Below are 56,480 nucleotides of genomic sequence, written 5' to 3' on the forward strand. Positions count from 1 at the left end.
CGACATCCTGCATCGCCTGCGCGACCGGGGCAGCAAGACGCCAGTGCTGGCCCTGACCGCCCGCATCGACATCGAAGATCGCGTCCATGCCCTGGATACCGGGGCCGACGATTATCTGGCCAAGCCCTTTGACTTCCGCGAGCTGGAAGCCCGCTGCCGCGCGCTGCTGCGCCGGCCGCTCGCCCAGGCAGCCGGCGTGCAACGTTTTGGCGACTTGACCATCGATAGCGCCGCCCGCCAGGTCACCCTGGCCGGTCAACGCATCGACCTGCCCAAGCGCGAGTACAGCCTGCTGGAAATTCTGCTGGCCGGCATGAACCGCGCCGTCAGTAAAACGGAAATCGCCAACAAGCTGTTCGCCTTCGACGACGACGCCGCCCCCAACGCCATCGAGGTCTACATCGCCCGTCTGCGTCGCAAGCTGGAAGGGTCGCCGCTACGCATCGAAACGCAGCGCGGCACGGGTTATCTGCTGACCGCCACCGACGACGCGGACAGCGGCGCGCCGCCCCCGCCCCGGGCCTGACCCGTGCAGCACGGCCGCATCTCCGTCCGCCGCCGCCTGCTGGCCATGCTGATGACGCTGTTCGCCGTCGGCCTGGGCGCGCTGTACCTGCTGGTGCGCGGCTATGCGCATCAAACCGCCGACACCACTTATGACCAGCTGCTGCGCGCATCGGTGCTTTCCATGGCCGACAGCCTGCAACTGGTGCAGGGCAAATGGCAGATGGACATGCCCTACGCCGCCCTGGCGCTGCTGGAACAGGCGCCGCGCGATCGCGTGTTCTACCGCGTGGCCACCGGCAGCGGCGCGCTGATCTCCGGCTATGCCGACCTGCCGCCCCCGCCCGACGATTCGCGCCAGCTCTACACCGCGGCCTATCAGGGCGGGCCGGTGCGCATCGCCTGGATGGAGCGCAAGGTGGCGGGCCCCCACAGCGCCGAATCCGCCGTCATCCAGGTGGCGCAAACGCGCGAGGCCCGCAATGCACTGGCCGAAAATATCCTCTGGCAGGGCACCCTGGCGCTGATCGGGTTCACGGCCGCGGCGCTGGCCCTGGCGTACTGGGGCCTGCAACGGTCCCTGTTCCCCATCCAGCGCATCGAACGTGAACTGGCCGCCCGCAACGCCTCCGACCTGCATCCCATCACCGCGCCGGTGCCCGAAGAGCTGGACACCCTGGTGCACTCGCTGGACGGCTTCATGGCGCGCCTGGCGGACAACCTGGACACGCTGCGCCTTTTCATCGCCGAAGCCGCGCATCAATTGCGCACGCCGCTAGCCGCGTTGCACGCGCAGATGGAAGTGGCGCTGGACGAAGAGGATCCGGCCGAGCAACGCCGCAGCCTGGTGGCCGTGCTGCGCAATGCCGAAAAACTGTCGCGGCTGGTCAATCAGCTGCTTAGCGACGCCAGCGTCATTCACCGCAGCAACGTCAAGCAGTTCCAGCCCGTGAACGTGGCCGACCTGCTCAGCCAGGCCGTGCATGACACCGTGCCGCAAGCCGACCCACAACCGGACGTCCGGCTGCGCCTGCCGCAATCTGCCGACGCCAGGCCGCCCCTGGTACTGGGCGATAGCCTGATGCTGCGCGAAGCCTTCAAGAACCTGATCGACAACGCCCTGCGCCACGGCAGCAACGAACACGGGCACATCGACATCCGGCTGGACGCCGACGACGGCAATTGGCGCATCACGGTATCGGACCAGGGGCCGGGCATTCCGCCAGCGCTGGCCAACACCGCGTTTGAGCGCTTCGCTCGTGGGCCGAACCCCCGCACGCCCGGCGCCGGCCTGGGATTGTCGATCATCAAGCGCGTCGTCGACGTCCACCAGGGCAGGCTCAGCCTGAGCAACCGCGTGGGCGGCGGCCTGGATGCCATCATGACATTGAAAGCCGCCCCCCATGATGCGTAGCGTCCTGTCCGTGATCCGCGCCGCCGGCGCGATGGCCGCTCTGCTGCTTGCCTTGCTGCCTGCCGCGACGGGACACGCCGCCGAGGTCAGCGGCGGCGGCCTGACACTGGGCCCGGCCGACAGCAAGAACGTGCTGATCTTGCACGCTTCCAACAGCGTGCAGGTCTTTCGCGGCGTACTGGAGGACTTCAGCGCACTGAATCCCGGCATCCGGCTGGAATACACCGAACTGTCCACGCAACAGCTCTATCGCGACACCGTCGAGCGCGCCGCACGGCCTGCCGTCAAGAGCGGCCCCGATCTGGTCATCAGCAGCGCCATGGACTTGCAGACCAAGCTGGTGAACGACGGCTACGCGCAGACGCACGTATCGCCCGAGACCCGTTCGCTGCCGGCCTGGGCCAACTGGCGCGACGAGGTTTTCAGCATCGGCACCGATCCTATCGTCATGGTCTACAACACGCGTCGGCTTGCCGCCGCGCGCGTGCCGCACACCCGCCGTGAACTGCTGTCGCTGCTGCAAGCGCCCGACCGGCCGCTGGCGGACCGGATTTCGACTTACGACGTGCAGGGCAGCGGCATCGGCTACCTGGCCGCCACGCAGGACACGCGCCTGGACAGCATGGCCGGCGCATTGCTGGCAGCCTTCGGCCGCAACGGCGTGTCCGTCCACGAGTCCACCGAGGATGCGCTGGACAAACTGGAGCGCGGCGACATCACGCTGGCCTATAACCTGCTGGAGTCCTATACGCGGCACCGTATCGACCAGGGCGCGCCGCTGGCGATCATCTATCCGCAGGACTACACGTTGATGCTGTCGCGCTCGGCGATCATTCCGAAACAGGCGCCTCGCGGCGACCTGGGCGCGCTGCTGCTGGATTATCTGCTGTCGCCCCGGGGCCAGGAAATGCTGGCCAAGCAGTCCGGCATGCGGCCAGTCAATGCCTCGGTCGTCCCGGCGGCCGGCGTGCGCCCCATGGCGCTGGGCGTCGGGTTGCTGGTGTATCTGGATCCGTTGAAAAAACGGCATTTCCTGGACGTCTGGCGGGCAGCCATGCAGACGCCCTGAAGCAGATGCCCCGGTACGGCTGCCCCATGGCGGGCAGATATGCCGTTTTCCTTGCGTCCAATGGACAGGGATTCCTCCCGGATCACCCATTCACGCGCATAATTTCCCCCTGGGCCCCACCCACCACCTGCGACACGTAGCCGCGCTTACGTTTGAACCAGCGTTGGAGGCACATCATGGCCGACCCTCAGATTGCCGTACGCCCTGCCACCGGCGCCGCACCCGCCCTGGCCGATTCCAACCCGCCGTGGCAAGACACCCTGCGCACCCCGCACGCGTTGGCCGATACCGGCGGCGTCGCCCGGCACAGCAGACGTGCCTTGCGCCAGCAGGCCTTGTCCGCCGGCTGGCAATCCATCGACAGCGCCTTCTCCGGCCTCGGCGAAGCCGTGTTGCTGATCGGCAAGGAATCCGCGGTCGACAAGATGTCCGCATTGGCGATGCGCTATCTGGACGACGGCCACGGCTGGGCGGTACGGGACGGCACGTTGCGCCATGCCAACGCCAAGATGCAGCGCTTGTTCGAGGCCTATTGCGCCGCCGTCTCGCGCGACAGGCAGATGCGCTCGCTGGCGACAACGGCCAGTTGGGGCGAGGTCTTCTGGATCGACATCAGCGCCGCCCCCGCCGCCCTTGGCCAGATCCGCGGGCCCATGATGCTGCTGCGCATGCGCCGTAAAAGCGCCTTCGCCATGCCCGACGTGGCCAAGCTGAAATCCGTCTTCGCCATCACCCCCGCCGAGGCCGCCGTGCTGGCGGGGCTGGCCGCAGGCCACAGCGTGGAGGAAGTGGCCACGTTGCGTGGCGCGTCGGTGCTGACCGTGCGCAAGCAAGTGGCGTCGCTGCTCAGCAAGATGGAATGCCACCGCCAGTCCGAACTGGTCCGCCTGGCGTCCCTGCTGTAGGCGGAGGGCTCGCCTGCGGCCATGCCGCGCCCGGCGCCCGACCTGACTTCGGGCCGGTCTCCCCCCTGCGCAAGCCATCGGCGTACCCAATATTGAGTATGTGGCGCCCCCCCATGCGGCCCTACCATGAACCCGAAGCCAAGGGAGGAGGGACCCTCCGGTCACGCGGCTGCCCTCGCTCAAGCCCGCACTTCCGCGGGCCCGCGAAGACACCGGGATCCAACGCCGCGATCACTGTCGTCAAGGAGCATTTCATGAAGACTGCCCTCTCGTTCCGCGCCTTCGCGCTCGTCGCGCTGGCGGCCTGCGCCGTGCTGTCCGGCCCCGCCGTCGCGCAACAAGCCGCCGCCCCCGCTACCGCCGCCCCGGAACCCAATATCACCCTCAGCCGCGATGACGTCATGCGCGACCTGGCCGCCTGGAAGAACTCGGGCGTGGAAAGAAACTGGAATAGCGACAACACCCCGGACATCAACAGCCCGGAGTACGTTGCCAGCTATCGGAAGTACGTGGATACGGTCAGGCCGGGCGCCTCGTCGATGCCGCCACAGCCGCAGAACCAGGGCAAGTGGTAGTGGCTGCACGATAACCCGGCGTCAGCCCCCGTGCGCGGCTTACGCGATGCTCGACACGCTGAAGCCGCGCGTCAAACAGGCGTCCCCGGTCAAGCCAGGTACGACGCCACCTCGTCGGCCGTCAGGTAGCGCGTGAAGGTCATCGACGGCTGCTGCGCATCGTGGATGATGCCGTTGAACCCCGACCAATTGCGCTGGGTGCCCGCTTCCGTCTCAAGCGCGATCAGCACGCGCTTGCCATGCTTGGCCATGTTGTGGCGCAGCGCCGCTTCGCCCCACGCCCACAACATCGGCTGGACCAGTTCGCCCCCGGAATACGCGCCGACCTGCAACCACTGGAAGTCGGCGGTATCCCGCTCCATCTCGGGCTGACGCAGCGCGATCTCCCGCTTGACGCCCAATTCTTCCGCGTGTTCGCCAATGATGATCTGCAGCAGCGTGAACGCGTGGAAAGTGTTGTTGACGGCGTGGGCGCGCGCCACGAAGCCTGATCGGGACGCCGGCAGCAGCACCACCAGTTCGTCTTCGTAGCTGACTTGCGCCGCCATCCACAAATAATGCAGTTGCTCGAACGGCAAGCTGTCGTTGTGGGTGGCCATCGGGTGCAACAAGGCCATCAACGCCGTGTCGGACACAAAGGCATGATGATTGCCTTGGTCGCGCATCAGCATCGTCATCATGGGCAAGACGAGCACGTCCACGGCTTGATGCAGGGCTTCGATCTGCCAGCGCCGGTCGTCCGGCATATCCGCCAGTGCCGCCTGCGCGTCCGTCCAGGCCTGACGATCGGCCGCTTCGACTTCCTCGTCGTCGTCTTCCACCTCCTGCGCGCAATAGGGGCGCAGGGTCTCCAGCCATTGCCGCAACAGTGATTGCAGGGTGGGAAACAGGATGGCGGGATCTGCGTCGTCTTCAACCAGCGACCCGCACATCAGCGCCAGGGCCGACGCGCGATTGGGATGAAGCCGGGCAAGCAGATCGGCGCAGGCCCGAAGGCAGGCAGCGGTGTGGGCCGGGTCTTGCGCATGCGCGTAGAAGGCGCGGACTTCGGGACGGTTGAAGAACTGCTCCAGGGAATCCAGATCGTCCGGCGTCAAAATCGGGGTGGAAAGCGCAGCGGCAAGGTCGTCAAGGGGCATGGGAACCAGTGGCACAAGGTGCAAGTCGAGAACATCCGGAGAGTATCGCGGCAGGATACCCTGCCACATCAGGCCGGGCCAGCGTGCGGTGCGCCGAAGCCTAGTGAATGGGCCTGATGGCCTGCCCCGCGAAGGCCATGGTAGATTCATTTGTCGATCCCACCGCCCACCGCCCATGCCGCCCTCCATGGAACCAGGAAACGCCGATCCGAAGCCCTCGCAACCCGCCTCGGGCAATCTCGCCACGGCAGAAGACGCAGGCCACCGGCCGCCGGCGATCATCCCCGCGCGGACCGCGCTGCTGGTCATGCATTACCAGACCGACATCCTTGAACTTTTCCCGTCGGTCGCCCCTGCCCTGGTGTCCAACACGCGCCGCCTGTGCGATGCGGCCCGGCAAAACGGCGTCAGCGTCTATTTCGCCAACATCCGGTTCAGCCCTGGCTATCCCGAGGTCAGCCCATTGAACAAGAACGGGCAAGGGATCAAGCAGATGGGCCTTTTTCTCGGCGACGACCTATCACCCGCGCTTGGCCGGCAAGCCAGCGAACCGCTCATCATCGCGCACCGCGCCAGCGTGTTCCACGGCACCGATCTGCAGGTCCGGCTGTCGGCGCAGGGCATCGATACGCTGATGATGGCGGGCATCGCCTCGACCGGCGTCGTGCTGTCGTCGGTGGCGTATGGCAGCGATGCCGATTTCCGGCTGATGACCGTCAAGGATTGCTGCTACGACCCCGACCCGGTAGTGCACGAACACCTTTTTGCGACGGCATTCGAGTCGCGCACGACCGTGCTTTCGCTGGCCGACGCCTTGTCATTGCTGGCCAGATCGGCGGCATGAACGTCGGCCTTCGGCTTCCCCGCCATTTGATAAACGTATCAGACTGCAAGATCGTCGGCCGCCCCCACAACCGCCTCGCTCGGTGCCCAAGCCGCTCCGAATCGCGACGCGCGGCATCTTGCAGGGGCCGACGCAAGGCTTGCGACGTTACAAGCCCACTCATATTTCATCAAATGAAACACCTGTTCCGCCTCGCGTGATTTAGTTGTATTGCTGGCTTGCGAGACTGCCCGGCGGCACGACGCTCCGGGGCCTGCAGGCCGATATAAAAGCAATAAACCGGAAGGAGGAGCCATGCGTATTCTTTATCGCAGGATCGCCGCATTGCTGGCGAGCGGGCTGATCGTCGTCGTGGCCGGCTGCGCCGCGCCCGGCGGCAAGAAAGACACGATCGATATGGCGGGACTGTCCCAGCCCGTGGAGATCGTCCGGGACAAGCACGGCGTATCGCACATTTACGCCCAGAACCAGAACGACCTGTTCTTCGCCCAAGGCTTCAGCGCCGCGCGCGACCGCTTATGGCAGTTGGACCTGTGGCGCCGCCAGGGCGAAGGCAAAATGGCCGAGCAATTCGGCCCACGCTTCATCGAACAGGACCGCGCCGCGCGCCTGTTCCTCTTCCGCGGCGACATGCAGGCGGAGTTCGCCAGCTACCATCCCGAAGGCCGGGCCATCCTGACTGCGTTCGCCAATGGCATCAACGCCTATGTGAACTGGGTCAAGGCCAACCCCGAGCAATTGCCGCCGGAATTCAAACTGACCGGCACCGAGCCCGGTTACTGGAGCCCGGAGACCTCGCTGATCCGCATCTACGGGCTGACCCGCAACCTGAACGAAGAAGTCAAAATGGCGCAGAAAGTCGCCGCCTTGGGATTGAACAACGTGCAGGGGTTGAGCACGTTCGAGCCGCCGCTGGCCTTACAGGTGCCGGCGGGGCTGGACGTGCGTCAGATCGACAAGACCATCCTGGCCAATTACGCCCTGGCGCGTGATGGACAGAAGTTCGTCGCGGCCGACTTCCCGCGCAGTCCGCTTGCCGCCGATCAACGCGCCACGCTCGCCAGCGCGCTGTCCGAAGGCAGGCTGGCATCGCTGGATCCGGATTTCGATCCGATGGCGACCCGCTATGAAAGCAATAACTGGACGCTAGGCGGCCAACGCACTGCCACCGGCAAACCCATCCTGGCAGGCGACCCGCACCGCTCCATCACCATGCCGTCGCTGCGCTACATGGTGCATCTGAACGCGCCGGGCTGGAATGTGATCGGCGCCGGCGAACCCGCGTTGCCGGGCGTCTCCATGGGCCACAACGACCGCATCGCGTTCGGGCTGACGATCTTTGCCTTCGGCGACGAAGAGGATCTCTACGTCTATGACACCAACCCGGCCCAACCCGACGAATACCGCTACCAGGGCCGTTGGGAAAAAATGCGCCACGTCGACGAGTCCATCCCCGTGCGCGGCGCGGCGCCCGCCGTTCGCAACCTGAAGTTCACGCGCCACGGTCCGGTCATCCACGAAGACCGGATTCGCCACAAGGCCTACGCCTTGCGCGCCGCCTACCTGGAATATCCCGGCACGGCAGCCTACCTGGCCAGCTTGCGCCTGAACCAGGCGCAGAACTGGAACGAGTTCGTCGCCGGCATGGAAAAGCACTACACGCCCAGCGAGAACATGGTGTACGCCGACGTGGACGGCAACATCGGCTGGTTTGGCGGCAGCATCGCGCCGATCCGTCCGCGCGGCGACTGGTCGGGCATGTTGCCCGTGCCGGGCAATGGCGATTTCGAGTGGCGCGGCATCCTGCCGGGTAGCGCGCTGCCTCGTGCCTACAACCCGCCGGAAGGCTACGTGGCGACGGCCAACGAATACAACCTGCCCGCCGACTTCGCGCACAAGGACATGTCGGGACGCACCTGGGCCGAACCCTACCGGGTCCAGCGCATCCGCGAAGTGCTGGCGGAAGGCCGTGGGCTGACGGTGCAGCAATCCCAGGATCTGCAATACGACAACCTATCGATCCCCGCACGCACGTTGACGGCTTACGCCAAGTCGCTGAACGCCGCCGACCCGGCCTTGAATGACGCGCTGGGCCTGCTGAAAGACTGGGATTCGCGCATGGACACCGAATCGCGGGCGGCCTCGGTCTACGCCTTCTGGCTGCCCGAAGTGGTCAAGCGCGTGACGGACCTCTACGTGCCGGCGAACGGACGCGAGACCTTCGGCGAACTGTCTACCCGCAAGACGCTGGAAAAGCTGGCCACGCCCGACGCCGCTTTCGGCCCCCGGCCGGAACAGGGCCGGGACGCGCTGCTGCTGCAGGCGCTGGCCGATGGGGTGCAGAAGCTGCGCGCCAAGCTGGGAACGGATTCGACCCAGTGGCAATGGGGCAAGCTGCATCACATCCAGTTCGAGCACAGCCTGGCAAGCCTGCTGCCGCCCGACACCGCAAAGGCGTACGGCACGCCGCGCTATCCGGTGGGCGGCGACAACGACACGGTGCATCGCGCCACGTTCCGCAAGAGCGATTTCCGCCAGATCAGCGGGTCGTCGTACCGCCAGGTGATTGATGTGGCCGACTGGGACAACTCACGCGTGCAGAACGTGCCGGGGCAGTCCGCGGATCCGCGCAGCCCGTATTACCAGGATCTGCTCAAGGATTGGGCCACGGCGAAGTACTTCCCCATGGCCTTCAGCCGAGCCAAGGTGGATAGCGAACGCGCGGATACGCTGACGCTGCGGCCATCGGGAAACTGAGAAGACGGGCCGATTAACCCCTACCGGGCTGCGATTCAAGGACGGCGTCGCAGCCCACTTTTTTCATTCAGGAGAATGCATGTCCCAAAGAACCCTTACCGACTCCCGAAGCTCCGATCGCCGACAGCCCAGCGAACGGCGTTTCTGGTTCATCGTCTTGGCCGGGACGCTGGCCGCCCTAAGCTACGAAATCGTGTCCCTGCTGCAAGGCGAATTCTCGGTGTTGAAGAAGCTGCTGCTGCCCGGGCTTTTGCTGGCGTGGCTTTACCACGGTAGCGCGTGGGCGCGCTGGATCTTGATGGCGTTGCTGCTGGGGTTCGGCGCCCTCAATCTGTACCTGGGACTCGGGCTGCTGCAAGACGCTCCCGACCGCCTGCTGTACGTGTTCGTTTTCAGCGGTTTCATGGTGGCGACGGGCCTATATTTGGCATTCGCCAACAAGGACTTTTCCCGCTATCGCAATTATGTTGCCGTGCGCGAGGACCTTCGCGCCCGCACACGACGCCCGCCTGCCCGGTCTTGATCCGGGCATGGCCGCAGGACGGAAACGGCGACGCTTATCCGGCGTCGGCCGTCTTTACTTCCCCGAAGCGTCCTGCTCCACCACCATATCAAGCACGTACACCTTCGAGGGCGCATCGGCGGGCGGGTTTTTCCAGTCGTAGCGCTTCACGCGCAGCACGGTACGCACGCCGTCCTTGTGTTCGAAGCCTTCGATCGACTGATACAGCGGATGCCACTTTTCCTGCGCCGGCTGCTGCACGCCCGCGTCGTTATAGCGGCGTTCGCGCACCATCAGGCACTGGTAGTTCGGGATCATCGGGTGGCTGCATTCCGCTTTCTTGGCGGCCACTTCCAGGAACATGGTTTCACCCGCGCTGCCATAAAGCGTCTCGGGCGTCGGCTCGCCGACGAACTTCAGGACGCTGCCGTCCTGCGCCACCAGTTCCAAGGCAGGCTCGGCGGTGTCCCCGGACAGCGTTGCGCGCAGGTCTCCCTTCACGCGTTGATTGACCTCTGCATCCAGCTGCATCAGGCTCTGTTCGCAAGCCTTCATCGTTGATGCCAGGTTGTTCACATGCAGCACGCCATTCTTGTAGGTGTACCCGCCGAATTGCGCGTTGCAGCCGCCACGGATATTCAGGGCGTCATCCGAGAACGTCAGGCGCAACTGATGCTCGATCCCTTTCTGCAACGTGGTGATCGGCTTGCCCGACGCGTCGCTGGCGGATGCCAGACGCCAGTGGTACGCGGGCAGGGTCAATGGGCTGGCGGGCGACGTGGCGGTAGGAGTGGGCATGGAAGACGATCCTTCGCTGGGAGGGGTAACCGGAGCGCAAGCCTGAAGCAGCGCGGCGCATGCGGACGCAAGAAGGATTATTTTTTTCATGGTTCGTTCCTGTAAGCCGGATGGCACTGATGACAAGCGGCATTCTACGTTCACGCTATGGACGAAATGGGATGACGGGCCCCTAGACCGTTTCAAAACCTTGCCAGACGCGATGCCGGGAAAAGGCGACGGCGGCGCCAGCAGAAAACGCCGATGCCCTCCTGCCAAGGCGACAATCGCGACTCTGGCGGGCAGGCTGCTGGGCGACAGTGGACGTTTACAGTCTGACACCATCCCCCGTCCTCTATGCCGTGCGCAGCATTCCCATTTCTTCCCGCACCAGGCCCTGCTGCACCAGGCGGGACACCGCCATCCCGACCCGGGCTTCCGCATCCGCCAACGTCCGCGCCATTCCCAACATGCGGCACACCGACTTGATCACGTCTGCCTTGGGTGCGTTGCCGGCCATGGCCAGCACGTGCAAGACGCCGTTGGCCAACTCCTGGACGCACACATCGTCAATGCGGCGGCGGGTGGCGTCATCATCGCCGGCACTGCGAAAACCCTTCCATTCTTCAGGCTTCACGCCCCCGGGCCAATAGAAGGTGGCGTCCCCTTCCTCGGTCTGCCCGACGTCCATCGGCGTCAAGGTGCGCAGGCGCTCGACAATCCGGACGCCGGTCCGTTCCAGCCCCCACGCCCGCGCCACCCTGCGGTGCAGCACGGTTTCGGCGACCGGGCCTTCGGTTTCGATCACGACACGCAACTGCTCGGCCACCTGGCTGTTGTTGGCGCGGCTGTAGAACGCCTCGGCATCACCGCCGTCCAGGGACGCCAACGTGTACACAGGCAGGCTGCCTGACAAGCCGGAGGATGCCGACGCGCCGTTTTCGGCCGCCCAGGCGCCCTCTTCCGTCGTGATCTCGAACGGCACGCCGCGGCCGGCGCCCGCCCCCGGCGCGCTGGCCGGGACCGCATCCTGCGACATTTCCGCTTCGGTCTGCACTTCGCCCTGCGCTTCGGCGTCCACGTCGGCTTCCGCCTCAGGCGCGTCGTCTGCCTGGCGTTCCAGCTCCGCGTTCAGTCGGGCCAGGATCTTCTGCACTTCGCGTTCGGGGTTGATCCACCAATCGGTTGACCAGACCCGGTGCAGGCGCCATCCCAGGCCTTCCAGCACCACCTGCCGCAAACGATCGCGGTCGCGCGCCGTGGCGCCGGAGTGGTAGGCGCGGCCGTCGCATTCGATCCCCATCAGATACCGGCCCGGCGCGCGCGGATCCACCACGCCCATATCGATCCGGTATCCCGAACACCCAACCTGCGGGTGCACGGTCCAGCCGTGATTGCGCAGCACCTTGATGACCTGGGTTTCGAACGGGCTGTCGGGTTCGCGTCCGGTCGGCAGCGACTGCTCGACCAGGGCGCGCGGGCCCTTCAATGCGAATTCCAGATAGTGCTTCAAGTCGCGCACGCCAGTGGCGCGAACGCGTGACAGGTCGATCTGCTCGGGCATCAACGTGCTGTAGATCACCACGCCCTCACGCGCCCGGGAAATCGCGACGTTCAGGCGGCGGTGCCCGCCTTCGCCATTCAGCGGCCCAAAGTTCATCGTCATCTTGCCCGCCGCATCCGGGCCGAAGGTGATCGAGAAATAGATGACATCACGCTCGTCGCCCTGCACGTTTTCCAGGTTCTTGATGAACAGGGGCTCGCGCGACTGGGCGGAAATCGCCTTGTCCAGTTCGGCATTCGCGCGGCGGCGCGCATCCAGCAGGGTTTCGATCAGCGATTGCTGAGGCTGGTTGAACGTGACCACGCCCAGGGTCTGGCGGCGGCGCGACTTGTCCAGATAATGCTGTTCGATGCCCTGCACGATGGCTTCGGCTTCGCGCCGGTTGGTGCGGCTGCCGCCCCGGTCGTAGACGCCGGCCACCTTCTCCAGGCGCACGGCCACATCATCGGTGACGGGCGACGGGAACGTGATCAGCTGCGAATCGTAGTAGGTGACGTTGCTGAAGGTGATCAGGCTTTCATGCTTGCTGCGGTAATGCCATTGCAGGCGCAGCCGGTTCATATCGGCGCCCAGGCACTCGTCCAGGATGCTCTCCAGGTCTTCGACCTGACCGTCATCGCCTGCGCCATCTTCTTCGGGCGCGGATTTGCTGAAGAAGCTGGTGGGTGGCAGCTGCTTCGTGTCGCCTACCACCACCAGTTGCTGGCCGCGCGCGATTGCGCCGACGGAATCCCACACCGGGATCTGCGATGCCTCGTCGAAGACGACAACGTCGAACTGCGAATGGCCGGCGTCCAGGTATTGCGCCACGGACAAGGGCGACATCAACAGGCAGGGCTTCAATTTCGGCAGCAACGACGGCAGGCGCTGCATCAGCTGCCGCACCGGGACGTGGCGGGCCTTCTTTTGCAATTCGCGGCGCAGCAGGCCCAGTTCGCTGTCGGGGCTGACCAGGATACCGTTGCCGGCGGGCACCTTGCCCGCCAGCACGGCAGCGATATAGGCCGACGTCAGCTTCTGGAACCGATCGTCGGCATCGCGGAATTCGCGAATCTTGCGTTCGTGGTCGGCGCTGGAAAACGACCGCAACACGGGCGAATGGTCGATGACTTTCTTCACCCACCACAGGCGGTAGCTGAATTCAAAATGCGCTTCCACCTGCGCAAGCGGAACGCGGCCTTGTTCCAACGATGCAACCAGCCCTTGCAGTTGCGCGCCGACCGCCTGTTCGCGGGCCTCGCGCCACACGCACCAAGGCATCAGGAACTGCTTGTTATGGCGCCAGCCGGCCAGAACGGACTGAATCCGTTCCAGCGCGCCATTGGCATCCGCTCTGCCCGCCAACGCCTCGGTCGGCTTGGCTAGCGCATCGATCTCGGCAAGCCTGTCCTGCAGGACGCGCCATGCGTTGCGGGTATCCAGCAAGCGCTTGCCCAACGCCGCCCCCGGTTGCAGCAGCGCGCGATTTTCGCCCACCAGCGGTTGCAGCCGCGTGCCCAGGCCGGACGCGGCGGCAGGGTCGCCCGCCACCAGCGTGACGGCATCGGCGAAGCGCTGCGCCCACTGTTCGTGGCGCTGCACCTGTTCCCAATCCGTGCTTAGGCCCGTGTAGGCGTCCTGCAGCAGACGCTGGGCATCGGCCTTCAAGACGGCCAGTTCGCGGTCTTCGGCATTGACCGACGCCAGCGGCGCCAGCACCGCGCTGATCGCCGCGTCGTCGGGGCGCTGGGCATCCACGCGATACGCCGCCAGGCGCTTGCGGATACCGCCTTTGGCGAAGATGGATTTCGGCCACCATGCCGAGCACGCCGCCAACCATTCGGCCTTCAGCACATTCGCATCCTGCTCGGCCAGCTGTGCATGCCACAGCGGGCCCACTTGCGCCCAATGGGCGTTGCGCGCCAGCCCGTGGCGTGCCAGCGCCTGCACCTGCGAGCGGGCGGCCGGATCATGCGCCTGCGCGGCGAATCCGGCCGGGACTTGCGGCGCGGCCAGCAGCACGTCGATCAGGCCGTCCAGCTTGGCGTAGGCGTCCAGGCTCAGGCCGGCAGCCGGCACGCCCAGTCCCTCGCCTGCCGCGACCACGTGCTGCTGAAACTCGGCCACCGCCTGATCCAGCGTCTGGCCCGCCGCCAGCAGCGCGTCTTGCCAACTGGGACTCCATTCCGCCATGCCGATGTGCGCCAGCGGGTGGCCATGCAGCGTGCCCAGCTCGCCGGACAAGGTCGCCATGCGCCGCGCGGTTTCCCGCAATTGCGCCAGGTCCTTGCGTTCGTGCGCCTGCTCATCCGGCCACGACATCGGCGACGGGTCACGCTCCGCGTTCTCGATACACGTGCCGATGGCGTCGAACACCGTCAGGCCATTGGGATGTTCGTGATGCAGCGCATCGACCAGCCCGTTCAGGTCCTGGCGCAACACGGCCAGCCGCTCGGCTTCGCGCGCCCAGTCGTCGCTGGTGCGCTGGCCGCTGTGGTCCAGCGCCTTGCCCAGTTGTTGCAGCACTTCGGCCTTGCGCGCCTTGGACGAATGCAATTCCAGGCAGAACGGTCCCAGCCCGATGTTGGCCAGCCGGCGATGCACGACCTCCAGCGCGGCCATCTTCTCGGACACGAACAGCACGGTCTTGCCGCGCGCCAGCAGGTGGGCGATCAGGTTGGTGATGGTCTGGCTCTTGCCGGTGCCCGGCGGCCCCTCCAGCACCAGGTCGCGGCCGGCGTCGACCGCGCAGATGGCTTTCAGCTGCGACGAGTCGGACAGCAGCGGGGTCAGCAGGTCCTCCGGCTTATAGCTTTCGTCCAGGCGGTCGAAGCGCTCGTCCAAGGGGGCTTTGGCAAACGCCTGCCCCGGATGATCGATCAGGTGCTTGACGACGCGGTTGGCTTTCAGCTGCTCGGTGCGGTCCTGCAAGTCCTTCCACATCAGGTACTTGGTGAAGGAAAAGATGCCCAGATGCGCCTGTTCCAGCACTTCCCAGCCTGCAATCTCGCGAACGGCCAGCCGGAAGGCCTGCAGCACGCGCGCCACGTCCACGCCCTTGTCGTCCGCGGGCAGGATGTCCAGCCCCGGGATACGCAGCTCGTAGTTGTTGCGCAGCATCTGCAACAACGTGGGATTGATGATGGTTTCATCGTCATGGCGGACCAGGCGGAAGCCGCTGCGCACGGACTGGCGCTGCAACGACACCGGCACCAGGATCAGCGGCGCCAGGTGGGCGCTTTCCGCACCCGGGCTTTCCGTCCAGCGCAGCATGCCCATTGCCAGATACAGCGTGTTGGCGCCGCCCTCTTCCAGCCCGATGCGCGCCGCGCCGAAGATGGCCAGCAGGTTGGCGTCCAGCGCTTCCTGCGCGACGCGGGCGATCAATTCCTTGTTGCCCAACGCCTCCAGCGCCATGTCGTCCAGCGGCGCGCGGCCGCCCCGGCTGACGTGCACGTCGGCCATGCGCGGGTCGTTGCCCTCCATCAGCGCGGCGGGCAACGGCCGGATGCGGAATTCGCTGCCGTCGACGATGGCGTCTTCCAGCCTGGCCAGGTCCGGCACGACCAGCGGCAGCGTGGACTTGGTCAACTTGAAGTTCAGCAGGCGGTTGCGCAGCGTCAGGTCCAGCAACCGCGACTTCCACCTGGCCAGCCGGCCTTCCGGCGTGTCGTCGGCAGGTTCCAGGCTGATGACGAACTCCGGGTCCAGCGGCGGCAGGTCGGGCGTGGGCTCGATGGCAGCGGGACGCTCCACCTCGGGAGTGTCGTCCGGCGTCACCGACACGACCCGGGACGGCAGCGGCTTGATCTGCAATTCGCGTGCGCGATGCACGTCGATCGCATATCGGAAGGTGTCCTCTTCGCGCAGATGGGCGGCCCCCTGCTCCAGCGCCAGCCGCAAAGAAGGGCGGAAATTCGGGTGCTGGGCGATGCCGGTGGTTTCAAAGACCAGGAACTCGCCGCTGTCCACGCGTTTTCGAACCGCCTGCACATCATCGGTCAACGGGTCGGCGAAGCAGGCTTGATGCAGCCAGACGCCCACCCAGGCGTGGCCGTCCTTCATCAGGATGACGGGGCGCAGCCCTGCTTGTTCCAGGCAGGACGAGAACAGCATCGCCAGGTCCAGGCAGGTGGCCACGCGGGCCTCCATGATGCGGTCCGGCGTGCGGATCTTCTGCCCGTCCACGCCGAAAGACGCAGGCGGCTCGGCATAATGCAGCGATTCGGCGGCCAAGGTGCTGTAAATGGCCGACACCTGTTTCCAGACCACGTCGCGGCTCTTGGACTGATAGCCGTTCATTTGCAGATCGGCGTGCTGCGCGCGCAGCAGCTTCGAGGCCTTGCCGATCAGCACATCCACCGCCGGATTATTGGGCATCGAAAATGCGGCCAGCAGTTCCGGCAAGGCCCGCGTGCCGGCCCACTGGTCATAGGCCAGCACGGAAATCGGCTGCGAGGCCTGGCCCAGTTCCTGCGTCCCGGACCGAACGGCCACATCGATGCTGGCCCGCACCGCCTCTTGCAGATCGGCCACATAAGCATGGTCCGGCGCCAGATCCAGCGGCGAGACTCGGCGGATCTCGCCGGGCGCCAGCTTGTCGAAACGCAGCTTGACGGGCTGCGCGAAGGCCGGGTTGCAGCGGAGTTGGACGTCGACGCTCTCGAAAGCCTGCGGCGTGCGGTTGGTCAGCAGCAGGGAACGCACGATGGGAACCGCATTCTGAATGGAGGCGTAACCCAGCGTCGGGTCCGCTTCGATCGTGATGGCGATGGCGTCGGGCGTGTTCGCCCCTGCGGCGTGCGCCGCGCCTTCCTGGATCGCCGGCGGTTCCAGGTCTTGTCGCTTATCCATCGATATCTCTCTGCGAATACGGAGCGTGCGCCCCATTTCTAATCTGCAAGGACGAATTCTAAAGCCCGCACCCGGTGACGGCATCGAGTAACAGGCTTTACACGCGGAATATTCGCCCGCGCCGTGGCGTCTATTCCATTGGCACGCCGCGCAGCGGCGCCGATGGAAGACACTTGAATGAGGGTGAAGGATATGAAGTCGTTCAGAACGTTTACCGGCGGCATGCTCGCCTGGGCCTGCCTGGCCGCCGCCCCCGCCTGGGCCGCGCCGGACGTGAATGTGTACGGCCCCGGCGGTCCGGCGCCCGCCATGAAAGAAGCCGCCGCGGCATTCGGCAAGACGCACGGCGTCACCGTCAACATCACGGCCGGCCCCACGCCCGCCTGGGCCGACAAGGCAAAACAGGATGCCGACGTGCTATTTAGCGGCGCCGAAAACATGATGAGCGGCTTCGCCAGCGCCCTGCCCGGCGTGTTCGACCTGCGCGATGCGCGCACGCTGTACCTGCGCCCGTCTGCGATCCTGGTGCGCCCCGGCAACCCGAAAGGCATCAGGGGTTTCAAAGACCTGCTGAAACCGGGCATCAAGGTGATGGCCGTGTCTGGCGCGGGGCAAACGGGCCTGTGGGAGGACGTGGCCGGCCGCCTGGGCGATATCGAGACCGTCCGCGCCTTCCGCGCCAATCTGGTGTTGCCGGAAGCCGCCAACAGTGCCCTGGCGCGCACCCAGTGGACCGAAGACACCAGTATCGACGCCTGGCTGATCTGGAACATCTGGCAGGTGTCGAATCCCACGCTGGCCAGCGTGGTGGATATCGAAGAACCGTACCGCATCTATCGCGACGCCGGCGCGGTGGTGACCAAACAAGGCAAGAACAATCCGCAGGCGCAAGCCTTCGTGGATTATCTGGCGTCGGCCGATGGCAAGGCCATCTTCAAGAAATGGGGCTGGAAGACGGACTGAACGCCCGACTTCTGCCCCACGGCCTTACCGGGCAGCCGGGTACGCAGGCTCGGTCAGGCAGGCCTTTACCCAGTCGAAATCGTCCGACGCGTCGATCTCGCCGTCGATCTTCGGCAGCGGTTCCGACGCGTAGACGTCCGTTGGCTGCGCCGGCTGCGGGTTCCATCTTGCGCGGATGTCGCCGACACTGGCACACGCTTCGTCTGAATTGTTGAACGAGCAGGACGCGACGACCTGCGGCTTGCCGCCCACCAGATTGGCGACATACCGCTTCGTGTAGACCGTGCCCGAAGCCCAGTATTCGTCCACCGAGCAGATGCGGTCGTTGTTCTGGTAGTGGCGGGTTGCGAAGCAATCGTAATGGCCGTAGTCCTGGGGCAGCATGTCGCAAGACGTCCAGTAGCCCGCGTACTTGCCTCCCGTGAACTGGCCCAGGAACTGCTGTTGCTGAACGGCGCGCTCGATCATCGCCGGCGTGGCGGAACCCTTGCTGCGTTCCTTGAACTGGGCCGTGCGATTGGCGATCAGGTCGCGCGCGATTTCACCGGCGGTCTTGTCGTCGGGCAAGGCGTCCGGGTCGGAGGTCAAGTGGCCCAGCGCCTGGTCGCGCGCCTCGACCCACCGCTTCTGGCTTGCCACCAGCATGGCCCGGATATCGCCGTCGGGCGCCTGCTTCAGAATCGCCTGGTAGGCGCGATTCAGTTCAGCATCGGCCGCGAGGGACTTCTTGTCCGAGCAGATCAACTTTTCGGCCGGCGTGGCGGCCTTGGCGCAGTTGATCGCCAGCGCGGATCCCGACGCCATGGACAGGCCGGCAAGAAGCAACCACTTTGCTGCAGGAAATGCGGATTTCATCACGTTCCACTCTGCTCCAGGGGCCGGCTTAGCGGCTGATGACTTCACTGTCTTCCATCACGATGCGGTAGCGGTTGCGCAGATCCAGCACATACGTGAAGTTGGACGTGCCCGTGGCCGTCTTGCCGCGCGCCGGGCTGGAAACCTTGTAGTCGTAGATGCCGACGACCTTGCACATCTGGTCCTTGCATTGCGCCTTCAGCGTGCTTTGGTCGACCACGAAGCGGCGGATGGGCCAGCGGGCGAAATAGGCCTCCTTATCCGCCAGGATCTCGGACTTGGGCCGCGTCTTCTTGAAGTAGTCGACCGTATCCGCGTAGAACTCCCGCGTGAAGTTCATCGATTCCTCGTTCGTGCCGCTGCCCGCCTGGATCATCAACGCAGCGGCGTTGATGGCCTTCTGTTCGTCGGAAATGGCGGCGGGCGCGGTTTCCTTTTTCATGTACGGATTGGCCACTGGCGCCGCGCCAGCGGGCGCCGCGCCGGCAGGCGCCGCGCCGGCATGCGCCGTTTGAACCGGCGCCGGCGCGGGCGGCTGCCCCTGCTGCGACGACACGGGAACGGGGGTGGCCGCGGGCGCATTGACCGGACCGCTTGCCGTGCCGCGCGGCGGCGGACTGTTCTGCGCCACCTGCGTCTGACCAGTCCGGTTGATGCCGTACTTGGCGATTTCCTGCGGCGTGAAGAAGTACATGTCCTTGGATGGCGTGCTGAACATGATGCCCAGGACGTCCGCCGACACGCCGTACTTCGGCAGCGTGGCGACGATATCCGACACGCCGAACTGGGCTTGCTCGCCCGTCATTTCCGGCGCAGAGATCTGATGCACGCCCAAACGCCCTTCGGCCAGGCGCTGGCGGCCGGCAAAATACACGAACGCGCACGCGGACGCGCAGTAGCTGTCTTTGGGAATGTACGTGTTCAGCCCGCGCTCGTAGACCTCTTCGGCCACGACCAGCCCGATATGCACCAGGCCGCCGCCATTGTTCTGCAGGATCAGGGTGGCGATGGAGGGGTGCTCACGCAGCGCCTTTTTCAGGTTCAGCATGTCGTTGGCGCCGACACCCGTGTGATAGATCAGCAAGTTGGGCGCGCTGGGGAAGTACACGAATGGCCCATAGCGCTCCGCCGCTTCCGCGGGCGGACTGGGCTGCACGGCAGCCTGCTGTTGCGCAGGGGCCTGAGCCTGCGCCGGGGCGGCCGCGATACCGCCCAGGGGCAGCGCCACGCACATTCCAAAAGCCGTTAGTTTTCTTTTCAGCATCGGTTCTGATCTATCGCGAGTGGGGAAATGCGCTTGGGCATTTCCCGGCCTGGGGCGCCGGAAGGGAAATAACGTCCCTCGGCACCCGTGAAAGCGCAAATTTATCAGTCTTTGCGCCTCAAGCGCTTATCGCGGAAGATCCTGCGGCGTCAGAACGTCACTTTGACCGATGGCGCACTGCGCTGGGCCTCCCCGTGGAACACGGCTTCGATGTTGTTGCCGTCCGGATCCAGCACGAATGCGCCGTAGTAACCCGGGTGGTAATCGCGGAAGCCGGGCGCGCCATTGTCCTTGCCGCCATGCGCCAACGCCGCCTGATGGAAAGCGTCGACCATTGCCTGGTCTTGCGCCTGGAACGCCAGATGGTGGCGGCCGGTCAGCTGGCCTTGCGCCGCCGCGCTGTCGGCGGTCGAAACGAACAGTTCATCGGCCCAGAAGTACCCGTCGCCGGTGCCGCCCATCGGCACCTTCAGGGCATCGAATACGGCTTGGTAGAACGCCTGGCTAGCGGGAAGGTCGCGAACAACCAGCTGGATATGGTCGATCAGGCGACCGCGGTGGATTTCATTGGTTTGCATGGCACGCTCCGGTGGGGGGTTATCGCTACGAACATAGCGGCGTCCGCCGCTGCGTTCAATGGATCGTGCGCGCCGCTTTGCGCGCCCGCTTGATCTCGTACATGCGCGCGTCGGCAAGGCGAACGGCCGCTTCGGCGTCCAGTCCGCGCGGGTCCACCGCCACCACGCCGACGCTCGCGCCTTCGTAGGGCACCACGGCATCGCCCAGTTGATAGCGGCCGATCGTGGCCGCCGTGGCGCGTTCCTCCAGCGACCGGGCGGCATCTTCGGCCTCGCCGCGTAGCGCTTCGCCCCCGGGGCCGGCATTGCCACGTTCGATGGCCGGGCCGGGCCCGACCAGCACGAACTCATCCCCGCCAATACGCCCCAGCATGTCCGATGAGCGCAACGTGCTGGCCAACCGGCGCGAGACCTCCTGCAGGAACACGTCGCCCTGCTGATGCCCGTAGGTGTCGTTGATGCCCTTGAATCCGTCCAGATCGACCAACCCTACCAGCACACTGCCGCCCTCGCGCATCGCGCGCCTTTCCAGGCGTTCCAGTTCCTCGTACAGCGCGCGGCGGTTTGGCAGGCCGGTCAGCGGATCGGTCAACGCGTACGACATCAGGCGCACGTTGGCGGCATGCAGCTGTTCCATCAGCAACTCGCGCTGCAGGAAGTTGGCGATCACGTTGGAAAACAGCTTCAACACAACCTCGGCCTGGGGAGTGATCTGATGCGGCTTGGCACTGGCCGCGCACAGCGTGCCCAGCAATATGCCGTCGTCCGTGCGCACCGGCGCGCTGACATAGGTCTGGATGCCCAATTGGCGGGCGGCCTCTGAATCGGGCCAGGAACGGGACACATCGCTGGTGCACATGCGGCCTTCGTCCAGCGCGCGCTTGCACAAGGTGTCCGACCACGGGACCGACAAGCCTTCGGGAATCTGCAGCTCGCCCGCGTTGCGTGCAAAGCGCACGTGCTGCACGTCGGCTTTCAGATCGATGGAAGTCAGGTACGTGGATTCCAGTCCCGTCACGCTGCCCAGCATATCAAGCAGCGGCCGGGTCAATTGTTCGATGGACCTGGCTTGCGGCAGGGAATTCGACAGTCCGGCGAGTATCGGGTCCAACGGCAATCTCCTCGAATCGCGCGCGTTTTTTTCTTATACGGCGTTTGTGGCCCAGCTCGGGTACGGGCCTGGGCCCGCCAACCGCCATTATGCACCGCGCTTATCGACGGATTCGCCGTCGCGGGCGCTTGGTCGCATCCCGTAAAAAGTTGAAAACCCGCACTCCCCTGGCGGGAGGTGCGGGTTTGAAACCTGCGGTTATCCGAACGCTGTCCGGCGTCCGGATGTTTGGGTCAGCCGATGACGCGGAAGCGCTCGGCGTCGTCCATGAAGCCCTTGTCGCCGAAGCCGTTCTCGTTCGAGCCGAACGGCATTTGCGCGCGCAGTTTCCACGACGCCGGGAGCTTCCATTCGCTTGCGACGATGCCGTCGATCAGCGGGTTGTAGTGTTGCAGGCTGGCGCCGACGTCGGCGTTGGCCAGCGCGGTCCAGACCGACAGTTGGGCCATGCCGCCCGCCTGTTCCGACCACACCGGGAAGTTGTCGGCGTACAGGGCGAATTTTTCCTGCAGGCTGCGAACCACGTCCTGGTCTTCGAAGAACAGCACCGTGCCCACGCCGGCGGCAAAGCTCTTGAGCTTGGCTTCGGTCTTGTCGAAGCCTTCGGCGGGCGCAACCTTGCGCACGGCTTCGATTGCCAGATCCCACAGCTTGACGCTTTCAGCGCCGAACAGGATCACGGCGCGCGAGCTTTGCGAATTGAACGACGAAGGGCTGTGCTTGATCGCGTCCTGGATCAACGTCGCCAGCTGCTCTTTAGAGGCCGACAGGTTGCGGCCCAGCGAATATTGGGTGCGGCGCTTCTTGAGGGCGTCGAGATATGCGTTGCTCATAAGACTATAACCTTTCGACCAGTAGATAGAGGGGTGGTATGCGAGGCGATTCTACTGGCCCGCCCATGACGAGAACACCCTTCCAGGACCGAATTCCGGGTTTTCTGGCCGGAACAAACTGTTCCATTCATGAACCCAATCGGCTGAATAACGCGAACGACGGCGCTAGTGTTCCCGCTGAGCACGTATCAATCCGCCCGGAATCCGGTCGCTTTCACGACCTCGGCCCAGCGCCTGGATTCCGACGACAACAAGGTTTGCAGCGTTGCCCGGTCCGACCCGACCACCACGAAACCGGCGTCTGCCAAACTGCGCACCGCCGCGGGCTGGCGCAAGGCCTGGGCGCTGTCCTTCTGCAAGCGGTTCAGCACCGCGTCCGGCGTACCGGCCGGCGCGAACAGGGCGAACCACGCGCCGAAATTGACGGCGGGCAGGCCGCGCTCGGCAAAGGTCGGCACGGCCGCCAAGGCGGGCGAACGCTGTGCGCCGGTGATCGCCAACGCGCGCAGCTTGCCGCCCTGCACCTGCGGCACCGCCAGCGCCGTCGTTACGAACGCGGCCTGGACCGCTCCGGACACCAGGCCCGACACCGCATCGCCCGTGGAACGATAGTGGATGGCCTCGATTTTCATGGCGGCTTCGCGGGCGAACAGTTCGGCCCCGAAATGCCCGGGCGTGCCCGCGCCGAAAGTCGCGAAGTTGAGGCGGTCGGCCGCCTTCCTGGCGCCATCGATGAACGCCGCCAGATCCTGGTACGGCGAACCGGCCGGCACCACCAGCACAAAATCGGCGCGCACCACTTCGGAGATCGGCGCGAAATCGCGTGGCGGATCGTAATTCAGGTTGCGGTAGGTGGCCGGGGAAATGCTGATGGAGCCGACCTCGCCCAACAACAGGGTCTGTCCATCCGCCGGGCTGCGCGCCACGGCCTGCGCGGCAATCTGCCCGCCCGCGCCCACCTTGTTTTCCACCACCACGCTTTCACCCAGCAGCGGCCCCATGTGCTGCGACAGCGTGCGCGCCACGATGTCGGGCCCCGTTCCCGGCGGAAAGCCTACGTTCAGACGCACGGGGCCGTTGGGGAACTGCGCCATCGCCGCGATCGGCAGGCACAGCAGGAAACCGCCCAGCAGGCGGCGCAGCGTCGATGTCATGGTTGTCTCCGGGTGGTTTTGGTATTTGTGCCGTGGCGGGCGCCGCGGGTTCAGCAGATGCGGTAGAAGCGCAATTCCACCCGGTCGGGGTAGCGCGCGCCCGTGCCGACGAACAGGCTTTCGTTCATCCAGCCCAGGGCCGGCGACGCGGTTTCAAAGCGCGGATAGCTGCGGAAATAGATGCGCGCGGGGTCCACGGCTTCGCCGCGCACCAACCGGGCGATATCGTCGGCGTGGCCCGTGCGGATGCCGGTGTTTTCGACATAGATGCGTTCGCCGTCAGGGGTTTCGATGACGTAGCGCGCATGGATGTCGGTGTAGGTCGCCGAACGGATCACCTGGAAATCGGCGCCGCCCGGCAGGACTTTGCCGCGAAGGCGCGGGCCCTCCACGGTGCCGCCCGTGATCGGGATGACGCGGCGACAGCCTTGCGGCGTATCGCCGACCTCTTGCGGCGCGCCCACTTCCACCACCACGGTCGCCACGTGCTCAAGGCGCGGCGCCAAGGGGTCGGTCAAGGGTTGCGCCAGGGCGCCGGTATTGTCGGTCATGGTGCTTCCCCCCGGCTCTTGCGGACGGTGGCGGGATCGAATCCCGCGAGTTGTTTGTAGCGCAACGATACCGCCTCCAACTCCTGCGGCGCGATCACGTCGCCGATGTCGGCAAACCCGCCGGGCGCGCGCTCTTCGGCCATCTGCATGACTTGCTCAGGCCCATTCAAGCGGTTGCGCAGGACGATGCCTGCCGTGCGGGGCAGGCGCTCGGCCTCGTATTCCAGCAAGGCGATCTCGGGCGAACGCACCGCACCGGTCGCGGCTTGCGCCAGCCAATCCGACAGGCAGCGCGCATCCAGGATGGCCTGCGCCGACCCGTTCGATCCGATGGGGTACATGGGGTGCGCGGCATCGCCCAGCAGGGTCATGCGCCCCCGCGTCCAGCGCGGCAAGGGATCGCGGTCCACCAGCGGGAACTCATAGATGGCTTGCGCGCCGTCGATGATGGCGGGGATATCGATCCAGTCCCAGCGCCAATTGGCGAAACGGTCCGCGAACACCGCTTTGTCCACCTGCCGGTTCCAGTCGGTGGCGGGCAGCTCGGCGCCGGGCACGGAGAGTTCGGCGATCCAGTTGATCAGCGACCGCCCCTGGCGGCGCAGCGGCTCCGAAATCGGATAACAGACGAATTTCTGGTCCTGGTGTCCCGCCATGAACATGCTGCGGCCATCCAGATACGGCGGCGCTTCGGTCACGGCGCGCCACAGCATGCGGCCGGAAAAGCGCGGCTCGTCACCGGCAGGATGCATTTGACGGCGCAGCGCCGAATGGATGCCGTCCGCGCCCACCAGAATGTCCGCGCGCACGCTCTGCGTCGCCCCGTCCTGCCTGCGCCGGAAGTTCGCCACCACGCCGAAGGCATCCTGCTCGGCGGATTCCAGCACGCTGCCCGTGACGATGGCGTCGTCGCCCAGCCGTTCGCGCACCGCTTGCACCAACAGCATCTGGAATTCGCCCCGATGCACTGAAAACTGCGGCAGCGGATACCCCGCGTCCCGGCCGCGCGGCTCACGCCAGATCGGCTGCCCGAACTTGTTGTAGTAGTGCAGTTGCGAGGTCTCGATGGCGCGCTCGGCCAGACCCGGCATCAGTCCCAACGGTTCAAGTTCGCTGACCGCATGCGGCAGCAGGTTGATGCCCACGCCCAGGGCCTTAAGTTCCTGCGCGCTTTCATAGACGCGGCAATCGATGCCGCGCCGATGCAGCATCAAGGCGAGCGTCAGCCCGCCGATACCGGCGCCGGCAATGACGATTTGCATGTCTGCTCCTGGTTTTATTTGTTATGCAACATAACAAAATCCAGCTGCTTTCCGCACCCCGGGGATTTCCCGTAATGCGCTGGCGCGCCGGCAACGGGTGCATTAGTGTTGAGGCCTTCTTACAAGATGGCCCCAAGAACGCAATCCCGCCCATGTCCAGAGCCGCATCCCAACGCCCCCGGCGCCCCGCCGCCCGTGGCGAGCATTTCGATCCGCATGTGCCCGGCATCCGGTACGGCGCATTGGACGACCTGGTCGGCTACGCCATCCGGCGCGCCCAGATCGTCATCTACGAAGACTTCCTGAATGCGCTCGCGCCGTGGGACATCACACCGCAGCGCTTTTCGTCGCTGACGCTGATCGCGGCCAACGCCAACCTGAAGCTCACCGACCTGGCCCGGATTCTGGGCATTGCGCGATCGGGCGCCGTGCAGATCGTCAACCAACTGCAGGAATTGGGCTATGTCGAACGGCAGGAGGCCCAGCACGACAAGCGCGCGTATTCGCTGGCGATGACGCATGCGGGCGAAAAAGCGCTGGCCGAAATCACCCTGGCCGTCAAAGTCCACGACGCGCGCATCAGCACGCAATTAAGCGCGGCGGACAAGCGCCGATTGATCGGCTTGCTGGGCAAGCTCGGGTAGCGCTTGCGGCGGGCCGCAAGAGGCAGACGGGCCACGGTGATACGATCTTCGACACGCCCTCAGACCAAGGAACCCGCCCCATGTCCCGTTCGAATCCTGCCGAGACGCCGCCTGCCAACGGCCGACGCCGCCTGGCGCTGGACAGCGTGCACAACGCCCGCGACCTGGGCGGCCTGACAGGGGCGAATGGCCGGCGGCTGCGCGAAGGCAAGCTCTTTCGCAGCGGCAGTCCGGGGCGCGCCAGCGCTGCGGATATCGAATTCCTGAGTGGCCTGGGGCTGGAAGCCGTCATCGATTTCCGCGCCGACACGGAAAAAGCGCAGGATGAAGCGCACTTCGGACAACGCTTTACATGGATCGCGTCCCCCGTGCTGGATGGAAACATGGCGATGGCCGTGCTGTTGCCCAAGCTACGAGAAAGCACGCAAGCGGCCGTCAGCGCGATGATGGTGGAGATCTACCGCGACTTCCCTGCCCGCTACCAGGCGCCGTTCGGCAGCTTTCTGCAAACGGCGGCCAGCGGCAAGACGCTGCTGTTCCACTGCACCGCCGGCAAGGACCGCACCGGCTTTGCCTCGTTGCTGCTGTTGTCGGCGCTGGGCGTCTCGCAGGACGACATCGTGGCGAACTACCTTGAATCGAACCATTGGAACGCGCGGTTCTTCCAGGAGATCCTGGCCAAGTCCGCGGAACGCGGCGTGCGCGACGACGTGATGATGCCGCTGCTGGAAGTCGCGCCCGCCTACCTGGACGCATCGATGCACGCGATCGATCAGGCGTTCGGCGGCATGGACCGCTATCTGCGCGACGTGCTGAACGTGGACGTGGACGCCTTGCGCGAGCACTATCTGGAGGACTGAGGCCGACGGCCCCACGTTTGAATCGACACAGGATCGACACCATGTTGAAAGACCGCGGATTCCTGATCTGGCTGGCCGTGTTCGCATTGGTCGCCGGTACGTTGATCGCCTTGCTGTGGCCGAAAACCTCGGGCCACCCCTCCATCGGCGGTGGCGGCTACGACCTGTCGAATTGGGTCTATACGCTGGGCCTGCTGGCATTCACCGGATTGTGGTCACTGATCGCGCTGTTGATCGCCCTGGGCCGAAGCCATGCCCATGCGGCCAGGCGTGCCTATTGGCTGGCCGCCGTCGGCGCAGCCACCTTCGCCGCGTCGATCGTGGCCTTCGGCCATCACCTGACATAGCCCCGCCATCAGGGCATTCCCCTATTACCCGTCCGCCGTCAAAAAACTATCGTATTCGAGAATTATCAAATAAGAGAATTCTCGCTTCCGACAAATATGACTGCAGAACCCCTATACGATTTTGCCGTGGTCGGCGCTGGCATCGCCGGCGCATCCGTGGCCTACCGCCTGAGCGCCACGGCGTCCGTGGCGGTGCTGGAGCGTGAATCCCAACCCGGCTACCACTCCACCGGCCGTTCCGCGGCCATGTTCATGGAAACCTACGGCACGACGCAGATCAAGGCGCTGACCCGCGCCAGCCGTGCCTTCTACGAGCAGCCGCCGCCGGGCTTCAGCGAACATCCCCTGCTTAGCCCGCGCGGCGTGCTGTACATCGCCACGCCGGAACAGAAGGACCTGCTGCAAGAGGTTTTCCAGGACTTCCACCGCCAATCACCCAATGTGACGCTGATCGACGCCGAACAGGCCATGGCGCGCGTGCCATGCCTGCGCGGCGACCAGCTCTGCGGCGCGATCGAAGAGCCCGATGCCCGCGACATCGACGTGCACGCGCTGCACCAGGGTTTCCTGCGCGGCATGAGCCGCCAAGGCGCGGTGCTGCACAACAACGCGGAAGTGGTGTCCGCCGCTTACGCCGACGAGGCATGGACGCTGGCGCTGGCGGACGGACGCGCCATCCGGGCGCGGGTGCTGGTCAACGCCGCCGGCGCCTGGGCGGACCACGCCGCGGCCCTGTGCGGCGCCGCCCCCATTGGCTTGCAGCCCTGCCGCCGCACGGCTTTCACCTTCCCCGGCCCGCAAGACACCGATTTTTCCCACTGGCCCGCCGTGGTGGGCGTGGACGAAAGCTATTACTTCAAGCCCGATGCCGGCCAATTGCTGGGGTCGCCCGCCAACGCCGACCCCGTGGCCGCGCATGACGTCGTGCCCGAAGAGCTAGACGTGGCAACCGGCATCTACCGCATCGAAACGGCCACGTCGCTCACCATCCGCCGCCCCAAGCACACCTGGGCCGGCTTGCGCTCGTTCGTGCGCGATGGCGACTTCGTGGTGGGCTGGGACGCCGGCGCGCCCGCCTTCTTCTGGCTGGCGGCGCAAGGCGGCTACGGCATCCAGACCGCCGCCGCCACGTCCGAACTGGCCGCGGCGTTGCTGACGCACCAGCCCGTGCCTGCCCACCTGCACGCGCATGGCGTCGATGCCGATGCCGTTCGCCCCGAGCGCTTGCGCTGACTTTCCTCCGGAACCAGAACCCGCCATGACCGCCATCATTCGTTATCCCAGCACCCTGCCCCTGCCGTTTTCGCGCGCCACCCAGGCAGGCGACTTCCTTTTCCTGTCGGGCCAGATCCCGATGGATGCCAGCGGACAGGTCGTGCGCGGCGATATCGCCGCCCAGACCCATGCCGCCATCGAACGCATCAAGGAAACGCTGGCGCTGTCGGACGCCACCCTGAAAGACGTGGTGCGCGTAACGGTGTGGCTGTCGGACCTGACGCTGTTCGCGCAGTTCAACGAGGCCTATCGCAGCCATTTCGCATCGGACTTCCCTTCGCGGTCGACCGTCGAGGCCAGGCTGGCGATGGACGTGGACGTAGAGATTGAAGTGCAGGCCTGGCTGGGCGGGACGCAAGCACCCGCGCAGGCGGCCTGAGCCGTATCCGTTTGCTGGCAAGACAACGCCAGGCCCGCCGCCTGGCAAGGCGTCACCCACTGCGCGCGCCACGATGCCCGCGCCCCTAGGGCCTGCCTGCAGGCCTTAACCCCTTTTTGCGCGGAGCGTCATCCATGAAGATCTTTTCCGGGTCCCTGGCGACCGAAACAAACACTTTTTCCCCCATCCCGACGGGCCTGTCCGCCTACCGCGCCCGCGGCTATTACCCCGCCGGCCAGCATCCCGATCGCATGCAGATGTTCTCGGGGCCGCTGTGGGCGGCGCGTCAACGCGCGGTGGGCAAGAACTGGACGCTGATCGAAGGCATGACGGCCGGCGCCACGCCGGCCGGCATCACCACCCGCCACGCCTACGAAACCCTGCGCGACGAACTGCTTGAAGACCTGCGCCGCGCCGGCCAGGTGGATATCGCCCTGTTCGGCCTGCATGGCGCCATGGTGGCCGACGGCTACGACGATTGCGAAGGCGACCTGCTTCGCCGCGCCCGTGAAATCGTCGGCCCGGACACCGTCATCGGCGCCGAACTGGATCCGCACTGCCACCTGACCGACGCCATGGTGGACAGCGCCGACTTCCTGGTCTGTTTCAAGGAATACCCGCATACCGACATCCTGGACCGCGCCTACGACCTGGTAGACCTGTGCGTGGCCCGCGCCGAAGGCCGCAACACGCCCACGCGCGCGGTCTATGACTGTCAGATGATCTCGATCATGCACACCAGCCGCGAACCCATGCGCAGCTTCGTGGACCGCCTGATGGCCATGGAGGGCAAGGAAGGCGTGCTGTCGGTGTCCATCGCCCACGGCTTCCCCTGGGGCGACACGCCCGACATGGGATCCAAAGTCCTGGTCTATACCAACGGCGACCAAGGCCAGGCCGACGCCTTGGCGCGCTCGTTGGGCGAAGAGATCATCGGTTTTCGCGACCAGCTTGCGCCGCCCTACCCCGGCGCGGACGAGGCGCTGGACCAGGCCTTGGCCGCGAAGGAATTCCCCGTCGTGCTGGCCGACTCCGCCGACAACGCGGGCGGCGGCGCGCCCAGCGACGCCACCTTCATTCTGGAACGCGTGCTGGCGCGCGGCATCACGGACGTTGCGACGGGCCCGTTTTGGGATCCGGTCGCCGTGCAGCTTTGCTTCGAAGCCGGCGAAGGCGCGCGGATCGCGCTGCGCGTGGGCGGCAAGGTCGCGCCCGTCTCGGGCCAGCCACTGGACCTGGACTGCGAAATCCTCGCGCTCAAGCGCGACGCCGTCATGACGGGGCTGGCGGGCACGCCCGCGCTGCTGGGTGACGTCGCCGTCGTGCGCACCCGGGGCGTGACGATCGTCATGAACACCTCGCGCACCCAGGCCATGGGCACGGACCTTTTCACGCAATTCGGCGTGGACCTCCAGGCGATGAAACTCATCATCGTGAAGTCGTCGCAGCACTTCTATGCCTCGTACTCGAAGGTGGGCCGCCAGGTCATCTACGTCGAAACGCCGGGCGCCATCACGCAGGACGTCAACGCGCTGCCATTCACCAAGCGCAAATTGCCCAAATGGCCGTTCAAGGCCTAGGGCGTCATCCATTGCCGCCCACCCGGGCATCCAGAATGAATAAGGGGAAATCAATGATCAGACGTTTCAGCTTGCTGGGAGCCGCGGCGCTTCTGGCAATGAGCGCCGCCACGGGCGCGCTCGCCCAGACCAAGACCCTGCGCATGGTGCCGCACGCGGACCTGAAGACGCTGGACCCGCTGTTCAACACGGCCTACATCACGCGCAACCATGGCTACATGGTGTTTGACACGTTGTTCTCGCAAGACGGCAAGGGGCAGGTCAAGCCACAGATGGTGGACACGTGGACCACCTCCGAAGACGGCAAGACCTGGACCTTCACCTTGCGCCCGGGCCTGAAGTTCAACGACGGCACACCGGTAAAGGCAGAAGACTGCATCGCGTCGCTGCAACGCTGGGCAAAGAAGGACACGCTGGGCCAGGCCATGATGGCGGCCGGCGCCGAATTCGCCGCCACCGGCGACAACACCTTCACGCTGACGCTGAAGGAGCCCTTCGGCCTGGTGCTGGACGCCCTGTCCAAGCCCTCGGGCATGCCGCCGTTCATCATGCCCAAGCGCCTGGCCATGACGGACCCGAACACGCAGGTGACCGAGATGGTCGGATCGGGTCCGTTCCTGTTCAAGCGCGATGAATGGGTCCCCGGCAACAAGGTCGTCTACGTGAAGAATCCGGCCTATGTACCCCGGGCCGAGCCGGCCGACGGCCTGGCGGGCGGCAAGAATGTGAAGGTGGACCGCGTCGAGTGGCTGTACATCCCCGACGGCAACACGGCGACGGCCGCGCTGATGAACGGCGAGGTCGACATGATCGAACAGATCACGCCCGACTTCCTGCCGGTGGTGGAAACCAACCCGGACATCACCCTTAGCACCTCGGTCGCGTCCCAGGGCATGGTCATCGTCAACGCGCTGCACCCGCCGTTCAACAACCCGCTGGCCCGCCAGGCGCTCTATCACCTGGTAAGCCAGAAGGAAATGCTGTCGGCCATGGGTTACCCGGAGAAATACCGCGTCGACTACTGCGCCACGCTGTACATCTGCGGTTCACCACTGGCGACCGACGCGGGCGCCGCGCCCTATGCCAAACCCGATCCGGCGCGCGCCAAGCAATTGCTGCAGGAAGCGGGCTACAAGGGCGAGAAAGTGGTGCTGCTGTACCCCACCGACCACCTGAGCGCGCCCGCCGTGATGGTGCTGGCCCAGAACATGAAGAAGGCCGGCATCAACGTGGACGTGCAATCGATGGACTGGGCGTCACTGGCCGGCCGCCGCCTGAAAAAGGACCCGCCCGAAAAAGGCGGCTGGAACATTTTCCTGACCTGGGGCGGTTACTACGACGCCAGCACGCCGGTGACCAACCCGTGGCTGTCCGCCGCCTGCGGCAACAGTCTGCCGGGCTGGCCGTGCGACAAGGAACTGGACACGCTGCGCACCAGCTGGATCCGCGAGACCGATGCCGCCAAGCGCAAGGAGATCGCCGCGCAAATGCAGGCGCGCGCCTATCAGACCGTGCCCTACGTCATGTGGGGGGAATTCAAACCCGTCTTCGCCGTGCGCGGCCTCAAGCACACCGAGCTGATCAAGAACGGCATCCCGGTGATGTGGAACATCGAGAAACCGTAAGGCAGACGCCGGGCGCATCACGCGCCCGGCCGCAAGCCAGGGGGAATCCAGCGTGAAATACATCCTGCGCCGCATCGCGGCCGTCATTCCAGTCATGGCCGTCGTCGCGGTCGTGGTGTTCCTGCTGATACACCTGTCGCCGGGCGATCCGGCGGCGGTGATGGCGGGCGACAACGCCACCGCCGACGACGTCGAGAAGATCCGGCAAAACATGGGGCTGGACAAGCCGCTGCCGCAGCAGTTCGCCATCTGGGTGAGCCACATCGCGATGGGCGACCTGGGCACCTCGATGTCGTCCCAGATGCCGGTGTCGCAGCTGATCGCCCAACGCATGGGGCCGACGTTGTCCATCGCCCTGTTCACGATGCTGTTCGCCGTGCTGGCGGCCGTGCCCCTGGGCGTGCTGGCCGCGTGGAACGCTGGCCGCTGGCTGGACCGGCTGGTGATGATCGGCGCGGTCTGCGCGTTTTCGGTGCCGGTATTCCTGATCGGCTATTGCCTCGTCTACGGCTTTTCCATCAAGCTGGGATGGCTGCCGGTGCAGGGCTACAAGCCCCTGGCGGACGGCCTTGTGCCCTACCTGCGCCATCTGGTGCTGCCCTGTTTGTCGCTGGGCCTGGTGTACATGGCGCTGCTGACCCGCATGACGCGCGCCACCATGCTGGAAGCCTTGTCCGAGGACTACATCCGCACCGCGCGCGCCAAGGGTTTGTCCGCGGGCCCCATCGTGTGGCATGCGCTGAAGAACGCCGCCAACCCCATCGTCACCACCATCGGCGTGGGCGTGGCCCTGCTGATCGGCGGGGTCGTGGTCACTGAAACCGTGTTCGCGATTCCCGGCCTGGGCCGCCTGACGATCGACGCCGTGCTGCGTCACGACTATCCGGTGATCCAGGGCGTGTTGCTGGTGGCCTCGGGCATCTACGTGCTGATCAATCTGCTGGTCGACCTGAGCTACCGGCTCTTCGATCCCCGCATCCGCTACTGAGAAGGGCAACGCATGAACACCACCACCCTGCCGCTTCCCGTCCCGCGGCCGCGCCTGCGCCGCGCCGTCCGCTCGCTGCGGCGCCATCCCATGCTGTATGTGGGTAGCGCCATTCTGCTGGTGCTGGCGGCGATTGCGCTGGCCGCCCCGTGGCTGGCCACGGTCGACCCGCAAGACATCAACCCGATGGCGCGCATGAAGCCGCCGTCGTCCGAACACTTCTTCGGCACCGACGCGCTGGGCCGCGACGTCTACTCGCGCACCGTGTGGGGCGCCCGCGTATCGCTGCTGGTCGGCATCGTCGTGGCAGTCGTGTCCACCGTGGCCGGCGTGATGCTGGGCATGCTGGCCGGCTACTTCCGCCGGGTCGATGCGTTCATCATGCGCATCATGGACGGGCTGATGGCCATCCCTGGCGTGCTGCTGGCGATTGCCCTGATGGCCACCCTGAAAGGCGGCCTGGGCACCGTGATCATCGCCATCGTCGTCCCCGAAGTGCCACGCGTCGTCCGCCTGGTGCGGGCGCTGGTGCTGACCATCCGCGAGCAGCCTTACATTGAAGCCGCCGTCTCGGTGGGCACCCGCGTGCCGTCAATCCTGCTGCGCCATATCCTGCCCAATCTGTTCGCCCCGTTGATGGTGCAAGCCACCTTCATCGCCGCCTCCGCCATCCTGACCGAAGCCGTGCTGAGTTTCCTGGGCGTGGGCATTCCGCCCCAGATCCCCAGTTGGGGGAACATCATGGCCGAAGGCCGCAATTTCGTGGCCGTGGCGTTCCACATCATCCTGTACCCGGGGCTGTTCCTGGGCGTGGCGGTGCTTGCCGTCAACCTGGTGGGCGACGGGCTGCGCGACATGCTCGATCCCCGTCTGGCCAAAAAGCTGTAGGAGCGCCCATGCAACCCACCCCTGTCTTGCGCGTGCACGACCTCACCACCTGTTTCGACGGCGACGACACCACCGTCGTGGCCGTGGACAAGCTGTCGTTCGAGCTGCTGCCCGGCGAAACGCTGGGCCTGGTCGGCGAATCCGGCTGTGGCAAGAGCGTCACGTCCCTGTCCATCATGCGGCTGCTGCGCGCCCCCGGGCGCGTCGCGGGCGGCAGCATCGAGTTCGACGGGCGCGACCTCTTGGCCCTGCCCGAAAAATCCATGCGCGCCATCCGCGGCAATCAGATCTCGATGATCTTCCAAGAGCCCATGACCTCGTTGAACCCCGTGATCACGGTGGGCAAGCAGATCAGCGAATCGCTCATGCTGCACCAGGGCCTGTCGCGCCGCGACGCGCTGGCGCAGGCCGAAAAGCTGCTGGAGCTGGTGCAGATCTCGGACCCGGCCCGCCGCGTGCGCGAATACCCGTATCAACTGTCCGGCGGCATGCGCCAGCGCGCCATGATCGCCATGGCGCTGGCGTGCCAGCCCAAGGTCCTGATCGCCGACGAGCCCACCACCGCGCTGGACGTCACCATCCAGGCTCAGATCCTGCATCTGCTGCGCGACATCCAGGCCCGGCTGGGCACGGCCATCGTGCTGATCACGCACGACCTGGGCGTGGTGGCGCAAATGTGCCAGCGCGTCATCGTGATGTACGCCGGCCGCAAGGTGGAGGAAGGCAGCGTGGATGACGTGCTGGACCGCCCGCAGCATCCCTACACGCAGGCGCTGATCCGTTCGCTGCCCGACTTCGTCGACGGCCAGGACCACACGGCTCGGCTGGCTGAACTGCCCGGCATCGTGCCGGTGATGACGCCCGCCTCGCGCGGCTGCGCCTTCGCCGCCCGCTGTCCGCAAGCGCTGGCGCGCTGCACCGAAGACGCGCCGCCCGCCATCGATGCCGGCAGCCGCCACCGCGTCTGGTGCTGGGCCCGCCAATCCGAACCGGCGCCCGCCGCCCTCACCGCCTGAGGTCCGCCATGAACCTGCACGATATCCCCCTCTCGTCCGCGGCGCCCCCTCGCTCCGCGCCCGCCGCCGCGCCCATGCTGGAAGTCATCGGCCTGAAGAAGCACTTCCCCGTGGACAACGGGCGCGGCGCCAAGGTACTGCGTGCGGTGGACGGCATATCGCTATCCGTTCCGCGCGGCCAGACCCTGAGCCTGGTCGGCGAATCCGGTTGTGGCAAGTCCACCACCGGCAAATGCCTGATCCGCCTGACCGACCCCACCGAAGGCCGCATCCTGCTTGAAGGCGAAGACCTGGCGAAGATGAACAGCGGCCAATTGCGCGCCATGCGCCAGCGCATGCAATTCATCTTCCAGGATCCGTTTTCGTCCATGAACCCGCGGATGCGCGTGCGCGACATCATCGGCGAACCGCTGCGCAATTTCGGCCATGGCCGCGCCGCCATCCACGAACGCGTTGCGCAGTTGTTGGCCCGCGTCAGCCTGCGCGCCGACGCCGCCGACCGCTATCCCCACGAGTTCTCGGGCGGACAGCGCCAGCGTATCGTCATCGCCCGCGCCCTGGCGCTGGATCCGGGCCTGATCGTCTGCGACGAGCCGGTGTCGGCGCTGGACGTCTCGGTCCAGGCGCAGGTCATCAACCTGCTGATGGACCTGCAGCGCGACCTGGGCCTGACTTACGTGTTCATCTCGCATGACCTGAGCGTGGTGCGCCACATCAGCCACCGCGTGGCGGTGATGTACCTGGGCAAGATCGTAGAGATCGGCACCCGTGACGCCATCTTCGACCGCCCCGCCCACCCGTACACCCGCGCCCTGCTGGCCGCCGTGCCGTCGGCGCGCCAGGGCCAGCGCACGCCCGTCGAGGTCCTGAAAGGCGAAATCCCCAGCCCGTTGTCGCCCCCATCGGGCTGTGCGTTCCGCACCCGTTGCCCGATGGCGCAGCCGCGCTGCGCCGAAGAAACCCCGCAACCGCGGCAGGTCGCCCCTGAACAGCAGGTCGCCTGCCACTTTGCCTGACCCTTTTAGCCGGAGATCCGCATGTCACAGCCCGACGCCACCCCGTTCGACTACATCCTTGCTGGCGGCACCGTCATCGACGGCGCCAACACCCCGGGCCAACGCGCCGATGTCGGCGTCCGCGGCGACCGCATCGCCGCGGTAGGCGACCTGTCCGCCAGCGCCGCGCGCCGCCGGATCGACGTCAGCGGCAAAGTGGTCGCGCCCGGCTTCATCGACTCGCACACGCACGACGACAACTACCTGCTCAAGCACCGCGACATGACGCCCAAGATCTCGCAGGGCGTCACCACCGTCGTCACCGGCAACTGCGGCATCAGCCTGGCGCCGCTGGCCCACGCCAGCCCGCCCGCCCCGCTGGACTTGCTGGACGAAGGCGGTTCGTACCGCTTCGCACGCTTCTCCGACTACCTGGACGCCCTGCGCGCCACGCCCGCCGCCGTCAACGCCGCCTGCATGGTTGGCCATTCCACGCTGCGCGCCGCCGTCATGCCCGACCTGCAACGCGAAGCCACCCCCGACGAAGTGCAGGCCATGCAGACGCTGGCCGACGACGCCCTGGCCAGCGGCGCCATCGGCATTTCGACCGGCACGTTCTACCCGCCCGCCGCCCGCGCCACCACCGAAGAAATCATCGAAGTCTGCCGGCCGCTGAACACCCACGGCGGCATCTACGCCACCCACATGCGCGACGAAGGCGAACACATCGTCGAAGCGCTGGAAGAGACCTTCCGCATCGGCCGCGAGCTCGACGTGCCCGTCGTGATCTCGCATCACAAGGTCATGGGCCAGCCCAACTTCGGCCGTTCCCAGGAAACCCTGCCCTTGATCGAAGCCGCCATGGCCAGGCAAGACGTCTCGCTGGACGCCTACCCCTATGTGGCCGGCTCCACCATGCTCAAGCAAGACCGGGTGCTCTTGGCCGGCCGCACCATCATCACCTGGTGCAAGCCGTTCCCCGAACTCAGCGGGCGCGACCTGGACGAGGTCGCCGCTGAACGCGGAAAATCCAAGTACGACGTCGTGCCGGACCTGCAACCCGCAGGCGCCATCTACTTCATGATGGACGAGCCAGACGTCCAGCGCATCCTGAAATTCGGCCCCACCATGATCGGCTCGGATGGCCTGCCCCACGACGAACGCCCGCACCCCCGCCTGTGGGGCACCTTCCCCCGCGTGCTCGGCCACTACTCCCGCGACCTGGGCCTGTTCCCGCTGGAGACCGCCGTCTGGAAAATGACCGGCCTGACCGCCGCCAAGTTCGGCCTGGCCGAACGCGGCCAGGTGCAGCCCGGGTACTTCGCCGACCTGGTGGTCTTCGACCCCGCCACCGTCGCCGACGCCGCCACCTTCGAACGCCCCACCGAACGCGCCGCCGGCATCCACTCGGTCTATGTCAACGGCGCTCCTGTCTGGGAAGATCAGGCCTTCACCGGCCAGCATGCCGGCCGTGTCCTGAACCGGACCGCCGCCTGAACCCGCCCACCCTTTACAATCCGGCGTAGACGCGGCAGGGCTTGCGGGCCCTGCCCAGCCCTCAACCCCTTGATGCCAGACCGCTACATGGCCCTACCCGGCAATACGTCCCCGCCCGAGATCGTGGGCAAGGAAGAGATGGGCGCCCGCCTGCGCGCGGAGCGCAAAGCCAGAAAAATGACCTTGCAGGCGCTGTCACGGGCCAGCGGCATCGCGGTATCGACCCTGTCAAAGGCCGAACTCGGGCAGATCGCCCTCAGCTACGAGAAGTTTGCCGCCCTGGCCCGCGCGCTGGACATCGACATGACCCGCATGTTCATGCTGCGCGACGCCTCCCAGGCCGCCGTCGCCCCCACTTACGTCAAGAACAAGCTCAGCGACGCCCGCGACTACATCACCGAAAACTATCACTACCGCCTGCTGATGGGCGAATACCCCGGCAAGAAAATGCTGCCGATGGTCGCGCTGATCGACTCGCGCAAGGTCGTGGAGTTCGAGGACTACATCCGCCACCCCGGCCAGGAATTCGTGGTGGTGCTATCGGGAAAGGTCAGGATCCAATTCGAGAATGGCGATAGCGTGGTGCTGGGCAAGCTGGAATCGGCCTACTTCGATAGCAGTATCGGGCACGTGTACCTGTCGCTAAGCCGCAAGCCGGCCGAAGTGCTGGCGGTGTGCAGCGATACGGAGGACGTGCCTTCCAGGTTGAAGGGGGCCTGAGGCAGTCGGGGTCAAGGCTGGCATATGACTGTCACATACGCCGGGCATACTCGTCGACGAGATGCTTGGGGGGAACCCGGTCTGGACCGGGCCAGCCCTGGATATTCATATGAATGGTAATTCGTTGGCCCGGGCGGAAAGCCGGCTTACGATGCCTGGCATCTACTGGGCCCGGTGCCCGCAGGAATGCTCCGACATGCAACGCTTGATCTCCCCCATTTTGACCCGCCGCCCGGCACTGCTTGCCGGCCCGCGCAGTGGCCGCCGCTATGACGCGGTGTATTCAGTGAAAGCCCATCGTGAAGCCAAGATGCTGAATGAGTCGGCGCAGCGAATTCTTGCGGTGTCGGCGCGGTATATGTTGGCTGGCGCGTAATTCGTATTGCTGAATGGCTGGCATGGCCGGTGGCAATGCCCAAGCAAACATCCCGCTGAGACGTCCCGCGTCGGCGGGATTTTTTTCGCTTCACGGTTTGAGCACAACGAAGCCGGCCTGATCGCCGCCATGCTCGACACCCGCGTCAACCCACATCAACCCGCGTCGGTCCCCGCGAAATGCGGTGACTGCCCGAAATGTTCGATCAACAATTCCGTCAGGACCCGTATCTTTCGTGCGGGATGCTGGCCTGGCGGGCGGATCACGTAGGCGCCGGCCGGCGGCGGGGGATAGCGGGTCATGATAGGCACGAGTGCGCCGGCGGCCACATCGTCGTGGGTCAGGCAGTCGGGCAGATAGGCAATCCCGAGTCCTGCCGTCGCGGCGGCCACCAAGGCTGCGCCATTGTCTGCCTTGAAGCGTCCCTGTGGGCGGACCGTGATGATCTTGTCGCCATCCATGAACTGCCAGGTTTCGGTGCCCTGCATGAGAGCCTCGAACCCAACGAGTTGCTCGGGCGTTTCGGGCGCCCCGTGCGCCTTGATGTAGTCCGGGCTGGCCAGCAGCTTGCCGTGGATGGGGCCAACGCGTCTTGCGATCAGGCTGGAGTCCTGAAGATAGCCCACCCGTATCGCGCAGTCGTACCCCTCGGCGATAAGGTCGACGAAGCGATCGCTATAGCAAGTCTGCACATGAAGTTGCGGGTGGCGTCGCGCCAACTCCGCGACCACGGGCGCGAAATGCGTCAGGCCGAACGACACGGGCACGGCAATACGCAAGCGGCCACGTAGCTCACCGGCGGGCACGATCGTTTCCCGGGCCATGTCGATTTCGGCGCAGGCTCTGACCGCATGGTCGCGGAAAATCGCCCCGGCCTCGGTAAGCGCTGCGCCACGCGTGGTGCGTGCAAGCAACTGGATGCCCAGCTCTGCTTCCAACCGCAGCAATCGACGGCTGACGATCGACTTGGAAACGCCAAGCCGGAGCGCTGCGGGTGACACGCCGCCCGCGTCCGCCACTTCGATGAATGTTTGAAGTTCTTCGATATCCAATTTGCGTGGCTCCCCATTTTCGCAACGCAGTTCGCCGCAGAATAGCACTACCGGGGCAGGCATCGAATCGGCATGGCGTGCAAGACAAGATGGCGTTCCTGATCGTGCGACACAGCTTGCCCCGGAACGGAACTACCGCATCGAGATCGACGAAAACATAATGTTGAATCTGGTCGGCGTCGCCACAAGCGCACGCTTTCTGGAAAGGCTTTGCAATGCAACTCGCAATGCAATTTCCGCAAAACACAGCAAACCAGGGATCACTAATGACTTTTCGTAATGGCCTCGATTCGCTTCTACGTCCTGAGGATTCGGTACTCGTTCTCATCGACCACCAACCTTTTCAACTGACCAACCTGAACAGCCACGATCCGCATGCCGTGGTCAACAATTCGACGGCGTTGGCGAAGGCGGCAAAGGTCTTCGGCGTGCCCACGATTTTGACGAGCGTGATCGCGGATCGTGGCGGCTACATCTTTCCCCAAATCACTGATGTGTTTCCGGGCCAAGAGGTCATTGACCGCACGCTCATCAACACCTGGCAAGACAAAAAAGTGGTCGATGCGGCCAAGGCCACGGGCCGCAAGCACCTGGTCATCGCCGGTCTCTGGACCGAGGTCTGCGTTGCGATGCCGGCAATCCAGGCGGCGGGCGAAGGATGGGATGTGACGGTCATCACCGATGCATCGGGTGGGGTGTCGGTCGAGTCGCACGAAGTCGCGCTGCAGCGCATGGCGGCCGCTGGGGTGAACCTGATGACCTGGATGGCCCTGGCCGCCGAGTGGCAACGCGACTGGGCCCGCACGGAAACCGCCCCCGGGCTGACCGACATACTCGTTCAGCATGCCGCGGGTAGCGGCATCGCTTATCTGTGGGAACAGCAGTTGCTGAACACGCCGGTGCCCGCCACGGCAGGCTGATCAGGCCGGGCGCTTAACGTAAAAATCCCGCCGAGACATCGCGTCTCGGCGGGATTTTTTTAAACGCGACTATTGCAGCGGCAACGAGGCGCAACGCCAACGATCAGTTGCTGTTGATCCAGTCCTTTGTGTCGTCGATGAACCAGGGCAGATTCAATCTTTCGCCCTCGCCGGACTGTATGGTCAAGCGCTGACCCGAGGATCCGGGGGTGCCTTTCGCACCCTGCGTGGTGGAAGATGGCCGGCTCCGATAATCCATGTCGGTTTGCCGCGGCGGATTGTCCGCGCAGGCGGCAATCGACGCGCAGGCGGCCGCGACAAGGATGGGCCGCACGACTGAACAAAGGGTCTTCATCATGCTCTGGTTCCGCTGGGGCACAGGCCGACGTGCCGGGCAATCAAGGCCTTAACCCCATACCTTACTCTCAATACGAGGCCGTCGTCAGCGTCTGCGCCCTCTTCATCGACGCACTTTGGCATCGAATGGCAAGCCCTGGCCCGGCATTTTCGGTAGCCTCGCAGGCTGCGTCAAAGGCACCCATCCGCGGCGGTCGGTCTTCATTGGCGGCCTTCGCAATGCAACCGCACGGTAATCCAGCCAAACACATGAACGTTTACCCCCACCTGGTGGCCTGTGAACACTGCGACAGCGTTTACCAACGTTGCGCATTGGCGGCAGGCGAGGTCGCGCGATGCCGTCGATGTGAGGCCGTGCTCCAGCGCGCCAATCCGGGGGATGTGAATCGGTGGTTGGCGTTGACCCTCACAACGGCAGTCGTGTTTCTGATCGCGAACGTTTGTCCAGTCGTGCGCATCAGCCTCAATGGAACCCGCCGAGAAGCAACGTTGTGGGAATTTGCATGGGCCCTGGCCCAAGGAAGCGTTGCGCCTCTTGCGATAGTTGCCGCGCTGGTGATTATCCTGGTGCCGCTTGCGCAGATCGCGTTGCTGTCGTGGGTGCTGATCTTCGCGCGTGCGGGCCAACGCGCGCCGGGCTTTGCCCCGGCCCTGCGGATGCTGGCGCGGTTGCGGCCCTGGAGCATGGTGGAAGTCGGCATCCTCGGCATTCTCGTGGCGATCATCAAGCTGGTGAGTCTTGTGGAAGTCACCCTCGGCGCGGGTGTCTGGGCGACTGCGGCCCTGATGGTATTGCTTACCGTGATTGCCCACCGAGACCTCTCTTCTCTGTGGGACCAGACCGAACATGATCCGAAAGTGCTGAGCAGAAGCGCGGTATGAACAAGCCGCCATTCGCAAGCGATTTATCAGTCGTGGGCTGCCACACATGCGGCCTGGTTTGCGAACACCAGGACACGCCCGGGCGAGCCGTTCCCTGCCCGCGCTGTGGCTCGCCCCTCCACCATCGGCGTCCGAACGGTATTGCACGCGCCTGGGCGCTGCTTCTGACCGCCGTTATCTGCTACATCCCCGCCAATGTATTGCCGGTCATGCACACCAGCCTGCTGGGCAGAGGCAGCAGCAGCACGATCATGGAAGGGGCGGTGGAGTTCTGGACGTCGGGCTCCTATGGCATCGCACTGGTGATTTTCATCGCGAGCGTGGCGGTCCCTTGCGCCAAATTCCTGATTCTGGGGTTGTTGCTCGCGACCTCCCAAAGGCGTAGTCGATGGGCAACGCGAGAGCGCGCCAAGTTGTACCGCATGGTGGAGTTTGTCGGGTATTGGTCGATGCTTGATGTGCTGGTGGTGGCCGTCGTGGCGGCACTGGTGCAGTTTCAAGGTCTCACCGATATATCGCCTCGCATCGGCATCCTTTTCTTCGGCATGGTCGTGATTTTCACCATGCTTGCAGCCATGTCGTTCGACCCCAGACATATTTGGGATGGTGAAATCAATGGTGGTGATGCATGAATGATTCTTCCAGGGCGCTTCCTGAGCCCGGCGCTCCTACGGTGATACCACGCAGGAAATGGCGGATCTCGCTCGTCTGGCTGGTCCCTCTCATCGCCGTGTTGGTCGGCCTGTCCATGCTGGTGCAGACCTGGATGACGGAAGGCCCCGTGATCAATATCACGTTTCGTACTGCCGCCGGTCTGGAAGAGGGCAAGACCCTTGTGAAATACAAGGACGTAAACGTAGGCACGGTAACAACGATCGGGCTCAACGAAGACGGTTCCCGTGTGGTTGCAACGGTGGCGTTGGATAAAGATGCGGCGAGCCTGGCGCGCGAGGACTCTCGATTTTGGGTGGTGCGCCCGCGCATCGGCATCGACGGCGTTTCCGGGGTAGACACGCTCCTGTCGGGTGCATATATCGGCGTCGATCGGGGGCAATCGACGGAGCCCGGCAAGGAGTACACCGGCTTGGAAAGTCCGCCCACGGTCATCGGCGACACGCCCGGCCGATCTTTCGTTCTGCATACCGAAGATCTTGGCTCGTTGGACGTCGGATCGCCCGTCTATTACCGACGCATTCAAGTCGGCCGTGTTGCGTCATATCAGTTGGGCGAGGATGGCAAAGCGGTCGCGCTGCGGGTCTTCGTCAATGCGCCCTACGACCGTTTTGTCACCACGGAAACTCGCTTCTGGAATGCCAGTGGTGTCGATGTCTCGCTGGGCGCGGACGGGTTCAAGCTGCAAACCCAGTCGATCGCCACCATTCTGGCCGGAGGAGTTTCGTTCGGCACGTCTTCGGGCGTATCCGGCGAGCCAGCGGCAGCGGACGCCGCATACGAATTGGCCAAGGATCAGCAGGCAGCGCTGGCCCCGCCCGACGGGCCAGCGCAAACCGCCTACCTGGTGTTTGAACAATCGTTGCGGGGCCTGACCGTCGGCGCGCCCGTGCAATTTGATGGCATGGACCTGGGTAAGGTCGTCTCCATCAAGCCAGATTACGATCCGGTGAAGCGTCGCTTTCAATCCCGGGTCGGCATTGTGGTGTTTCCGCAGCGGCTGAGCGACATCATGGAGAAAATGCCGGCGCTCGACGGCACCGACGAAGACCGGCTGGTACGCATGCTGCAAGAAATGGTGGCGCACGGTCTGAGGGCTCAGGCCAGGACGGGAAACCTGCTGACCGGCCAACTGTTCATCGCGTTGGACTTCATACCCAACACGCCAAAGGTCGCCTTTGATCCTCAACATCGTCCGATAACGCTGCCGACCGTCAGTGGCAGCTTCGATCAATTGCAGGAGCGGGTAGCCAGCATCGTGGGCAAGATCGACAAGATGCCCCTGGACAACATCGCGCGCAATCTTGACGCCTCCTTCGCCAACCTCAATAAAGCGCTGTCGCAGGTGAATGCCCTGGTTCTGCCGCAAGCCACGCAGACCCTGCGTCAGGCGCAACAAACCATCGGCGCCGCGCATGGAATGCTTGCCGAAGATGCCACGTTGCGACAGAGCGTTGGCCAGACCCTTCAGGAGATTCAACGCGCCGCCCGTTCGGTCCGCACGTTGACCGACCTGTTGAGTCGGTATCCCGAGGCGGTGGTGCGAGGCCGCCCTAAGCACGCCACACTCGAGGCTCCCAGAGAACCGCCCGCCAGCACGATAGAGACGCCAAAACGATGATCCGACCCATTCGCTTCTGCCTGCTTGCCATGGCACTGGGGCTTGCGGCTTGCACCGCTTCCGCGCCTGTTCGCCATTACACGCTGCTAACCCCCCAGGGGGCCATTCAACCTCCGGGCGCCCCGGCGCGCTTCGTCGTCGAAGTGCTGCCGGTAAGTGTGCCGGAATACCTGAATCAGCCCCAACTCGTTGTGAGGCAAGACGACAGCGGCATGCTCGCCGTCCTGGATGACGAGCGGTGGCTGGGGCCGTTGGACGAAGAGATACGTAACGCCCTGTCGGCGCAGCTGGTCGATGACCTGGGCACCCAGGATGTCACCGGATTGTCATGGCCGGGCGATGCGCAGGTAATCAGGGTGAAATTGCAGATTCGCCGGTTGGATGCATGGCCTGGAAAGCGCGTGCAACTTGAGGCCGGTTGGACCCTGGGGGACGCACGCGAGCCCGGGAATGCCAGGTTGGTGTGCCACGGACGTTTTGAAGAAGCCGCCAGCGACGGATATCCTGCGCTTGTGCAAGCGCAGCAGCGCTTGATCGCTGCGTTGGCCCGGCAGATCGGCCAGGACGCAACGACGTGGTCGGCCTCACCCCAGGCGAAATGCGGACTTTCGAAAGCGCCCTAGCCGGACTCTGATAGCCTTTGGCGGTATCGCGGTATGGTCCATCATTGGAACCTCCCAGAAGGCGCAAGATCCCCATGACGATTGAATTGGAAAAACAAACCCGAGCCACTGCCATCGCGTCGATTCAACGGTATTTCGACGAGCACATGGAAGCGCCTATCGGCAATATCGCGGCGGGAGCGCTGCTTGGGTTTTTTCTAGAGGAAATCGGCCCGACGATATATAACCGAGCGGTCGCCGACGTGCAGGAGCGGCTGCAGCTGCGCGTATCTGAACTGGATCTCGAGGTACGCGAGGACGAGTTCGCCTACTGGCGCAAGTACGCGCGGGGAAACAACAAGGGGCCGAAGTAGCGCGGCGTTCCGTCATGAGCGCGATACGTGGATGCGGCACCGCCCGCCCCACAGCCCCGCACCAAAGCAAAAAGCCCGCTGAAACGTAACGTTTCAGCGGGCTTTTTACGAGGAATTCTTGGTGCCGACGGCGAGACTCGAACTCGCACAGCTTTCGCCACTACCCCCTCAAGATAGCGTGTCTACCAATTTCACCACGTCGGCATTCACCAATTTCCTGACGTCGCCATAGGCATTGCCAGAAAGTCGAGCATTCTAGCACGAATTGAACGAACGACGGAAGCGGCCCCAAATACTCCACCTGCCGCCGCGTCCATCCTCGGCATCCGCCCCCCAAAGAAAAAGGCCGGCATCCGCCGGCCTTCCTCTGGATCTGCCCGAACTTACTTGGCAGGCGTTTCGGCCGGCTTCTGGCCCGCAGCCGGTGCAGCAGGCGTAGCCGGAACCGACGGCACCGATGCATCAGGCTTGGCCGGGGCGGCAGGCGCTGCCGGCACCGAACCCGGCGCAGGCGAGGCGGCACCCGGAACCGACGAACCGCCAGTGGCGGGCGCGGCGCCCGGCACTTGGGGCACGGAACGGTCCGACGGGAAGCTCTGCATCACGCCGGAGTCCACGGCCGGGCCGCTGGTGCCCTTGTGGCTGACGTAGGCCAGGCCGGCGGTGGACGCGAAGAAGACCACGGCGGCCCACTTGGTGGCGCGCGACAGGAAGTTGGCGGCGCCGGTGGCACCGAACAGGCTGCCGGACGAACCGCTACCGAAAGCGGAACCCATGTCGGCGCCCTTGCCCTGCTGCAGCAGGACCAGAACGATGATAGCCAGCGCCGAAAAAACTTGGACGGCCAGCAGAAGTTTAAGCATCAAGGGCATTACAGACTCCGGAACGGAAACTTAGATGGCGGCAATACGCAAAAATTCTTCAGCCACAAGCGACGCGCCGCCGACCAGGGCTCCGTCGATATCCGTCATGGCGAACAAACTGGCGGCGTTGGCAGCTTTGACGCTGCCGCCGTACAAAACCTGCACCTGGGCCGCGCCCAGCGCGCGCAAGGCGGCGCGAATGGCGGCGTGGACTTCTTGCGCCTGCTCGGGGCTGGCGGTACGGCCAGTGCCGATGGCCCAGACGGGCTCGTAGGCCAGGACCATGCGCGACACGGCGTCGGCGCCCAGCGCCAGCACGGGCTTCAACTGGCGTTCGATGACGGCCAGGGTGTTGCCGGCTTCGCGGTCGGCCAGCGACTCGCCCACGCAGACCACGGGGGTCAGGCCGGCGGCCAGCGCGGCTTGCGCCTTGGCGGCCACGATTTCATCGGTTTCACCGTGCAGCACGCGGCGCTCGGAGTGGCCGGCCAATGCCCAGCGGCAACCGAATTCTTTCAGCATCGCACCGGAGACTTCGCCGGTGTAGGCACCCTTTTCGTGCGCGCTGACATCTTGCGCGCCCCAGGACACGTTGCTTCCGGTCAGGGCCGAACCGGCTTGCGCCAGATAAGGAAACGGAACACAGATGCCGATGTCGCAGTGGCTCGCGGCATCCGCGGCGCGCAGCTCGGTCAGCAACGCGGCGTTCTCGGCCAGGTTGCCGTGCATCTTCCAGTTGCCCAACACGAGGCGGGCGCGGTTTTCGACTGAAGTCATGGCGCAATTGTCAGAGAGGGTGAGTCCCGGGGCATGACACGACCGCCCACGGGCCTGCCTGGAAAAAATTCCAGGCGAAACCCGAGATTGTATCCTGTTGCGCGGCGATACGCCGAACGCCGCGCGTTTCTTACATTGTCAGGATGATTTTGCCGATATTTTCGCCGCCTTCCATCATGGCGTGCGCCTTGGAGGCCTCGGCCAGGGGGAACGTGGCGTGTACGATCGGCTTGATGGCCCCTTTTTCCAGCAAGGGCCATGCGTGTTCGCGCAGGGCGCGCGCGATGGCGCCCTTGAAATCAACCGACCGGGGACGCAGGGTGGACCCCGTGATGGTCAGGCGACGGCGCATGACCTGGGACGTGTCCACATCGGCGCGCGCGCCGCCCAGTTGGGCGATGATCACGATGCGGCCGTCATCCGCCAGGCATTGCATGTCGCGGGCGATATAGTCGCCTGCCACCATGTCCAGAATGACGTCCACGCCGCGCCCGCTGGTGGCGTCCATGACTTCCTTCACGAAGTCCTGCGTCTTGTAGTTGATGCCCTTTTCGGCGCCCAGCGCTTCGACGGCGCGGGCGCGGTCGTCGCTGCCGACCGTCGCGTAGACCCTGTTGCCCATCGCGCGGGCCAGCTGGATGGCCGTGGTGCCGATGCCGCTGGCGCCGCCATGCACCAGCAGGATTTCGCCGTCGGACAGGCGGCCGCGGTCGAAGACGTTGCTCCAGACGGTGAAATACGTTTCCGGCAAGCCGGCCGCTTCGATGTCGGACAGGCCTTTGGGGATGGGCAAGCATTGCGCCACCGGCGCGACGCAGTATTCGGCGTAACCCCCGCCCGCCACCAGGGCGCAGACCTTGTCGCCTACGGCAAAGCCGCTGCCAGCCAGGTCGCCACCCACGATTTCACCGGCCACTTCCAGACCCGGCAGGTCGGAGGCGCCACGCGGAGGGGCGTAGTTGCCCTTGCGCTGGAATACGTCGGGGCGGTTGATGCCCGCAGCGCTGACTTTGATCAAAACTTCACCCGCGCCGGCTTCGGGCGTGGAGCGTTCTACGGGGACCAGGACCTCGGGGCCGCCGGGGCGGGAGATTTCTACAGCGTGCATCGCGTGCCTCCTTTGCAGCAAATGGATTATTATTGCGCCCTTTACGGCATATCGCGTTGCCGTTCGGGCAGAATGTTTGCCTGACGGCCGAATCGCCGTGCTGCGCGCGCAAGTCGACCCGACGCGCTCGCAAGACACATCAGCAGACCCCGGAAGCGTGGCAGAGTGGTCGATTGCACCGGTCTTGAAAACCGGCAACGGGCAACCGTTCGTGAGTTCGAATCTCACCGCTTCCGCCAAATACCCTTGGCAATCGCAAGGCCCCGGCCGCCCCGCGCATGTAGCGGGCACGCCGCGCGCGCCGACGCCCCGCCCTTTTCCCCCTCTGCATCCACGACGACGCCCCCTCTCGCTCGCCTGCGGCCGTCCGGGCCGGGCCGAGGGTGATCCCTGCTATTTGCCGGCCGCCTTTTTCTATATACTGAATGATACTTATTCCTATTTTTTAAGATCTTCAGTTCATGGGAAAGCACTCCGCCCATTCCGCCCTGGCTTCCCTATACGTGAACTATCGCCCTTGGCTGGTGGATCGCCTGCGGTTTCGGCTGCGCAACCAGGCGGACGCTGAAGATCTGGCGTCCGACACGTTTCTGCAGGCCGCCGTCAGCCGCGAGCCCGTGGCCTCGATTGTCGAACCCAAGGCGTACCTCTCCACCATCGCCCGCCGGCTGCTGTTCCATTTCTGGCGCCGCCGCGAACTGGAACAGGCGTATCTGCAATGGCTGGCCCTGCATGCCGACGACATGGCGCCGTCGCCCGAAGCCGTCGCGCTGGGCGTGGAAATGCTGATGCGGGTGGATGCGGTGCTGCATGGCCTGCCGCCCGCGGCGCGCGCCGTGTTTCTCTATAGCCAATTGGACGGATTGAGCTACGACGAAATCGGCCGGCGCATGGGCTTGTCGGCGCGAACCGTGCAGCGGCACATGGCGATGGCGCTTGAACGTTGCCTGCGCGTGCGCCGCGAGGGGCACGCATGACGCCCGAGATCGATCGCCAGGCCGTGCAATGGATGCTGCGCCTGACCGCCGGGGACGCCGATGCGGCCGAACAGCTTCGGTTCCAGCAATGGCGGCAGGCGGACCCCGCGCATGCCCAAGCCTGGACCACCCTGCAGGAAAGCGTGGCGGGGCCGCTTCAAGCGCTGCGCGCGCTGGGCGCGACCCAAACGCCGGATTCCGCCGGCGCGGCGTTGCGCGGCATGCTGGTCCGGGGCCCGTCACGGCGCCTGTTCCTGGGCAAGACCCTGGCGTTGACGGGCGTTGCCGTGGGCGCTAGCTGGTTGGGTGCGCAGCAATGGCAACAGCGCGGCGACCTGGTCACCGGCACCGCCGAACGCCGCACGCTTGCGCTGGACGACGGCAGCCAGTTGCAGCTGAATGCGGACAGCCGGATCCGGCTGGAATTCACCAGCGCGGTGCGGCGGGTTCGATTACTGCACGGCGCGTTGATCGCCGCGGTGGCGCCGGATGAAGCCCGCCCGTTCGGGGTCAGCACGGACGACGGCACGGCGTGGGCGCTGGGCACCCGCTACATGGTGCAGAAGGAAAGCGACCATAGCGTGGCGGCCGTGCTTGAGCATACGGTGCGGGTACGCACGCGCAACGGCGCGACGGAGCAACTGGCGCAGGGGCAGGCGGCAGCCTATGGCGCCGCTGGCATCCGCCGGCTGGAAGGCACCCCTGCCAACGCACTGGCGGCCTGGGAGGCGGGCCGGATCGACGTGCTGGACGCGTCACTGGAAGAAGTCGCCTCGGCGTTGCGCCCCTACATGCGGGCCACGCTGCACGTGTCCGACGCGGCGGGCCGGCTGCGGGTGCAGGGCGTGTTCTCGCTGGATCGGCCCGATGAAGCCTGGGCCGCGCTGGCGGCGACCTTGCCGCTGCGCATCGATCATTACGGCGGCTTGCTGATGTGGGTGGACCGGGCCTGAGGCCCGCGCCGCGCGGTTTTTACAATTTTGTTGTCCGGTTTTTGGGCGCCGATACACCTCTGGGTAGGAATTCGAGAAATCAGCAACCCGGAGTTGTACGTCATGCATCCTTTGTATCGGGCCGGCCTAGCGGTCGCCGTCGCCGTGGTTTCCCCTGCCGCCCTCGCGCAATCGGCGCCCACCAGCCAGCAATACGAGATTCCCGCCGGGCCGCTGGCGGTCGCCCTGAACCGCATCGCGGCGCAGAACAACCGCGTGCTGTCGGTGGATCCGGCCATGGTGCGCAATATCAACGCGCCGGCGCTTAGCGGCAGCTACACGTTGAACGACGCGCTTGGCCGCGTCACGGCGGGATCCGGCCTGGAGGCCGTCACCCTGCCCGGCGGCGCGCTGACCGTGCGCCGCGCGCCCCAGTCGGCCGTGACGACGCTGGCGCCGATCAACGTCACCGCCAACGCGGAAACCGCGTGGAGTCCCGTGTCCGGCTACGTGGCCAAGCGCAGCGCCACGGGCACCAAGACCGACACGGCGATCCTGGAAACGCCGCAGTCGATTTCCGTGGTCACCGCCGACCGCATCAGCGCCATAGGCGCCACCACGCTAAGGGATGCCCTGGGCTATACGCCTGGCGTGGCGATCACGACGTACGGCGCCGACTCCCGGTACGACTGGATCGCGATCCGTGGCTTTGACGCTTACTCGCCGGGCTTCTACCTGGATGGCATGCCACTGCGCAACAACGGCAACTGGGGAATCTGGCAGACCGAGAACTACGGCGCCGAACGGATCGAGATCCTGCGCGGGCCCTCTTCCGTGCTGTACGGGCAGACCGGCCCCGGCGGCCTGGTCAACGTCGTCAGCAAGCGGCCGACCGAGGAGCCTCTGCATGAATTGCAGGCGCAGTTGGGCGACCACGCGCGGCGCCAGCTGGCAGGCGACTTCTCCGGCCCGGTTGATGAAGACGGCAAATGGCTCTACCGCATCACCGCGATGGGGCTGGATTCCGAGATGCCGGAACACGGCATCTCGAACGACCGCCTGTACATCGCACCGTCGCTGACATGGCGGCCGTCAGCGGATACGTCATTGACGCTGCTGTCACAGTATGGCCGCAAGGACGGCGGCACCTACACCCGGGCGCGCCCCGCGGCAGGATCTTTGGTGCGCACGCCTGCCGGCACGCATATCCCCAGTGACCTTTTCGTGGGTGAACCCGACTACGACTCGTTTGACCAGACACAATGGATGGTCGGCTATCTGTTCGAACATCGCGTCAATGACGCCGTGACCCTGCGCCAGAACGCGCGCTACGGCAAGCTGCGGGTCGACTACGCGGCGGTGCAGTCGCTGGGGTATCTGCCCGTCAACGACAACCCGTCGGATCCGGCCAATTACCAAACCTTGCGCCGCAGCGTATCCGGCAGCAAGGAGAACATTTCCAGCTTCACCATCGACAACCAGGCGCAGACGGATCTGCGCTTCGGCGATTGGCAGCATCGGCTGCTGCTGGGCGTGGATTACCAGCGCACGGCCATCGACCAGGTCAGTTTCAATGGCGGCTACGCGCCGCCGCTCTCCATCTACGATCCCGTCTATGGCCGCGGCGGCATCGAACGGCCCCGGCCCTGGATGGATGCCGACATCACCGTGGCGCAAACCGGTGTGTACCTGCAAGACCAGATCAAGTGGAACGACCGATGGGTGCTGACCTTGGGCGGCCGGTACGACGATGTGTCAGGCAAGATGCGCAACCGCCAGGACGGCACCGCCACGCGCTTTCCCGACCATCAGTTCACCGGCCGCGCCGGCCTGGTCTACGTGGATCCGGCAGGCTGGGCGCCGTACCTGAGCTATTCGGAATCGTTTTCTCCCACCGTCACCATCGACCCGGTCAGCGGCACGCCCTTCAAGCCGGAAACCGGCAAGCAATACGAAGCCGGCGTGCGCTATCAACCGGTCGGACGCTCGGACAGCTACAGCGCCGCGATCTTCGAGCTGCGCCGCAAGAACTACATCACCTACGACAGCCAATCGATGCCCAGCCAGAAGGGCGAAGTGCTGGTGCGCGGGTTGGAGCTTGAGGCCGCCTTCCAGCCGCTACCGCGTTTGAATGTCGTCGCGGCCTATACCTGGACGCCGAAGGCCGATGTGGTCGAAAGCAGCAACCCCGCAGAGGTCGGCAAGCAGGCGACCGCCGTGCCCAAGCATCGCGCGTCGCTCTGGCTGGACTACCGGTTCGAATCCGCCGTCAAGGTCGGCATCGGCGCCCGCTACACCGGGTCGAATTTCGGCGATGGCGAAGCCGCGCCGGTCAAGGTGCCGTCGTTCCTGCTGTTCGACGCGATGATCGGCTACCAGATCAAGAACTGGACCCTGGCGCTGAACGCCCGCAACCTGACCAACAAGACCTACATCGCCAACTGCGGCTATGGCAACTGCTACTACGGCGACCAGCGTACCGTCGTGGGCACGGCGACGTATCGCTGGTAAAGGCCCGGCGGGGCGCCGGCCCGGGTTTCGGGGCCAGCGCTTGATCAGCGTCAGACGCCCTCCCGCGCGCGCCTTCCAGGCCGTGCGGGGCGGGCGTAGTATGAGGCTGTTGTTTTCGCCCGCGTGGCGGCCATGACCGCGCCGCCCTCTCCATCCCAGGAGGTTGCCATGTACAAGCACATTCTCATCCCCATCGACGGATCCAGCCTGGCCAACACCGGCCTGGAACAAGGGTTGGACCTGGCCCGCGCGCTAGGGGCCAGCGTCACCGTGGTGACGGCCTATGGCAGCTTCCAAATGCCTTCAATGGAAACCGTGCAGCTGGAAGGCGTGCGCAAAACGTATGAACACCAGGCCAAGGAATTGGCCGGCTCGTACCTGACCGAAGCCGCCGCCCGCGCCAAGGCCCTGGGCGTGCCGTGCACGACTGAAATGCGCGAAAGCGACACGCCGTATCAGGTCATTATCGACATCGCCTTGACGCAAGGCTGCGATCTGATCGCGATGACTTCGCATGGCCGCAGCGGCATGGCCGCGCTGCTGCTGGGCAGCCAGACGCAAAAGGTGCTGGCGCACTCCACGGTGCCGGTGCTGGTGTACCGCTAACGCGCGGCGCGGCGTTACGCGGCGGCCGCCACGGCCGCCGCGCCGTGGAACGTCTTGGGGATGCCTGCCGCGGCCACGCCGCTGCGCAAGGTCTCTTGCGGCAAGGCGTCGGCCAGCAAGGCGCGCGCGGCCAACAACCGGGTAAGGTCCACGCCGGTCCGGTAGCCCATGCTTTCCAGCATGAACACCAGGTCTTCGGTGACGATGTTGCCCGAGGCGCCCGGGGCAAACGGGCAACCTCCCAGCCCGCCCAGGCAGGAATCGAAACTGCGGATGCCTTCGTTCAGGCCGGCCAGCGCGTTCGCCAGGCCCAGGCCCATGGTGTCGTGCAGGTGCAGCTTGGTCAGCAGGCTGCCCACGGCGTCCTGCGTGGCGCGCACCACGTCGCTCACCTGCGCGGGGTGCGCATAGCCCACCGTGTCGGCCAGCGCGATTTCATCGACGCCAGTGCGCGCCACCGCCGCGGCCACCGACGCCACCCGCCGCACGGCGACATCGCCTTCCATCGAACAACCGAACGCCGTGGCCACCGCCGCATCGATGCGCATGGGGCGCGGCTGCGATCGCACCCAGTCCACAATGGACGCCATCATCTCCACTTGCGCGTCGGTGCCCTTGCCCACGTTGGCGTGGCTGTGCGTGTCGCTGACCGAAATCGGAAACGACAGCACGTGCGCGCCCGCCTCGTAGGCGGCAATGGCGCCCTTCAGGTTGCAGGCCAGCGCACACACGGTCAGGCCGTCTATCTGCAGGACGTCGGGCAGGATGGCGCCCGTATCCGCCATCTGCGGCACCAGCCGCGGCGATACGAAGCTGCCCACCTCGATCTCGCGCAAGCCCGCCTGCGCTAGCTGGCGGATCCAGCGCAGCTTGTCGGCCGCCCGCATCATGCCCTTGGCCATTTGCAGCCCGTCGCGCGGGCCCACCTCGCAAAGCCTGACTTCCTGATTCATATGCCCTCCCTGTCGTGTACGCCGGCCTGTGCCCCGGACTATTGCTGCACCACAATGCCCGCGCTCTTGATCGTCTGCTGCGCCCGGCCGATGTCCGACTGGATCAGCGCGGCGAACTGGGCGCTGGAGACTGGGTCTGTTTCCAGCCCCTGCGACGCCAGCGCCTCCTGCACGTCTTTGCGCGCCAGCAGCTTGTTGAAATCGGTGTTCAGCCGCGCCACGATGTCGGCCGGCGTCTTGGCCGGCGCCAGCACACCGTAGTAGGTCACCACGCTGAAATCCTTGTAGCCAAGCTCGGCCACGGTCGGCACGTCCGGCAAGGCGGGATTGCGCTTGGGCGACGTCACGGCAAGCGCACGCACCTTGCCCGCCTTGATGAGCGACGCCGCCGACGAGATCGACGACCCGGCAAACTGCAGATGCCCGCCCATCAGGTCGGCCAGGGCGGGAGCCGACCCCTTGTACGGCACGTGCTGCATCTTGAAACCGGCCTCGTGCTGCAGCATTTCCATGGCGATGTGCACGCCCCCGCCGGTGCCCGACGTGCCGTAGGAAATCTTGTTCGGTTCCTTCTTGGCGGCCTCGATCACTTCGGGCAGGGTCTTGTAGGGCGACGCCTCCGCCACCAGCAGCACCATCGGCGTGGTGGCCACCAGCGCCACGGGCACCAGGTCCTTGACCGGGTCGTAGGCCACCTTCATCAGCAGCGGAATCAAGGTGACGTTGTCGGATTGGCCGATCACCAGGTCATACCCTTGCGCGGGCGCGCGCGCTGCTTCGGCCAGGCCCAGCGCCGTGCCGGCGCCAGGCTTGTTCTCTGGCACCACCGCCCAGCCGTTCAGCTCATGCAGCTTGTTGCTCATCAGCCGGCCGATGTAGTCGGTGCCCCCGCCCGGGGTGGACGGGATGATGATGCGGATGGGCTTGTTGGGATAGTCCTGCGCGTGCACCGTGCAGGCGGCGGCCAACGCGGCCATCGCAATCATTTTTCGAATCATGGGGTCTCCTCTTTGATGAATGTCTTGGCGGTCTGACGCCGCCTCGACAGGGCGTTGGCGCTACGGCCGGGTCATGCGATGACTCCCGCCGCGCGCAGCGCATCGATCCGCGCCGCATCCAGGCCCAGGCCTTGCAGAATGGCGTGGGTCTGGCCGCCTTGCACCGGCGGATCGCAACGCTTGCCGGCCTTGCGCCCGTCGAACTCGATGGGTAGCGCGGCCGTGGATATTTCGCTGCCGTCGGGCAGCAGGGTCTTGAGCAGCGCGCCCCCGGCGTTCAGGTGCGCGTCGTCCAGCAGATCGTGTGGCTGGCGGATCGGTCCATAAGAAAGGTTGGCGTCCTCCAGCGCCTGGCACAGCGCATCGGTCTTCCAGGTTTTCAGGATCTCGGCCACGCCGGGCACCAGCCAGGACCTTGCGGCCTCGCGGTCGACGGCGGTGGCCAGGCGCGGGTCGGCGGCCCATTCCGGCGGCAGGAATTTCTGCGCGAAATTTCGCCACTGCGCGTCGCCCACCACCGCGACGAACACGCGGCCGTCCGCCGTTTCGAATACGTCGTACACGCCCCATGGCGGTTTGCGCTCCGCGCCCATGGGCTTGGGCGCCGTGCCGGTCAATTGGTATTGCGCGATGAACTGCGCCACCAGCAGCAGGTTGTTCTCGAACAGGCCCGAGCGCACATGACGGCCGCGGCCGGTGGCATGGCGGTCGTGCAGCGCGGCCAGCGCGCCCACCACGCCGAAGGTGCCGCCCAGGATGTCGTTGACCGATGCCGCCACGCGCTGCGGCGTGTCGGCGCCGCCATTGATGTAGGCCAGTCCGCCCATCATCTGTACAACTTCATCCAGCGCCGTGCGATGTTTGTACGGGCCTGACAGAAACCCCTTCAGCGACACATAGATCAGCCCCGGGTTGTCGGCAGACAAGGATTCATAGTCCAGCCCGTACTGGGCCAGGCTGCCGTCGCGAAAGTTCTCCACCACCATGTCGCTCCGCAGGGCCAGCTGGCGCACCACGTCCTGCCCTTCAGGCGACTTCAGGTCGATCGCCAGGCTTTGCTTGTTGCGGTTGAACACGGGGAAATAACCGCTGCCCGACCCTTTCAGGCGGCGCGTGCGGTCGCCATCGATGGGTTCCACCTTGATCACGTCGGCACCCAGATCCGCCAGCGACAGGCCGGCGGCCGGCCCCATGATCATGTGGGACAGTTCCAGGACCTTGATGCCCCGCAAGGGCAATTCGGAACTCTCCATGAAGGGTGAAGCCGGTGCTGCGCTCATCAACGTTTCCTCTCGCGTGCCGGATGGTCGGATGCAGGTCGGCAACGTCGGAAAACCGCCTTGCCGCCCCGCGGATGCGCCCATCATCGCGGGCCAGCGGGCAGAGCGGGTAGCGGTCTTTCAGCATGGGGGCATTCTCGTTTCGGAACGTCCGGGTTTGCCCCTAGCTCTCGCCCGCCGGCAGCACGCCCAAGTGGGCCAGCAAGGCGCGCGCGGCGGGCGACAAGGCATCCGGATCCCGCACTGCAATACAGATCGGCGTGCTGGACCACGGGCCGGTCAACGGCACGAAACGGATGTCCAGGTGCGACAGGCGCGCCTTCAGGTACTGGGGCACCACCGCCACGCCCA

53 protein-coding genes and 2 tRNA genes (2 of these 55 only partly in view) are annotated in these 56,480 nt (G+C 65.4%); 34 read left to right on the forward strand and 21 right to left on the reverse strand.

Going from position 1 to position 56,480, the window contains the following annotated elements; all coding sequences use genetic code 11:
• The 5 genes from CQ050_RS02290 to CQ050_RS02310 form a co-directional block, all read left to right on the forward strand.
• A protein-coding gene (locus tag CQ050_RS02290) for a response regulator transcription factor (protein WP_105555206.1) crosses the window boundary here: on the forward strand, positions 1-526 show its 3' portion. Its footprint begins 179 nt before the window's first position; 526 of the gene's 705 nt are visible here — the last part of the coding sequence; its start codon lies off the left edge, out of view; it ends in the stop codon at positions 524-526.
• Between the two features lie 3 nt (positions 527-529).
• Entirely contained in the window at positions 530-1,918 is a 1,389-nt protein-coding gene (locus tag CQ050_RS02295) for a sensor histidine kinase (RefSeq protein ID WP_199196715.1), read from the forward strand.
• A complete protein-coding gene (locus CQ050_RS02300) occupies positions 1,908-2,987 on the forward strand; it encodes an ABC transporter substrate-binding protein (protein WP_105555207.1) in 1,080 nt (359 codons plus the stop codon). The genes CQ050_RS02295 and CQ050_RS02300 overlap by 11 nt, the downstream gene beginning before the upstream one ends.
• Positions 2,988-3,163: 176 nt before the next feature.
• Positions 3,164-3,892 carry a LuxR C-terminal-related transcriptional regulator gene (locus tag CQ050_RS02305; protein WP_105555208.1) on the forward strand — a complete coding sequence of 243 codons (729 nt, stop codon included), beginning with the start codon at positions 3,164-3,166 and terminating at the stop codon, positions 3,890-3,892.
• A gap of 254 nt (positions 3,893-4,146) precedes the next feature.
• Complete coding sequence (locus CQ050_RS02310) at positions 4,147-4,467, forward strand: hypothetical protein (RefSeq protein WP_105555209.1); 321 nt, start codon at positions 4,147-4,149, stop codon at positions 4,465-4,467.
• An 89-nt stretch (positions 4,468-4,556) separates the two neighbouring features.
• On the opposite strand, the gene CQ050_RS02315 is transcribed toward CQ050_RS02310, so the two are convergent.
• On the reverse strand, positions 4,557-5,606 hold the full coding sequence (locus CQ050_RS02315; RefSeq protein WP_105555210.1) for a hypothetical protein: 1,050 nt from the start codon (positions 5,604-5,606) through the stop codon (positions 4,557-4,559).
• A gap of 187 nt (positions 5,607-5,793) precedes the next feature.
• Here CQ050_RS02315 and CQ050_RS02320 point away from each other — a divergent pair, with 187 nt between their 5' ends.
• From CQ050_RS02320 to CQ050_RS02330, 3 genes are all read left to right on the forward strand, one after another.
• Positions 5,794-6,450, forward strand: a complete 657-nt coding sequence (locus CQ050_RS02320; RefSeq protein ID WP_255410144.1) for an isochorismatase family cysteine hydrolase — start codon at positions 5,794-5,796, stop codon at positions 6,448-6,450.
• A 294-nt stretch (positions 6,451-6,744) separates the two neighbouring features.
• On the forward strand, positions 6,745-9,207 hold the full coding sequence (locus CQ050_RS02325) for a penicillin acylase family protein (protein ID WP_105555212.1): 2,463 nt from the start codon (positions 6,745-6,747) through the stop codon (positions 9,205-9,207).
• Between the two features lie 79 nt (positions 9,208-9,286).
• Positions 9,287-9,730 carry a hypothetical protein gene (locus CQ050_RS02330; RefSeq protein ID WP_105555213.1) on the forward strand — a complete coding sequence of 148 codons (444 nt, stop codon included), beginning with the start codon at positions 9,287-9,289 and terminating at the stop codon, positions 9,728-9,730.
• A gap of 54 nt (positions 9,731-9,784) precedes the next feature.
• Here the strand turns inward: CQ050_RS02330 and CQ050_RS02335 are convergent, their stop codons facing one another.
• Together CQ050_RS02335 and CQ050_RS02340 are read right to left on the reverse strand one after the other, a co-directional pair.
• On the reverse strand, positions 9,785-10,507 hold the full coding sequence (locus tag CQ050_RS02335; protein ID WP_199196716.1) for an META and DUF4377 domain-containing protein: 723 nt from the start codon (positions 10,505-10,507) through the stop codon (positions 9,785-9,787).
• Between the two features lie 334 nt (positions 10,508-10,841).
• Entirely contained in the window at positions 10,842-16,883 is a 6,042-nt protein-coding gene (locus CQ050_RS02340) for a DUF3320 domain-containing protein (RefSeq protein ID WP_105555215.1), read from the reverse strand.
• A 192-nt stretch (positions 16,884-17,075) separates the two neighbouring features.
• On the opposite strand from CQ050_RS02340, the gene CQ050_RS02345 reads away from it, so the two are divergent.
• Complete coding sequence (locus tag CQ050_RS02345; protein ID WP_233213775.1) at positions 17,076-17,846, forward strand: extracellular solute-binding protein; 771 nt, start codon at positions 17,076-17,078, stop codon at positions 17,844-17,846.
• Positions 17,847-17,870: 24 nt separating this feature from the next.
• Here CQ050_RS02345 and CQ050_RS02350 read toward each other — a convergent pair whose 3' ends face one another.
• The 8 genes from CQ050_RS02350 to CQ050_RS02385 form a co-directional block, all read right to left on the reverse strand.
• Positions 17,871-18,701: a lysozyme inhibitor LprI family protein gene (locus CQ050_RS02350; protein ID WP_105555217.1), complete on the reverse strand. Its 831-nt coding sequence runs from the start codon at positions 18,699-18,701 to the stop codon at positions 17,871-17,873.
• 28 nt (positions 18,702-18,729) lie between these two features.
• Complete coding sequence (locus CQ050_RS02355) at positions 18,730-19,935, reverse strand: hypothetical protein (protein ID WP_105555218.1); 1,206 nt, start codon at positions 19,933-19,935, stop codon at positions 18,730-18,732.
• A gap of 179 nt (positions 19,936-20,114) precedes the next feature.
• Complete coding sequence (locus tag CQ050_RS02360; protein ID WP_105555219.1) at positions 20,115-20,543, reverse strand: VOC family protein; 429 nt, start codon at positions 20,541-20,543, stop codon at positions 20,115-20,117.
• 55 nt (positions 20,544-20,598) lie between these two features.
• The gene (locus CQ050_RS02365) at positions 20,599-21,654 is read right to left on the reverse strand and encodes a sensor domain-containing diguanylate cyclase (RefSeq protein ID WP_105555220.1); all 1,056 of its coding nucleotides are present in this window, start codon (positions 21,652-21,654) and stop codon (positions 20,599-20,601) included.
• 233 nt (positions 21,655-21,887) lie between these two features.
• Positions 21,888-22,487 carry a nitroreductase family protein gene (locus CQ050_RS02370; protein ID WP_105555221.1) on the reverse strand — a complete coding sequence of 200 codons (600 nt, stop codon included), beginning with the start codon at positions 22,485-22,487 and terminating at the stop codon, positions 21,888-21,890.
• Between the two features lie 188 nt (positions 22,488-22,675).
• Positions 22,676-23,641 (reverse strand): tripartite tricarboxylate transporter substrate binding protein, encoded by a 966-nt coding sequence (locus CQ050_RS02375; RefSeq protein ID WP_105555222.1) that lies wholly within the window; start codon positions 23,639-23,641, stop codon positions 22,676-22,678.
• A 50-nt stretch (positions 23,642-23,691) separates the two neighbouring features.
• On the reverse strand, positions 23,692-24,192 hold the full coding sequence (locus CQ050_RS02380; RefSeq protein WP_105555223.1) for a DUF3237 domain-containing protein: 501 nt from the start codon (positions 24,190-24,192) through the stop codon (positions 23,692-23,694).
• Entirely contained in the window at positions 24,189-25,454 is a 1,266-nt protein-coding gene (locus tag CQ050_RS02385; protein ID WP_105555224.1) for a flavin-dependent oxidoreductase, read from the reverse strand. The genes CQ050_RS02380 and CQ050_RS02385 overlap by 4 nt, the downstream gene beginning before the upstream one ends.
• 152 nt (positions 25,455-25,606) lie before the next feature.
• Here CQ050_RS02385 and CQ050_RS02390 point away from each other — a divergent pair, with 152 nt between their 5' ends.
• The 14 genes from CQ050_RS02390 to CQ050_RS02455 all read left to right on the forward strand — a co-directional run bounded on the left by CQ050_RS02390 (position 25,607) and on the right by CQ050_RS02455 (position 38,644).
• Complete coding sequence (locus CQ050_RS02390) at positions 25,607-26,098, forward strand: MarR family winged helix-turn-helix transcriptional regulator (RefSeq protein WP_105555225.1); 492 nt, start codon at positions 25,607-25,609, stop codon at positions 26,096-26,098.
• Between the two features lie 80 nt (positions 26,099-26,178).
• Positions 26,179-26,958, forward strand: a complete 780-nt coding sequence (locus tag CQ050_RS02395) for a tyrosine-protein phosphatase (RefSeq protein ID WP_105555226.1) — start codon at positions 26,179-26,181, stop codon at positions 26,956-26,958.
• 41 nt (positions 26,959-26,999) lie between these two features.
• Positions 27,000-27,305: a hypothetical protein gene (locus CQ050_RS02400; RefSeq protein ID WP_105555227.1), complete on the forward strand. Its 306-nt coding sequence runs from the start codon at positions 27,000-27,002 to the stop codon at positions 27,303-27,305.
• A 96-nt stretch (positions 27,306-27,401) separates the two neighbouring features.
• Positions 27,402-28,538, forward strand: coding sequence for an FAD-binding oxidoreductase (locus CQ050_RS02405; protein WP_105555228.1), 1,137 nt, complete (start codon positions 27,402-27,404; stop codon positions 28,536-28,538).
• 25 nt (positions 28,539-28,563) lie between these two features.
• Positions 28,564-28,959 carry a RidA family protein gene (locus CQ050_RS02410; RefSeq protein ID WP_105555229.1) on the forward strand — a complete coding sequence of 132 codons (396 nt, stop codon included), beginning with the start codon at positions 28,564-28,566 and terminating at the stop codon, positions 28,957-28,959.
• Positions 28,960-29,093: 134 nt separating this feature from the next.
• Entirely contained in the window at positions 29,094-30,539 is a 1,446-nt protein-coding gene (locus CQ050_RS02415) for a M81 family metallopeptidase (RefSeq protein WP_105555230.1), read from the forward strand.
• Between the two features lie 53 nt (positions 30,540-30,592).
• Positions 30,593-32,164, forward strand: a complete 1,572-nt coding sequence (locus tag CQ050_RS02420; protein ID WP_105555231.1) for an ABC transporter substrate-binding protein — start codon at positions 30,593-30,595, stop codon at positions 32,162-32,164.
• 52 nt (positions 32,165-32,216) lie between these two features.
• Complete coding sequence (locus CQ050_RS02425) at positions 32,217-33,152, forward strand: ABC transporter permease (RefSeq protein WP_105555232.1); 936 nt, start codon at positions 32,217-32,219, stop codon at positions 33,150-33,152.
• A gap of 12 nt (positions 33,153-33,164) precedes the next feature.
• Entirely contained in the window at positions 33,165-34,040 is an 876-nt protein-coding gene (locus tag CQ050_RS02430; protein ID WP_105555233.1) for an ABC transporter permease, read from the forward strand.
• An 8-nt stretch (positions 34,041-34,048) separates the two neighbouring features.
• Positions 34,049-35,056 carry an ABC transporter ATP-binding protein gene (locus CQ050_RS02435; RefSeq protein ID WP_105555234.1) on the forward strand — a complete coding sequence of 336 codons (1,008 nt, stop codon included), beginning with the start codon at positions 34,049-34,051 and terminating at the stop codon, positions 35,054-35,056.
• Positions 35,057-35,064: 8 nt separating this feature from the next.
• Positions 35,065-36,072 (forward strand): ABC transporter ATP-binding protein, encoded by a 1,008-nt coding sequence (locus CQ050_RS02440; RefSeq protein WP_105555235.1) that lies wholly within the window; start codon positions 35,065-35,067, stop codon positions 36,070-36,072.
• 21 nt (positions 36,073-36,093) lie between these two features.
• Positions 36,094-37,548, forward strand: a complete 1,455-nt coding sequence (locus tag CQ050_RS02445; protein ID WP_105555236.1) for an amidohydrolase family protein — start codon at positions 36,094-36,096, stop codon at positions 37,546-37,548.
• A gap of 87 nt (positions 37,549-37,635) precedes the next feature.
• Entirely contained in the window at positions 37,636-38,268 is a 633-nt protein-coding gene (locus tag CQ050_RS02450) for a helix-turn-helix domain-containing protein (protein WP_105555565.1), read from the forward strand.
• Positions 38,269-38,464: 196 nt separating this feature from the next.
• Positions 38,465-38,644, forward strand: coding sequence for a hypothetical protein (locus CQ050_RS02455; RefSeq protein ID WP_105555566.1), 180 nt, complete (start codon positions 38,465-38,467; stop codon positions 38,642-38,644).
• A gap of 155 nt (positions 38,645-38,799) precedes the next feature.
• Here CQ050_RS02455 and CQ050_RS02460 read toward each other — a convergent pair whose 3' ends face one another.
• Positions 38,800-39,696, reverse strand: a complete 897-nt coding sequence (locus CQ050_RS02460; RefSeq protein ID WP_105555237.1) for a LysR family transcriptional regulator — start codon at positions 39,694-39,696, stop codon at positions 38,800-38,802.
• 266 nt (positions 39,697-39,962) lie between these two features.
• On the opposite strand from CQ050_RS02460, the gene CQ050_RS02465 reads away from it, so the two are divergent.
• Complete coding sequence (locus tag CQ050_RS02465; protein ID WP_105555238.1) at positions 39,963-40,616, forward strand: hydrolase; 654 nt, start codon at positions 39,963-39,965, stop codon at positions 40,614-40,616.
• Between the two features lie 103 nt (positions 40,617-40,719).
• Here the strand turns inward: CQ050_RS02465 and CQ050_RS02470 are convergent, their stop codons facing one another.
• Positions 40,720-40,971: a hypothetical protein gene (locus CQ050_RS02470; protein ID WP_105555567.1), complete on the reverse strand. Its 252-nt coding sequence runs from the start codon at positions 40,969-40,971 to the stop codon at positions 40,720-40,722.
• Between the two features lie 251 nt (positions 40,972-41,222).
• Between CQ050_RS02470 and CQ050_RS02475 the strand changes: the two genes are divergently transcribed.
• The 5 genes from CQ050_RS02475 to CQ050_RS02495 all read left to right on the forward strand — a co-directional run bounded on the left by CQ050_RS02475 (position 41,223) and on the right by CQ050_RS02495 (position 45,124).
• Entirely contained in the window at positions 41,223-41,855 is a 633-nt protein-coding gene (locus CQ050_RS02475; RefSeq protein ID WP_105555239.1) for a paraquat-inducible protein A, read from the forward strand.
• Complete coding sequence (locus CQ050_RS02480) at positions 41,852-42,487, forward strand: paraquat-inducible protein A (RefSeq protein WP_105555240.1); 636 nt, start codon at positions 41,852-41,854, stop codon at positions 42,485-42,487. Before CQ050_RS02475 ends, CQ050_RS02480 begins: the two co-directional genes overlap by 4 nt.
• Positions 42,484-44,148 (forward strand): intermembrane transport protein PqiB, encoded by a 1,665-nt coding sequence (locus CQ050_RS02485; protein WP_105555241.1) that lies wholly within the window; start codon positions 42,484-42,486, stop codon positions 44,146-44,148. The genes CQ050_RS02480 and CQ050_RS02485 overlap by 4 nt, the downstream gene beginning before the upstream one ends.
• Positions 44,145-44,771, forward strand: coding sequence for a membrane integrity-associated transporter subunit PqiC (locus CQ050_RS02490; protein WP_105555242.1), 627 nt, complete (start codon positions 44,145-44,147; stop codon positions 44,769-44,771). Before CQ050_RS02485 ends, CQ050_RS02490 begins: the two co-directional genes overlap by 4 nt.
• A gap of 74 nt (positions 44,772-44,845) precedes the next feature.
• Complete coding sequence (locus CQ050_RS02495) at positions 44,846-45,124, forward strand: DUF2164 domain-containing protein (RefSeq protein WP_105555243.1); 279 nt, start codon at positions 44,846-44,848, stop codon at positions 45,122-45,124.
• Positions 45,125-45,243: 119 nt separating this feature from the next.
• Here CQ050_RS02495 and CQ050_RS02500 read toward each other — a convergent pair.
• From CQ050_RS02500 to CQ050_RS02515, 4 genes are all read right to left on the reverse strand, one after another.
• Positions 45,244-45,328 (reverse strand) — tRNA-Leu (locus CQ050_RS02500).
• Between the two features lie 179 nt (positions 45,329-45,507).
• The gene (gene secG, locus CQ050_RS02505; protein ID WP_105555244.1) at positions 45,508-45,996 is read right to left on the reverse strand and encodes a preprotein translocase subunit SecG; all 489 of its coding nucleotides are present in this window, start codon (positions 45,994-45,996) and stop codon (positions 45,508-45,510) included.
• A 21-nt stretch (positions 45,997-46,017) separates the two neighbouring features.
• On the reverse strand, positions 46,018-46,764 hold the full coding sequence (gene tpiA, locus CQ050_RS02510) for a triose-phosphate isomerase (RefSeq protein WP_105555245.1): 747 nt from the start codon (positions 46,762-46,764) through the stop codon (positions 46,018-46,020).
• Between the two features lie 130 nt (positions 46,765-46,894).
• A complete protein-coding gene (locus CQ050_RS02515; RefSeq protein ID WP_105555246.1) occupies positions 46,895-47,872 on the reverse strand; it encodes an NAD(P)H-quinone oxidoreductase in 978 nt (325 codons plus the stop codon).
• A gap of 151 nt (positions 47,873-48,023) precedes the next feature.
• Between CQ050_RS02515 and CQ050_RS02520 the strand changes: the two genes are divergently transcribed.
• From CQ050_RS02520 to CQ050_RS02540, 5 genes are all read left to right on the forward strand, one after another.
• A tRNA-Ser gene (locus tag CQ050_RS02520) sits at positions 48,024-48,111 on the forward strand.
• Positions 48,112-48,333: 222 nt separating this feature from the next.
• Positions 48,334-48,849: a sigma-70 family RNA polymerase sigma factor gene (locus CQ050_RS02525; protein WP_105555247.1), complete on the forward strand. Its 516-nt coding sequence runs from the start codon at positions 48,334-48,336 to the stop codon at positions 48,847-48,849.
• Positions 48,846-49,802 carry a FecR domain-containing protein gene (locus CQ050_RS02530; protein WP_105555248.1) on the forward strand — a complete coding sequence of 319 codons (957 nt, stop codon included), beginning with the start codon at positions 48,846-48,848 and terminating at the stop codon, positions 49,800-49,802. The genes CQ050_RS02525 and CQ050_RS02530 overlap by 4 nt, the downstream gene beginning before the upstream one ends.
• 102 nt (positions 49,803-49,904) lie before the next feature.
• A complete protein-coding gene (locus CQ050_RS02535; protein WP_105555249.1) occupies positions 49,905-52,292 on the forward strand; it encodes a TonB-dependent siderophore receptor in 2,388 nt (795 codons plus the stop codon).
• A gap of 168 nt (positions 52,293-52,460) precedes the next feature.
• Entirely contained in the window at positions 52,461-52,898 is a 438-nt protein-coding gene (locus CQ050_RS02540; protein ID WP_105555250.1) for a universal stress protein, read from the forward strand.
• A 14-nt stretch (positions 52,899-52,912) separates the two neighbouring features.
• Here the strand turns inward: CQ050_RS02540 and CQ050_RS02545 are convergent, their stop codons facing one another.
• From CQ050_RS02545 to CQ050_RS02560, 4 genes are all read right to left on the reverse strand, one after another.
• Positions 52,913-53,851 (reverse strand): hydroxymethylglutaryl-CoA lyase, encoded by a 939-nt coding sequence (locus CQ050_RS02545; protein ID WP_105555251.1) that lies wholly within the window; start codon positions 53,849-53,851, stop codon positions 52,913-52,915.
• A gap of 38 nt (positions 53,852-53,889) precedes the next feature.
• Positions 53,890-54,849, reverse strand: coding sequence for a tripartite tricarboxylate transporter substrate binding protein (locus CQ050_RS02550; protein ID WP_105555252.1), 960 nt, complete (start codon positions 54,847-54,849; stop codon positions 53,890-53,892).
• Between the two features lie 71 nt (positions 54,850-54,920).
• Positions 54,921-56,129 carry a CaiB/BaiF CoA-transferase family protein gene (locus tag CQ050_RS02555; RefSeq protein WP_105555253.1) on the reverse strand — a complete coding sequence of 403 codons (1,209 nt, stop codon included), beginning with the start codon at positions 56,127-56,129 and terminating at the stop codon, positions 54,921-54,923.
• 163 nt (positions 56,130-56,292) lie between these two features.
• On the reverse strand, positions 56,293-56,480 hold the 3' end of the coding sequence (locus CQ050_RS02560) for a LysR family transcriptional regulator (RefSeq protein WP_105555254.1). It continues 739 nt past the right edge of the window; the window shows 188 of its 927 coding nt (coding positions 740-927); its start codon lies off the right edge, out of view; the stop codon is at positions 56,293-56,295.

It is taken from the genome of Achromobacter sp. MYb9 (assembly GCF_002975275.1).
Lineage (GTDB): Bacteria > Pseudomonadota > Gammaproteobacteria > Burkholderiales > Burkholderiaceae_B > Achromobacter.

Bases quoted from the DNA above. Each gene is read 5' to 3' on its own strand.
- CQ050_RS02430 (WP_105555233.1), top strand. From the start codon at position 33,165: ATGAACACCACCACCCTGCCGCTTCCCGTCCCGCGGCCGCGCCTGCGC.
- CQ050_RS02420 (WP_105555231.1), top strand. From the start codon at position 30,593: ATGATCAGACGTTTCAGCTTGCTGGGAGCCGCGGCGCTTCTGGCAATG.
- CQ050_RS02405 (WP_105555228.1), top strand. From the start codon at position 27,402: ATGACTGCAGAACCCCTATACGATTTTGCCGTGGTCGGCGCTGGCATC.
- CQ050_RS02530 (WP_105555248.1), top strand. From the start codon at position 48,846: ATGACGCCCGAGATCGATCGCCAGGCCGTGCAATGGATGCTGCGCCTG.
- CQ050_RS02555 (WP_105555253.1), bottom strand. From the start codon at position 56,129: ATGAGCGCAGCACCGGCTTCACCCTTCATGGAGAGTTCCGAATTGCCC.
- CQ050_RS02475 (WP_105555239.1), top strand. From the start codon at position 41,223: ATGAACGTTTACCCCCACCTGGTGGCCTGTGAACACTGCGACAGCGTT.
- CQ050_RS02450 (WP_105555565.1), top strand. From the start codon at position 37,636: ATGGCCCTACCCGGCAATACGTCCCCGCCCGAGATCGTGGGCAAGGAA.
- CQ050_RS02350 (WP_105555217.1), bottom strand. From the start codon at position 18,701: ATGAAATCCGCATTTCCTGCAGCAAAGTGGTTGCTTCTTGCCGGCCTG.
- tpiA (WP_105555245.1), bottom strand. From the start codon at position 46,764: ATGACTTCAGTCGAAAACCGCGCCCGCCTCGTGTTGGGCAACTGGAAG.
- CQ050_RS02380 (WP_105555223.1), bottom strand. From the start codon at position 24,192: ATGACCGACAATACCGGCGCCCTGGCGCAACCCTTGACCGACCCCTTG.
- CQ050_RS02540 (WP_105555250.1), top strand. From the start codon at position 52,461: ATGTACAAGCACATTCTCATCCCCATCGACGGATCCAGCCTGGCCAAC.
- CQ050_RS02495 (WP_105555243.1), top strand. From the start codon at position 44,846: ATGACGATTGAATTGGAAAAACAAACCCGAGCCACTGCCATCGCGTCG.
- CQ050_RS02435 (WP_105555234.1), top strand. From the start codon at position 34,049: ATGCAACCCACCCCTGTCTTGCGCGTGCACGACCTCACCACCTGTTTC.
- CQ050_RS02485 (WP_105555241.1), top strand. From the start codon at position 42,484: ATGAATGATTCTTCCAGGGCGCTTCCTGAGCCCGGCGCTCCTACGGTG.
- CQ050_RS02305 (WP_105555208.1), top strand. From the start codon at position 3,164: ATGGCCGACCCTCAGATTGCCGTACGCCCTGCCACCGGCGCCGCACCC.
- CQ050_RS02515 (WP_105555246.1), bottom strand. From the start codon at position 47,872: ATGCACGCTGTAGAAATCTCCCGCCCCGGCGGCCCCGAGGTCCTGGTC.
- CQ050_RS02335 (WP_199196716.1), bottom strand. From the start codon at position 10,507: ATGCCCACTCCTACCGCCACGTCGCCCGCCAGCCCATTGACCCTGCCC.
- CQ050_RS02415 (WP_105555230.1), top strand. From the start codon at position 29,094: ATGAAGATCTTTTCCGGGTCCCTGGCGACCGAAACAAACACTTTTTCC.
- CQ050_RS02455 (WP_105555566.1), top strand. From the start codon at position 38,465: ATGCAACGCTTGATCTCCCCCATTTTGACCCGCCGCCCGGCACTGCTT.
- CQ050_RS02545 (WP_105555251.1), bottom strand. From the start codon at position 53,851: ATGAATCAGGAAGTCAGGCTTTGCGAGGTGGGCCCGCGCGACGGGCTG.
- CQ050_RS02385 (WP_105555224.1), bottom strand. From the start codon at position 25,454: ATGCAAATCGTCATTGCCGGCGCCGGTATCGGCGGGCTGACGCTCGCC.
- CQ050_RS02360 (WP_105555219.1), bottom strand. From the start codon at position 20,543: ATGCAAACCAATGAAATCCACCGCGGTCGCCTGATCGACCATATCCAG.
- CQ050_RS02370 (WP_105555221.1), bottom strand. From the start codon at position 22,487: ATGAGCAACGCATATCTCGACGCCCTCAAGAAGCGCCGCACCCAATAT.
- CQ050_RS02310 (WP_105555209.1), top strand. From the start codon at position 4,147: ATGAAGACTGCCCTCTCGTTCCGCGCCTTCGCGCTCGTCGCGCTGGCG.
- CQ050_RS02390 (WP_105555225.1), top strand. From the start codon at position 25,607: ATGTCCAGAGCCGCATCCCAACGCCCCCGGCGCCCCGCCGCCCGTGGC.
- CQ050_RS02300 (WP_105555207.1), top strand. From the start codon at position 1,908: ATGATGCGTAGCGTCCTGTCCGTGATCCGCGCCGCCGGCGCGATGGCC.
- CQ050_RS02470 (WP_105555567.1), bottom strand. From the start codon at position 40,971: ATGAAGACCCTTTGTTCAGTCGTGCGGCCCATCCTTGTCGCGGCCGCC.
- CQ050_RS02320 (WP_255410144.1), top strand. From the start codon at position 5,794: ATGGAACCAGGAAACGCCGATCCGAAGCCCTCGCAACCCGCCTCGGGC.
- CQ050_RS02465 (WP_105555238.1), top strand. From the start codon at position 39,963: ATGACTTTTCGTAATGGCCTCGATTCGCTTCTACGTCCTGAGGATTCG.
- CQ050_RS02525 (WP_105555247.1), top strand. From the start codon at position 48,334: ATGGGAAAGCACTCCGCCCATTCCGCCCTGGCTTCCCTATACGTGAAC.
- CQ050_RS02550 (WP_105555252.1), bottom strand. From the start codon at position 54,849: ATGATTCGAAAAATGATTGCGATGGCCGCGTTGGCCGCCGCCTGCACG.
- CQ050_RS02315 (WP_105555210.1), bottom strand. From the start codon at position 5,606: ATGCCCCTTGACGACCTTGCCGCTGCGCTTTCCACCCCGATTTTGACG.
- CQ050_RS02340 (WP_105555215.1), bottom strand. From the start codon at position 16,883: ATGGATAAGCGACAAGACCTGGAACCGCCGGCGATCCAGGAAGGCGCG.
- CQ050_RS02445 (WP_105555236.1), top strand. From the start codon at position 36,094: ATGTCACAGCCCGACGCCACCCCGTTCGACTACATCCTTGCTGGCGGC.
- CQ050_RS02325 (WP_105555212.1), top strand. From the start codon at position 6,745: ATGCGTATTCTTTATCGCAGGATCGCCGCATTGCTGGCGAGCGGGCTG.
- CQ050_RS02480 (WP_105555240.1), top strand. From the start codon at position 41,852: ATGAACAAGCCGCCATTCGCAAGCGATTTATCAGTCGTGGGCTGCCAC.
- CQ050_RS02375 (WP_105555222.1), bottom strand. From the start codon at position 23,641: ATGACATCGACGCTGCGCCGCCTGCTGGGCGGTTTCCTGCTGTGCCTG.
- CQ050_RS02330 (WP_105555213.1), top strand. From the start codon at position 9,287: ATGTCCCAAAGAACCCTTACCGACTCCCGAAGCTCCGATCGCCGACAG.
- CQ050_RS02355 (WP_105555218.1), bottom strand. From the start codon at position 19,935: ATGTGCGTGGCGCTGCCCCTGGGCGGTATCGCGGCCGCCCCGGCGCAG.
- CQ050_RS02410 (WP_105555229.1), top strand. From the start codon at position 28,564: ATGACCGCCATCATTCGTTATCCCAGCACCCTGCCCCTGCCGTTTTCG.
- CQ050_RS02395 (WP_105555226.1), top strand. From the start codon at position 26,179: ATGTCCCGTTCGAATCCTGCCGAGACGCCGCCTGCCAACGGCCGACGC.
- CQ050_RS02490 (WP_105555242.1), top strand. From the start codon at position 44,145: ATGATCCGACCCATTCGCTTCTGCCTGCTTGCCATGGCACTGGGGCTT.
- CQ050_RS02345 (WP_233213775.1), top strand. From the start codon at position 17,076: ATGAAGTCGTTCAGAACGTTTACCGGCGGCATGCTCGCCTGGGCCTGC.
- secG (WP_105555244.1), bottom strand. From the start codon at position 45,996: ATGCCCTTGATGCTTAAACTTCTGCTGGCCGTCCAAGTTTTTTCGGCG.
- CQ050_RS02440 (WP_105555235.1), top strand. From the start codon at position 35,065: ATGAACCTGCACGATATCCCCCTCTCGTCCGCGGCGCCCCCTCGCTCC.
- CQ050_RS02535 (WP_105555249.1), top strand. From the start codon at position 49,905: ATGCATCCTTTGTATCGGGCCGGCCTAGCGGTCGCCGTCGCCGTGGTT.
- CQ050_RS02400 (WP_105555227.1), top strand. From the start codon at position 27,000: ATGTTGAAAGACCGCGGATTCCTGATCTGGCTGGCCGTGTTCGCATTG.